This is a genomic window from Halalkalicoccus jeotgali B3 (genome assembly GCF_000196895.1).
In the GTDB taxonomy this organism is placed as follows: domain Archaea; phylum Halobacteriota; class Halobacteria; order Halobacteriales; family Halalkalicoccaceae; genus Halalkalicoccus; species Halalkalicoccus jeotgali.
Window position 1 is genome coordinate 112,647 of record NC_014297.1, and the last position, 54,170, is coordinate 166,816.

General features: G+C 65.5%; 58 protein-coding genes, 1 tRNA gene and 1 pseudogene (1 of these 60 only partly in view). 24 read left to right on the forward strand and 36 right to left on the reverse strand.

Annotation, left to right across the window (positions count from 1 at the left end; translation table 11 throughout):
• Positions 1-18 precede the first annotated feature (18 nt).
• On the forward strand, positions 19-393 hold the full coding sequence (locus HACJB3_RS00530) for a hypothetical protein (RefSeq protein ID WP_008419047.1): 375 nt from the start codon (positions 19-21) through the stop codon (positions 391-393).
• Between the two features lie 18 nt (positions 394-411).
• Here HACJB3_RS00530 and HACJB3_RS00535 read toward each other — a convergent pair whose 3' ends face one another.
• On the reverse strand, positions 412-1,065 hold the full coding sequence (locus tag HACJB3_RS00535; RefSeq protein ID WP_008419044.1) for a helix-turn-helix domain-containing protein: 654 nt from the start codon (positions 1,063-1,065) through the stop codon (positions 412-414).
• A 114-nt stretch (positions 1,066-1,179) separates the two neighbouring features.
• On the opposite strand from HACJB3_RS00535, the gene hemC reads away from it, so the two are divergent.
• Genes hemC through HACJB3_RS00550 form a run of 3 tightly spaced genes read left to right on the forward strand, consistent with a single transcriptional unit; the run spans position 1,180 to position 3,796 of the window.
• Complete coding sequence (gene hemC, locus HACJB3_RS00540) at positions 1,180-2,319, forward strand: hydroxymethylbilane synthase (RefSeq protein WP_008419043.1); 1,140 nt, start codon at positions 1,180-1,182, stop codon at positions 2,317-2,319.
• Positions 2,316-3,056, forward strand: a complete 741-nt coding sequence (gene cobA, locus HACJB3_RS00545) for a uroporphyrinogen-III C-methyltransferase (protein ID WP_008419042.1) — start codon at positions 2,316-2,318, stop codon at positions 3,054-3,056. The genes hemC and cobA overlap by 4 nt, the downstream gene beginning before the upstream one ends.
• Complete coding sequence (locus HACJB3_RS00550) at positions 3,053-3,796, forward strand: uroporphyrinogen-III synthase (RefSeq protein WP_008419041.1); 744 nt, start codon at positions 3,053-3,055, stop codon at positions 3,794-3,796. The genes cobA and HACJB3_RS00550 overlap by 4 nt, the downstream gene beginning before the upstream one ends.
• Here HACJB3_RS00550 and HACJB3_RS00555 read toward each other — a convergent pair.
• Together HACJB3_RS00555 and HACJB3_RS00560 are read right to left on the reverse strand one after the other, a co-directional pair.
• Positions 3,784-4,800: a S66 peptidase family protein gene (locus tag HACJB3_RS00555; protein WP_008419039.1), complete on the reverse strand. Its 1,017-nt coding sequence runs from the start codon at positions 4,798-4,800 to the stop codon at positions 3,784-3,786. The genes HACJB3_RS00550 and HACJB3_RS00555 overlap by 13 nt on opposite strands.
• Before the next feature lie 39 nt (positions 4,801-4,839).
• Entirely contained in the window at positions 4,840-5,166 is a 327-nt protein-coding gene (locus tag HACJB3_RS00560; RefSeq protein ID WP_008419037.1) for a hypothetical protein, read from the reverse strand.
• 83 nt (positions 5,167-5,249) lie between these two features.
• Between HACJB3_RS00560 and HACJB3_RS00565 the strand changes: the two genes are divergently transcribed.
• Together HACJB3_RS00565 and HACJB3_RS00570 are read left to right on the forward strand one after the other, a co-directional pair.
• The gene (locus tag HACJB3_RS00565) at positions 5,250-6,659 is read left to right on the forward strand and encodes a single-stranded-DNA-specific exonuclease RecJ (protein WP_008419035.1); all 1,410 of its coding nucleotides are present in this window, start codon (positions 5,250-5,252) and stop codon (positions 6,657-6,659) included.
• 31 nt (positions 6,660-6,690) lie between these two features.
• Positions 6,691-7,047 (forward strand): DUF7475 family protein, encoded by a 357-nt coding sequence (locus HACJB3_RS00570; protein ID WP_008419033.1) that lies wholly within the window; start codon positions 6,691-6,693, stop codon positions 7,045-7,047.
• A gap of 1 nt (position 7,048) precedes the next feature.
• Here HACJB3_RS00570 and HACJB3_RS00575 read toward each other — a convergent pair whose 3' ends face one another.
• Positions 7,049-7,705: a helix-turn-helix domain-containing protein gene (locus HACJB3_RS00575; protein ID WP_049934185.1), complete on the reverse strand. Its 657-nt coding sequence runs from the start codon at positions 7,703-7,705 to the stop codon at positions 7,049-7,051.
• A 287-nt stretch (positions 7,706-7,992) separates the two neighbouring features.
• On the opposite strand from HACJB3_RS00575, the gene HACJB3_RS00580 reads away from it, so the two are divergent.
• Both HACJB3_RS00580 and HACJB3_RS00585 read left to right on the forward strand, forming a co-directional pair.
• Positions 7,993-8,310: a DUF5783 family protein gene (locus HACJB3_RS00580; RefSeq protein WP_008419029.1), complete on the forward strand. Its 318-nt coding sequence runs from the start codon at positions 7,993-7,995 to the stop codon at positions 8,308-8,310.
• A 43-nt stretch (positions 8,311-8,353) separates the two neighbouring features.
• A complete protein-coding gene (locus tag HACJB3_RS00585) occupies positions 8,354-8,716 on the forward strand; it encodes a NifU family protein (RefSeq protein ID WP_008419027.1) in 363 nt (120 codons plus the stop codon).
• Here HACJB3_RS00585 and HACJB3_RS00590 read toward each other — a convergent pair.
• The 6 genes from HACJB3_RS00590 to HACJB3_RS00615 form a co-directional block, all read right to left on the reverse strand.
• Positions 8,713-9,603 (reverse strand): ketopantoate reductase family protein, encoded by an 891-nt coding sequence (locus tag HACJB3_RS00590; RefSeq protein WP_008419026.1) that lies wholly within the window; start codon positions 9,601-9,603, stop codon positions 8,713-8,715. The genes HACJB3_RS00585 and HACJB3_RS00590 overlap by 4 nt on opposite strands.
• A gap of 4 nt (positions 9,604-9,607) precedes the next feature.
• A complete protein-coding gene (locus tag HACJB3_RS00595; RefSeq protein WP_008419024.1) occupies positions 9,608-9,931 on the reverse strand; it encodes a DUF7130 family rubredoxin-like protein in 324 nt (107 codons plus the stop codon).
• Positions 9,932-9,969: 38 nt separating this feature from the next.
• Entirely contained in the window at positions 9,970-11,193 is a 1,224-nt protein-coding gene (locus HACJB3_RS00600; protein WP_008419022.1) for a cytochrome P450, read from the reverse strand.
• 545 nt (positions 11,194-11,738) lie between these two features.
• Positions 11,739-15,242 (reverse strand): DNA polymerase II large subunit, encoded by a 3,504-nt coding sequence (locus HACJB3_RS00605; RefSeq protein WP_008419020.1) that lies wholly within the window; start codon positions 15,240-15,242, stop codon positions 11,739-11,741.
• Positions 15,243-15,662 (reverse strand): PPC domain-containing DNA-binding protein, encoded by a 420-nt coding sequence (locus HACJB3_RS00610; protein WP_008419018.1) that lies wholly within the window; start codon positions 15,660-15,662, stop codon positions 15,243-15,245.
• A 37-nt stretch (positions 15,663-15,699) separates the two neighbouring features.
• Positions 15,700-15,870, reverse strand: a complete 171-nt coding sequence (locus tag HACJB3_RS00615; protein ID WP_238532777.1) for a DUF7556 family protein — start codon at positions 15,868-15,870, stop codon at positions 15,700-15,702.
• A 174-nt stretch (positions 15,871-16,044) separates the two neighbouring features.
• On the opposite strand from HACJB3_RS00615, the gene HACJB3_RS00620 reads away from it, so the two are divergent.
• Genes HACJB3_RS00620 through HACJB3_RS00635 form a run of 4 tightly spaced genes read left to right on the forward strand, consistent with a single transcriptional unit; the run spans position 16,045 to position 20,862 of the window.
• Complete coding sequence (locus tag HACJB3_RS00620; RefSeq protein ID WP_008419014.1) at positions 16,045-16,899, forward strand: CBS domain-containing protein; 855 nt, start codon at positions 16,045-16,047, stop codon at positions 16,897-16,899.
• Complete coding sequence (gene glyS, locus HACJB3_RS00625; RefSeq protein WP_008419012.1) at positions 16,889-18,691, forward strand: glycine--tRNA ligase; 1,803 nt, start codon at positions 16,889-16,891, stop codon at positions 18,689-18,691. Before HACJB3_RS00620 ends, glyS begins: the two co-directional genes overlap by 11 nt.
• 1 nt (position 18,692) lies before the next feature.
• Positions 18,693-19,256, forward strand: coding sequence for a hypothetical protein (locus tag HACJB3_RS00630; RefSeq protein WP_008419011.1), 564 nt, complete (start codon positions 18,693-18,695; stop codon positions 19,254-19,256).
• 55 nt (positions 19,257-19,311) lie between these two features.
• Positions 19,312-20,862, forward strand: coding sequence for a stage II sporulation protein M (locus HACJB3_RS00635; RefSeq protein WP_008419008.1), 1,551 nt, complete (start codon positions 19,312-19,314; stop codon positions 20,860-20,862).
• 187 nt (positions 20,863-21,049) lie between these two features.
• Here HACJB3_RS00635 and HACJB3_RS00640 read toward each other — a convergent pair whose 3' ends face one another.
• A complete protein-coding gene (locus HACJB3_RS00640; RefSeq protein WP_008419007.1) occupies positions 21,050-21,730 on the reverse strand; it encodes a class I SAM-dependent methyltransferase in 681 nt (226 codons plus the stop codon).
• Positions 21,731-21,823: 93 nt separating this feature from the next.
• Here HACJB3_RS00640 and HACJB3_RS00645 point away from each other — a divergent pair, with 93 nt between their 5' ends.
• Positions 21,824-22,402: a DUF7090 family protein gene (locus HACJB3_RS00645; RefSeq protein WP_008419005.1), complete on the forward strand. Its 579-nt coding sequence runs from the start codon at positions 21,824-21,826 to the stop codon at positions 22,400-22,402.
• 6 nt (positions 22,403-22,408) lie between these two features.
• Here HACJB3_RS00645 and HACJB3_RS00650 read toward each other — a convergent pair whose 3' ends face one another.
• The 5 genes from HACJB3_RS00650 to HACJB3_RS00670 all read right to left on the reverse strand — a co-directional run bounded on the left by HACJB3_RS00650 (position 22,409) and on the right by HACJB3_RS00670 (position 24,973).
• The gene (locus HACJB3_RS00650) at positions 22,409-23,188 is read right to left on the reverse strand and encodes a DUF7089 family protein (RefSeq protein ID WP_008419002.1); all 780 of its coding nucleotides are present in this window, start codon (positions 23,186-23,188) and stop codon (positions 22,409-22,411) included.
• Positions 23,188-23,280 carry a hypothetical protein gene (locus tag HACJB3_RS00655; RefSeq protein ID WP_008419000.1) on the reverse strand — a complete coding sequence of 31 codons (93 nt, stop codon included), beginning with the start codon at positions 23,278-23,280 and terminating at the stop codon, positions 23,188-23,190. Before HACJB3_RS00655 ends, HACJB3_RS00650 begins: the two co-directional genes overlap by 1 nt.
• Before the next feature lie 178 nt (positions 23,281-23,458).
• Positions 23,459-23,938 (reverse strand): Zn-ribbon domain-containing protein, encoded by a 480-nt coding sequence (locus HACJB3_RS00660; protein WP_013199316.1) that lies wholly within the window; start codon positions 23,936-23,938, stop codon positions 23,459-23,461.
• 2 nt (positions 23,939-23,940) lie between these two features.
• Positions 23,941-24,327, reverse strand: coding sequence for a DUF2073 domain-containing protein (locus tag HACJB3_RS00665; RefSeq protein ID WP_008418997.1), 387 nt, complete (start codon positions 24,325-24,327; stop codon positions 23,941-23,943).
• A 4-nt stretch (positions 24,328-24,331) separates the two neighbouring features.
• On the reverse strand, positions 24,332-24,973 hold the full coding sequence (locus tag HACJB3_RS00670; protein ID WP_008418995.1) for an Era-like GTP-binding protein: 642 nt from the start codon (positions 24,971-24,973) through the stop codon (positions 24,332-24,334).
• A gap of 662 nt (positions 24,974-25,635) precedes the next feature.
• On the opposite strand from HACJB3_RS00670, the gene HACJB3_RS00675 reads away from it, so the two are divergent.
• Positions 25,636-27,129 carry a Cdc6/Cdc18 family protein gene (locus HACJB3_RS00675; protein WP_008418993.1) on the forward strand — a complete coding sequence of 498 codons (1,494 nt, stop codon included), beginning with the start codon at positions 25,636-25,638 and terminating at the stop codon, positions 27,127-27,129.
• Positions 27,130-27,142: 13 nt separating this feature from the next.
• Here HACJB3_RS00675 and HACJB3_RS00680 read toward each other — a convergent pair whose 3' ends face one another.
• Positions 27,143-27,844: a S26 family signal peptidase gene (locus HACJB3_RS00680; protein ID WP_008418992.1), complete on the reverse strand. Its 702-nt coding sequence runs from the start codon at positions 27,842-27,844 to the stop codon at positions 27,143-27,145.
• A gap of 210 nt (positions 27,845-28,054) precedes the next feature.
• Here HACJB3_RS00680 and HACJB3_RS00685 point away from each other — a divergent pair, with 210 nt between their 5' ends.
• Positions 28,055-29,629, forward strand: coding sequence for a DNA-directed DNA polymerase II small subunit (locus tag HACJB3_RS00685; protein WP_008418989.1), 1,575 nt, complete (start codon positions 28,055-28,057; stop codon positions 29,627-29,629).
• Between the two features lie 97 nt (positions 29,630-29,726).
• Entirely contained in the window at positions 29,727-30,905 is a 1,179-nt protein-coding gene (locus HACJB3_RS00690; RefSeq protein WP_008418987.1) for an aspartate kinase, read from the forward strand.
• 1 nt (position 30,906) lies between these two features.
• Here the strand turns inward: HACJB3_RS00690 and HACJB3_RS00695 are convergent, their stop codons facing one another.
• Both HACJB3_RS00695 and HACJB3_RS00700 read right to left on the reverse strand, forming a co-directional pair.
• Entirely contained in the window at positions 30,907-31,566 is a 660-nt protein-coding gene (locus HACJB3_RS00695) for a metallophosphoesterase family protein (RefSeq protein WP_008418985.1), read from the reverse strand.
• A 26-nt stretch (positions 31,567-31,592) separates the two neighbouring features.
• Positions 31,593-32,171: an IMP cyclohydrolase gene (locus tag HACJB3_RS00700; RefSeq protein WP_008418982.1), complete on the reverse strand. Its 579-nt coding sequence runs from the start codon at positions 32,169-32,171 to the stop codon at positions 31,593-31,595.
• Positions 32,172-32,301: 130 nt separating this feature from the next.
• On the opposite strand from HACJB3_RS00700, the gene HACJB3_RS00705 reads away from it, so the two are divergent.
• From HACJB3_RS00705 to HACJB3_RS00720, 4 genes are all read left to right on the forward strand, one after another.
• A tRNA-Gln gene (locus HACJB3_RS00705) sits at positions 32,302-32,374 on the forward strand.
• A 105-nt stretch (positions 32,375-32,479) separates the two neighbouring features.
• Complete coding sequence (locus HACJB3_RS00710) at positions 32,480-32,815, forward strand: DUF7344 domain-containing protein (protein WP_008418981.1); 336 nt, start codon at positions 32,480-32,482, stop codon at positions 32,813-32,815.
• Positions 32,816-32,905: 90 nt separating this feature from the next.
• The gene (locus HACJB3_RS00715; RefSeq protein ID WP_008418979.1) at positions 32,906-33,100 is read left to right on the forward strand and encodes a cold-shock protein; all 195 of its coding nucleotides are present in this window, start codon (positions 32,906-32,908) and stop codon (positions 33,098-33,100) included.
• Between the two features lie 108 nt (positions 33,101-33,208).
• Positions 33,209-34,204, forward strand: coding sequence for an oxidoreductase (locus tag HACJB3_RS00720; RefSeq protein WP_008418978.1), 996 nt, complete (start codon positions 33,209-33,211; stop codon positions 34,202-34,204).
• Between the two features lie 12 nt (positions 34,205-34,216).
• Here the strand turns inward: HACJB3_RS00720 and HACJB3_RS00725 are convergent, their stop codons facing one another.
• The 9 genes from HACJB3_RS00725 to HACJB3_RS00765 all read right to left on the reverse strand — a co-directional run bounded on the left by HACJB3_RS00725 (position 34,217) and on the right by HACJB3_RS00765 (position 42,597).
• Positions 34,217-34,804, reverse strand: a complete 588-nt coding sequence (locus HACJB3_RS00725) for a metal-dependent hydrolase (protein WP_008418976.1) — start codon at positions 34,802-34,804, stop codon at positions 34,217-34,219.
• Positions 34,805-34,860: 56 nt separating this feature from the next.
• Positions 34,861-35,886 carry an NADP-dependent oxidoreductase gene (locus tag HACJB3_RS00730; RefSeq protein WP_174264847.1) on the reverse strand — a complete coding sequence of 342 codons (1,026 nt, stop codon included), beginning with the start codon at positions 35,884-35,886 and terminating at the stop codon, positions 34,861-34,863.
• Between the two features lie 38 nt (positions 35,887-35,924).
• Positions 35,925-37,142: an FAD-dependent oxidoreductase gene (locus HACJB3_RS00735; RefSeq protein WP_008418972.1), complete on the reverse strand. Its 1,218-nt coding sequence runs from the start codon at positions 37,140-37,142 to the stop codon at positions 35,925-35,927.
• Between the two features lie 145 nt (positions 37,143-37,287).
• Complete coding sequence (locus HACJB3_RS00740) at positions 37,288-37,497, reverse strand: hypothetical protein (RefSeq protein WP_008418971.1); 210 nt, start codon at positions 37,495-37,497, stop codon at positions 37,288-37,290.
• A gap of 76 nt (positions 37,498-37,573) precedes the next feature.
• Complete coding sequence (locus HACJB3_RS00745) at positions 37,574-38,053, reverse strand: DUF456 domain-containing protein (RefSeq protein WP_008418970.1); 480 nt, start codon at positions 38,051-38,053, stop codon at positions 37,574-37,576.
• Entirely contained in the window at positions 38,053-39,342 is a 1,290-nt protein-coding gene (locus tag HACJB3_RS00750; RefSeq protein WP_008418969.1) for an oxidoreductase, read from the reverse strand. Before HACJB3_RS00750 ends, HACJB3_RS00745 begins: the two co-directional genes overlap by 1 nt.
• Positions 39,343-39,381: 39 nt before the next feature.
• A complete protein-coding gene (locus tag HACJB3_RS00755; protein WP_008418968.1) occupies positions 39,382-39,759 on the reverse strand; it encodes a DUF5789 family protein in 378 nt (125 codons plus the stop codon).
• Positions 39,760-39,810: 51 nt separating this feature from the next.
• Complete coding sequence (cgi121, locus tag HACJB3_RS00760) at positions 39,811-40,305, reverse strand: KEOPS complex subunit Cgi121 (protein ID WP_008418967.1); 495 nt, start codon at positions 40,303-40,305, stop codon at positions 39,811-39,813.
• Complete coding sequence (locus HACJB3_RS00765) at positions 40,306-42,597, reverse strand: ATP-dependent DNA helicase (RefSeq protein ID WP_008418966.1); 2,292 nt, start codon at positions 42,595-42,597, stop codon at positions 40,306-40,308.
• An 88-nt stretch (positions 42,598-42,685) separates the two neighbouring features.
• Here HACJB3_RS00765 and HACJB3_RS00770 point away from each other — a divergent pair, with 88 nt between their 5' ends.
• On the forward strand, positions 42,686-42,928 hold the full coding sequence (locus HACJB3_RS00770; RefSeq protein ID WP_008418965.1) for a ferredoxin: 243 nt from the start codon (positions 42,686-42,688) through the stop codon (positions 42,926-42,928).
• Here HACJB3_RS00770 and HACJB3_RS00775 read toward each other — a convergent pair.
• On the reverse strand, positions 42,925-43,407 hold the full coding sequence (locus HACJB3_RS00775) for a cupin domain-containing protein (protein ID WP_008418964.1): 483 nt from the start codon (positions 43,405-43,407) through the stop codon (positions 42,925-42,927). The genes HACJB3_RS00770 and HACJB3_RS00775 overlap by 4 nt on opposite strands.
• A gap of 47 nt (positions 43,408-43,454) precedes the next feature.
• Positions 43,455-44,369: a malate dehydrogenase gene (gene mdh / locus HACJB3_RS00780; protein ID WP_008418963.1), complete on the reverse strand. Its 915-nt coding sequence runs from the start codon at positions 44,367-44,369 to the stop codon at positions 43,455-43,457.
• A 125-nt stretch (positions 44,370-44,494) separates the two neighbouring features.
• Here mdh and HACJB3_RS20445 point away from each other — a divergent pair, with 125 nt between their 5' ends.
• Positions 44,495-45,094, forward strand: a complete 600-nt coding sequence (locus HACJB3_RS20445; RefSeq protein WP_008418962.1) for an Sjogren's syndrome/scleroderma autoantigen 1 family protein — start codon at positions 44,495-44,497, stop codon at positions 45,092-45,094.
• Here the strand turns inward: HACJB3_RS20445 and HACJB3_RS18590 are convergent.
• Positions 45,091-45,719, reverse strand: a pseudogene (locus tag HACJB3_RS18590) (RNA 2'-phosphotransferase). The gene HACJB3_RS20445 and the pseudogene HACJB3_RS18590 overlap by 4 nt on opposite strands.
• Positions 45,720-45,796: 77 nt before the next feature.
• Between HACJB3_RS18590 and HACJB3_RS00795 the strand changes: the two are divergent.
• Positions 45,797-47,428 (forward strand): acyl-CoA synthetase, encoded by a 1,632-nt coding sequence (locus tag HACJB3_RS00795; protein ID WP_008418959.1) that lies wholly within the window; start codon positions 45,797-45,799, stop codon positions 47,426-47,428.
• On the opposite strand, the gene HACJB3_RS00800 is transcribed toward HACJB3_RS00795, so the two are convergent.
• The 4 genes from HACJB3_RS00800 to HACJB3_RS19900 form a co-directional block, all read right to left on the reverse strand.
• Positions 47,425-47,622 carry a hypothetical protein gene (locus HACJB3_RS00800; RefSeq protein ID WP_008418957.1) on the reverse strand — a complete coding sequence of 66 codons (198 nt, stop codon included), beginning with the start codon at positions 47,620-47,622 and terminating at the stop codon, positions 47,425-47,427. The two genes, HACJB3_RS00795 and HACJB3_RS00800, sit on opposite strands and share 4 nt — an antisense overlap.
• A gap of 554 nt (positions 47,623-48,176) precedes the next feature.
• The gene (locus tag HACJB3_RS00805) at positions 48,177-50,576 is read right to left on the reverse strand and encodes a DEAD/DEAH box helicase (protein WP_008418955.1); all 2,400 of its coding nucleotides are present in this window, start codon (positions 50,574-50,576) and stop codon (positions 48,177-48,179) included.
• 79 nt (positions 50,577-50,655) lie between these two features.
• Positions 50,656-51,417: a sulfite exporter TauE/SafE family protein gene (locus tag HACJB3_RS00810; protein WP_008418952.1), complete on the reverse strand. Its 762-nt coding sequence runs from the start codon at positions 51,415-51,417 to the stop codon at positions 50,656-50,658.
• 80 nt (positions 51,418-51,497) lie between these two features.
• Positions 51,498-51,659: a hypothetical protein gene (locus HACJB3_RS19900; RefSeq protein ID WP_155828815.1), complete on the reverse strand. Its 162-nt coding sequence runs from the start codon at positions 51,657-51,659 to the stop codon at positions 51,498-51,500.
• A 164-nt stretch (positions 51,660-51,823) separates the two neighbouring features.
• Here HACJB3_RS19900 and uvrB point away from each other — a divergent pair, with 164 nt between their 5' ends.
• A complete protein-coding gene (gene uvrB, locus HACJB3_RS00815) occupies positions 51,824-53,884 on the forward strand; it encodes an excinuclease ABC subunit UvrB (protein ID WP_008418950.1) in 2,061 nt (686 codons plus the stop codon).
• A gap of 13 nt (positions 53,885-53,897) precedes the next feature.
• Here the strand turns inward: uvrB and HACJB3_RS00820 are convergent, their stop codons facing one another.
• Positions 53,898-54,170, reverse strand: partial view of a nicotinate-nucleotide--dimethylbenzimidazole phosphoribosyltransferase gene (locus HACJB3_RS00820; protein ID WP_008418948.1) — the end only. The gene runs 771 nt beyond the window's last position; 273 of the gene's 1,044 nt are visible here — the last part of the coding sequence; its start codon lies off the right edge, out of view — the gene reads right to left on this strand; the stop codon is at positions 53,898-53,900.

The window sequence follows — 54,170 nt, forward strand, 5'->3', positions numbered from 1 at the left end:
GGAGTAGGGGGTTGTGCGATGGCACACAACTTCACCGAGGACGACGAGGGCAAGATAGTCGTCAACGACCAGGGCGATGAGGTCGGCATCATCGCGGACGTCGAACACGGCACCGCCTACGTCGATCCGAACCCCGGATTGACGGACAAGATCAAGTCGAAACTCGGTTGGGACGACCGCGACGAGGACACCTACCCGTTGCAGTCGGAGGCCGTCGCGTCAGTAGACAACGACGCGGTTCGGCTCGGTTCGGCGGCCGCGACCGGGACCGGAGCGACCGGGACCGCAAGCGAAACCACGACCGGATCGGGTGCCAACACGCCGCCGGGCAACACCGGCACCCGGGACGACGACGACGGACTGCTGGACGACGACGACGACACCCGTCGGTAGACCCCCACCGCGTTTTCGTTATTCTTCGACCGGGCCGGTGATCAGCGCCGACTCGATGAGGTTGCGGTGACCCCGACGCAGTCGCTCGGAGAGCGCCTGGTGTGAGATGTCGAGGCCCGCGGCGAACTCCCCGAGCGTGAGGTCCCGCGGGACGTTGTAGTAGCCACGTTCGACGCCTTGGACGAGGGTGTCGTGTTGTTCTTTGGTGAGGCTGTATTGGCCGCGGCGATCACCCTCGAGGTCGTAGATGCTGGTGACGTCGAAGTCGACGCCGGCGCGCTGACAGTGGTCGTAGGCCGCCGAGAGCGACTCGCGGTCGGGAAAGAGGATCCGCAGGCGCCACGTCCCGTCGCTGCCGGTCGCAGAGAGGACCGTCGAGTCGGTTTCGAGGACCGTTTGGACCGGATGGATCGAATCGACCCAGTCCATCCGATAGAGTCGCTCGGAATCCAGTTCCGAGAGGCACTCGACCCCGTTTACGGTCGGGTCCTCGGCCAGCGCCTCCTCGAAGCGATCGAACTCCTCGGTACGGACCCAGACGAAGGGGATGAGTCGTCCCTCGCTGTGGGCCGCGACGCGCTCGATCTCGAACTGGACGGTGGGCACGGCGGCCAGCGTGTCCCGGAGCGCGAACTCCGCGGCGGGGACGGTGAGTTCAGCGATCGTTCCCATGCGTTGTCCAAAACTGCTGACGGGATAAGGGTGTGTAAATGCCAATCCCCCAAGAGGTACGAGAGAAGGGGCGACAACAGGCAGTATATGTGCGTCGGGGCCTCACCCCCGGGCATGACCACGCGATCGGACCCGATCCGGCTGGCGACGCGCGGATCGGACCTCGCGCTCGCCCAGGCCGAATCGGTCAAGCGGGCGCTCTCGGGGCGTCGCCGTGAGGTCGAGCTCGTGACGGTGGAGACGACCGGCGACCGGATCGACGACGAACTCATCCACCGGCTGGGCAAGACCGGCGCGTTCGTCCACAGCCTCGACGAGAAAGTACTCGCGGGGGACGTCGAGGGCGCGATCCACTCGATGAAGGACATGCCCACTGAGGAGTCCCAACTCGTCGTCGCGGCCGTCCCCGAACGCGCCACCGCGGGCGACCGCCTCGTGACCCCCGACGGAAAACCCCTCGCGGAGCTTCCCGAGGGCGCGACGGTCGGCACCGGCAGCCTCCGACGGGGGGCCCAGTTGCTCGCACAGCGCCCGGATCTGACGGTCGAGCCGCTGCGAGGCAACGTCGATACCCGGGTCGAGAAGCTGCTCTCGAAGTCGCTCAACGAGGAGTACGACCGGCGGGTCGCCGCCGACGAGCAGCGAAAGGCGAACACCGACGACGACTTCGAGCCGGAGTTCGACCGCCGTCCCGAAGAGTGGATCGAGGGACTCTCAGAACGCGAGCGCCAGGCGTTCGAGCGCAGCGAGTCGTTCGACGCGATCGTGCTCGCCGCGGCCGGACTGGAGCGCTCGGGGCTAGATCGTGAGATCCCCACGTCGGACCTGCCCACGGAGTCGTTCGTGCCCGCGGCGGGCCAGGGGGCGCTGGCGGTGACGATGGCCGACGGCGACCTCGCCCGCGAGGTCAACGAGGCGCTCGACCACCCCCGGAGTCGCGTCGAGACGACCGTCGAGCGCACGGTCCTGGCGACGCTTGGCGGGGGCTGTGTCGCCCCGATCGGGATCCACGCCGTGATCCAGGGCGAACACGTCCGTACGCGGGTGCAGGTGCTCGCTCGCGGTGGCGAGCCGACGATCTCGGTGACGCGTGACCTGCCCGTCAAGCGCCACGCCGAGGCCGCCCGCGAACTGGCCGAGGAGCTCGCAGACCGGGGTGCCAGCGAGTTGATCGAGGAGGCCAAACGCGAAGCGACCGAAGAGGAGATCGACACCGAACGAACTGACGGCGAGGAGACGGGAGACGGAAAATGACGGGCACGGTCTATTTGGTCGGGAGCGGCCCCGGCGATCCCGAACTCCTGACGGTGAAGGCCCGACGGCTGATCGAAGAGGCCGATATCGTTCTCCACGATAAGCTCCCCGGCCCGGAGATCATCGAGTCGATCCCCGAGGGAAAGCGCGAGGACGTCGGCAAGCGCGCGGGCGGGGAGCGTACGAGTCAGGAGGAGATCAACGAACGGCTCGCCGAGCTCGCACGCGAAGGGAAGCGGGTCGTGCGCCTGAAAGGCGGGGACCCGTTCGTCTTCGGCCGGGGCGGCGAGGAACTCGAGTACCTCCACGAGCGCGGGATCGCCGTGGACGTGGTCCCCGGGATCACCTCCGCGATCGCCGCGCCCGCGGTCTTCGGAATTCCGGTTACGCACCGCGATCACGCCTCCTCGGTTTCGTTCGTCACCGGCCACGAGGACCCCACGAAGGCGGAGTCGGCGGTCGACTGGGAGGCACTCGCGGCGACCGGCGGGACCATCGTCGTACTGATGGGCGTGGGCAAGCTGCCGGAGTACACTCGGGCACTTCGCGAGGCCGGGATGGACCCCGGGACGCCGGTCGCGCTGGTCGAACGGGGCACCTGGCCCGACGGCCGAGCGGTCGCGGGCACGCTCGACACCATCGTCTCGGTGCGCGACGAGGCGGGGATCGAACCGCCAGCGGTGACGGTCATCGGTGGGGTCGCGGGGCTCTATGAGAGCCCGGAGGGACAGGAATGACCCAAGAGACGCGGATCGCGGTCTTTCGGCCGGACGATGAGCGTCTCTCCGAGGCGGTCGACCTGCTCGAATCGCTCGGGGCCGATGCGGTCCCGGACCCGATGCTCGCGGTCGAGCCGACGGGCGCACGCCCGCGAGAGGACGCCGATTTCACGGTCCTGACGAGCAAGACCGGCGTCGAACTCGCTCGGGAGGCGGGCTGGCACCCTTCGGGAACGGTCTGTGCGATCGGCGACAGAACCGGTAGAGCGCTCCGGGAGGCGGGCTACGAGGTCGATCTGATCCCCGAGGAGTTCTCCTCTTCGGGGCTCGTTCGCGCCCTCGAAGGTGAAGTGGCTGGCGCGTGCGTCGAGGTCGCCCGCTCGGATCACGGCAGTCCCGTCCTCACCGACGGGCTGAACGAGGCGGGCGCGTACGTCCACGAGACGGTGCTGTACGAGCTGGTCCGCCCGCCGGAATCGGGCGTCTCGGTCGAGCGGGCCGCCGCCGGCGAACTCGAGGGTGCGCTGTTTACCTCCTCGTTGACCGTCGAGCACTTCCTCGCGGCCGCCGACGAGCGCGGGCTACGCGAGGAGGCGGTCGACGGGCTTTCAACTTCGATCGTCGGCGCGATCGGCGCGCCGACCCGCGAGACGGCCGCGCGCAAGGGGATTGCGGTCGACGTCGTTCCCGACGCGGCGAGCTTCGAGGAGCTGGCCTGTGCCGTCGTCGAGCGGGCCGCCCCGAGCTATCGGGACTGAGCGAACCGGATCGCCCGCGTGGGGGCGTCGACCGTCATCGGCGCGCCCATCGGCAGGGGCAGGTCGGGGCCGGGATGGCCGAAGTCCAGATCGAAGACAATCGGGAGGTCGGCGTACTCCGATACGGTCGCCGCGATGGTGCGGCGTTGGCGGCGGCGATACCGTTCGCGCTCGTCGTCTCCGGGTGTCTCTGGTTTGCCGACGACGAGCGCCTCGCAGGCCTCGAGGATCCCCCGCTCGCCAAGCGCCGTGAAAAAGCGCTCGATCAGCGCGGGCGTGGGGGTTTCTCCGGAGGTCTCGACCGCGAGGATCCGCCCCTCGCAGGTCTCGCGGGTGAAGTAGGGCGTGTCGGTCAGGAGCTGGGATTCGAGCATCGCGAGACAGCCCCCGACCACGGGCGCGGTGACGGTGCGGCCTGCGGGGGCGTGCCAGCGCCACCCCTCGCTCTCGAACCACGTTCTCGGCAGGTCGCTCTCGATGTCGTAGTATTCGTCGGTCCACTCCCCAGCCGGCGAAAGCACGCCGAAGGGCGTCTCGCGCAGCGCACGCTTGACCCACTCTCGGGTGGCGGGGTGCATCCGCGGGTCGGCGACGAGGTCGGGAAACAGCTGGGCACCGTAAAACGAGACGAGGCCGAGGGAGTCGAGAAACAGGTGCAGGTGGGTGTTGTCGCTCGCGCCGAAAAACCGCGTGGGGTTCTCCCGGAGGGTCTCGGGATCGAGATGTGGGAGCATCTGGAGCTGGCAGTTGCCCCCGAACGCGGCGATCACCCCCCGAACGTCCTCGCGCTCGAACGCGCGGTGGACGTCCTGGGCGCGCGCTTCGGGGTTGGCCCGAAGCCACTCGGTGGTGCGGGTCGCGGTGTCGAACAGTTCGACGTCGAGATCGAGCGAGCGAAGCCGCTCGACGCCGCGCGAGAGGGCACCCCGCGGGGCGGCGTGCGAGGGTGCGATCACGGCGACCGTATCGCCGCGTTCGACCGGCGGCGGGTAGGCGGCGTCCATACCGGGGCCACGCCCGGCGGGCGTTTTTCGGTTTCGCCTTCACGTGAGTTCGCGGCCCTTCGTCCCCAGCCAGAACAGGCCGACGACCACGAACAGGGCGCCGACGAGGGCGCTCTCGGTGACGTACATCGAAACCCCGACCATCACGATGCCGAACGCGAACGCGACCTGAAAGCGCGGGTCGAGCAGGCTCGTGGCGAAGACGCCGACCGCCAGCGTGAGCGTGATGTAGACGCCGATCAGACTCGGGAGCGCAGCGACGGGGCCGGACCGACGACTGATCAGATACGCCGAGACGAGCGAAACCGCGAGCAGCCCGACGACCAGCAGTTTCGTGAGGAGCGTCACCCTCGAATCCGAGAGCATGGTGAGGGATACGGGATGGCGGGGATAAACGCTCGGTGGGCGACTCCGGAAGTTTATGCCCGGTGATGGGTAAAGGAGCACTAATGGCCGGCCCGGTCCCCGAACTCGACGCCCGCGCGAGCGCCTGTGCGAACCGCCTCCGCGAGGCCGAGGCGGTGTTGCTCGCCTCCCACATCGACGCCGACGGACTGACGAGCGCGGGGATCGCCGCCAGCGCGCTCGAACGCGCCGGAATCAGCTTCGAGGCGACGTTCGCCAAACAGCTCGATTCGGAGGAGCTGGAACGGATCGCCGCGAGCGACTTCGAGACGGTCCTCTTTACGGACTTCGGCAGCGGCCAACTGGACCTGATCGCCGCCCACGAAAATCGGGGCGCGTTCACGCCCGTGATCTGCGATCACCACCAGCCCGCAGACGCGGGGACCGACTTTCACTGTAACCCGCTGCTCGAAGGGCTGAACGGGGCAACGGAGCTGTCGGGTGCGGGGACGGCGTATCTCCTCGCACGCGCGCTGGAAGACGGTACCGACAACCGGGATCTGGCGGCGCTGGCGGTCGTCGGGGCGGTCGGGGACATGCAATCGAGCGAGGGCGAACTCGTCGGGGCGAACGCGGCGATCGTCGAGGAGGGGTGCGAGGCGGGCATACTGAATACCGGCACGGATCTGGCGATCTACGGCACGCAGACCCGTCCACTCCCGAAGCTGCTCGAGTACGCGAGCGACGTGGCGATTCCGGGGATCTCTGGCGACACCAACGGGACCCTACGGTTTCTCGACGACCTCGACGTCGACCTGCGCGAGGGCGGCGAGTGGCGCCGGTGGGTCGATCTCGACGACACCGAACAGCGAACGGTCGCGAGCGCGTTGGTCCGGCGGGCGGTCGCAAGCGGCGTCCCGAGCGAGCGGATCGACGGGCTGATCGGGACGACTTACACGCTCGTGGGAGAGCAACCGGGCACCGAACTCCGTGACGCGAGCGAGTTTTCCACGCTCTTGAACTCGACGGCGCGCTACGAGCGCGCGGACGTCGGCCTCGCAGTCTGTCTCGGGGATCGTGGACGGGCACTCGAGGAAGCCCGAGGGCTGTTGGGAAACCACCGACGCAACCTCTCGGCGGGGCTGCGATGGGTCGAGGAGATCGGCGTCACCCGCGAGACGAACCTCCAGTGGTTCGACGCCGGGGACCGGATCCCCGAGACGATCGTCGGCATCGTCGCAGGAATGGCGCTCGGGTCCGACGGGGTCGATCCCGAGGTGCCGATCGTCGCCTTCGCCGAGAAGGACGAGGGGACGCTGAAGGTCTCGACCCGGGGAACCCACGCCCTCGTAGGTCGGGGACTCGACCTCTCTGCGGTGGTGGGCGCGGCCGCGAGCGCGGTCGGCGGCGACGGTGGCGGCCACGACGTGGCGGCCGGAGCGACGATCCCCGAGGACGAGCGCGAGGCGTTCGTCGCTCGCGCGGATCGCCTCGTCGGCGAACAACTGTCGTGACAGGGAAGTACATGGCAGTCGTACGAGGGGTATGGTACGTTTCGAAACGAGTTCGCTGACCCCGATCCACTGGCTTGCTATCGCGCTCGCGGCGATAAGCGGGCTGATCCACCTGCTGTTGGCCGTGATCTTTCCCGTTCTCCCGTTCCAGGTGAGCTTCGTGCTCGCGGGGCTGGGCTTTTTCGGTGGAATCGCCCTCGTACTCGTGGGATATCGACGGCGATTGATCTACGCCATCGGGGTACCGTTTACTGCGGTCCAGATCGTGCTCTGGTATCTCGTGGTCGGGCCGACCCTCGGGAGCCTCGATACGATCGACGCGATAGACAAACTCGCACAAGCGCTGTTGATCGTCCTGCTCGTCGCTCTGTACGCCCGCGGTCGGTGAGTCAGTCCTCGGCACCGACGATGACGGTGTTTTTGAGCACGCTCTTTTCGCCACGTCGGAGGCGCTCGGAGAGCGCCTGGTGTGAGATGCCGAGCTCCTCGCCGAGATCCGTCAGCGTGATCTTCCGCGGGACGTCGAAGTACCCGCGCTCGTAGGCGGCGACGAGGGTGTCCTGTTGCTCGTCGGTGAGCCCGAAGCGACCCTCGCGCCCGTCGTCGAGCTGGTAGATGCTGCGAATGTCGACCGTAAGCCCGGCGTCCCGGCAGTAGTCGTAGGTCCGCGAGAGCCCGTCGCGGTCGGCAAAGAGCACGCGGATCTGCCAGCCCGACTCGTCGCCGAACGCGGCGAGGATCGATCCCTCCTCTTTGACGAGGATGTGGATCAGCGTCTCGATGTGATCGACCCATTCCATTCGGAAGAGCCACTCGCCGTCGAGTTCCGAGACGAGTTCGATGTTCTCGACCGACTCGTCGGCCTCTAGTTCCGTCCGGATCCGATCGCCGTCCCCGTCGCTGACCCAAACGAAGGGCATGACGTGATCATCGTCGTGGGCGACGAACCGCTCGACCTCGAACTCGACGTCCTCGACCCTCGAAAGCGTCTGGGAGAGGGCGAACTCCTCGCTCGGAAGTTCCATCTCGACTATCGTAGCGCTCATGGGCCGTCGTATGGTCGCAGGGGTAATACACCCCTTGAAACGACGTCCCCCGAACGGGTAGTTTCGTATCGTCGGAGAGGATTTATCAGGGAGAGATCCAGCCGAAGACCGATACGGAGTACCGGACGTGGTAGAAGAGAGGTTCGGTTCCGTCAGTCCGCTCGGTCACCACCCCGTCCTCGACCCGAACTCCGACGCGACGAGCGGTGATAAATCAATAGCGACGATAGAGAACCATTCGGTCGCGACACCGTCCCGCTTTTACCCGGGCCGACCGAGAGGCGGGTATGAGCGAGTTCGACCCCGAGAAGTTCGAGGAGAAGTACGTCCACTACTTCAACGAGCTCCAGCGAGCCTACAAGAACGCCTTCGAGTACATGAACGAGCGCTACGACTCCGAACTGGTCCACGGAATCGACCAGCAGGTACTCAACGAGAGCGAACCCCAGTACGAAAACGGCGAATTCTCGGTCGATCTCCCCGAAAACCCCTACGGCCGATTGGGGGGAGTGATCGTCGAGCGCGAGCGCTTCGAGGAGGTGCTCGAGATCTATGTCGAGCGGATCGAGGCGGAGCTTCACCGTGTCCTCGGCGTCGAGCGCTGAGACAGTCCAAAGGTCTATCAACGTTCGCTTCCTACCCGAGAACATGAGTACCGAGACGCAGGAAGCGGACGACCTCAACGATCGCGTCATGAACTTCCTGCGGCGCAACTTCCCGCAGATCCAGATGCACGGCGGCAGCGCCGCCATCCAGAACCTCGACCGTGAGAGCGGCGAGGTGACGATCCAGCTCGGCGGGGCCTGCAGCGGCTGTGGTATCTCCCCGATGACGATCCAGGCGATCAAGAGCCGAATGGTCAAGGAGATCCCCGAGATCAACCAGGTCCACGCCGAGACCGGCATGGGCGACGACGGCGGGATGGGTGGCGGTGGCGGCATGAGCCCCTCGTTCCCCGGCGAAACCACCGACGACGAGTCGACGGACGAAGGCCCGCAGGCGCCGTTCTAACCCGATCCGTGCGAGTTCTCCCACGTTTTTACCAGACCGGTTAGCAGTGCGTTCGTCGGGACCGACCCCTCGGCTTGCTGGGCCACGTAGCCGTTGATGGCGTCGATCTCGGTTCGCCGTCCTTTCCGGAGGTCCTGAGCCATCGAGGAGGTGTTTCCGCGAGTGGCGCTCGCGACCCGTTCGAGCGCATCAACGACCATCTCTTCGGAGAGGTCGACACCGCTTTCGCGGGCGACGCGGGCGGTCTCGTGGGCCGCTTCGCGGGCGATCGGCCACGCCGGCTCGTCGAGAACGACGCCGTTTTTCGTTCCGGTAAGCGCCGTCAACGGGTTAATCGCAGTGTTGACCGCACATTTCACCCAGAGCCGTCGGGGCATGTCGTCGGCGACCGTCGTCTCGAGCCCACTTTCAGCGAACGCCTCACCTATCATTGTTGCGAGCGTACTTTCACCACCCTCGGGTGGGCCGAGAACCACTCGCCCGAGTCCGGTACATTCGACCGCGCCCGGTTCGATCAGACGCGCCCCGTAGCTCGCGGTGCCGGCGAGTACTGGGCAGTCAAGCTCGGCCGCGAGGCGCTCCTCGTTTCCCAGTCCGTTCTGCAGCGAGAGCGCAGTTCCGAACTCGCCGGTCGAAAGGGTTCGGGCGGCCTCATCGGTGTCGTAGCTCTTGACGGTGACCAACGCGAGAGCCGCCGTGAGACCGGTCCCGTCGGTCGTCACCTCGGGATCGATACGATAGTCGAACTCGCCGCCGACTCGGAGACCGTCCTCACGGATCGCCGCGACGTGCGGGTCGCGTCCCACGAGGACGACGTCGTGTTCGCGCGCGAGCAGTCCGCCGAGCAGGCTCCCCAAACTCCCCGCGCCGAAGAGGACGATCCTCACGCCGCTAGTCTTCGGTCCAGTACATCAGCGACTCGCGCGGTTCGCCACAGTTGGGACACTCCCCGGGGAGTCCCTCGTCGATACGGCCCATCTCGCCACACTCCATGCAGCGCCACATGAGCTCTGCCTCCCCGAACTCCCCGCCCGAGCGGGCGTGCTCGACGCTCATGGACTCGTAGCCCTCGCGCATCGTGACGTAAAAGCCAGCGTTGTCGAACCCGCGGACCTTCCCGAGGCGATTGCCCTCGCCGTCGAAGACCGACTGCCCGAAGTCGATCCGATCGATCTCTTCCTCGCTGACGTCGTCGGGTATTTCGCCGTCGTTCATAGGGAACGGATGAACGCCAGACGGCATAAAGCTCCGCTTCAGACCGAGTATCGCAGGGGCAGCGACTCGACGCCGTAGATGAACGAGCTGCGGGTCGGTTGGAGCCTCGCGTCGGCGAACTCGACGCCTGCGAGCCGGTCGAACAGCTCCGAGAGGGCGACCTCGGCCTCCAAGCGAGCGAGCGGCGCGCCGAGACAGTAGTGGGTGCCGTGGCCGAACCCGAGGTGCTGATTGGGCGAGCGATCGGGAACGAAGGAGTCGCCCTCGGGGAACTGCCGGTCGTCGCGGTTGGCCGAGCCCATCCAAGCGATGACCCGATCGCCCGCCCCGATGGTCTCACCGCCGACGGTCACGTCCTCGGTCGCGATGCGAGTCATCGCCTGTACGGGCGCCCGATAGCGAAGCGTCTCCTCGATGGCCGGCGTCGGGACCGCACCCGCATCGGTGTAGGTCCCGAACAGGTCGTTCTCGCCGAAACAGCGGACGGCGTTGGTGATCAGGTTCGTCGTCGTGATGTTGCCCGCGACGAGCAACAGTATGCAGGTTCCAAGCACCTCCTCGCGGGGCAGGGGCTCGCCGTCGATCTCGGCGGTCGCGATCGTCGAGATCAGGTCATCACGGGGGTTCTCGCGGCGTTCCTCGATGAGCTGGAGGAAATAAAAGCCCATCTCGCGCTGGACTTCCTGCTGGCGTTCTGCGAACTCCGCGCCGCCCTCGTCGTCGCTCGCCGAGGAGACGATGGCGTCGGACCACTCCTTGAACCGGTCGCGGTCCTCGACGGGCACGCCCAGCAACTCGGCGATCACCACGACCGGTAGCGGGTAGGCGAACTCCGAGACCAGATCCATCTCGCCCTCGCCTTCGAGTGCGTCGTCGAGGATCTCCCGGGTCAGCTCCCGGATCCGGGGTTCGAGCTCGCGGATCGCCCGCGGACGAAACGAGTCCTCGACGACCCCGCGTAGGTCGTCGTGGCGCGGCGGGTCCTCGAAGAGCATCGTATCGAGGATCAGTCCCTCGCCCTCGCCCTCGGGTTCGACGAAGTCCGTGGCCTTCTCGGGATCGACCGAGAAGGTCGCGTCGTCGTTGAGGATCCGCTTGACGTCGGCGTAGCGAAAGACGTCCCACGAGTTGCGCCCGGGGTCGTAGCGCACCGGTTCGTTCTCGCGCATCTCGCGGTACCACCCGTACGGTTCAAGCCACGCCTCGCGCGTCGAGAGTTCCTCGGGAAACGCCTGCAGGCCCTGGGGTTCGGCTGAACTCATACTGTCAGTAGGATAAGTACACGCATCAACTTTTTGTTGATGTGAGTATAGGGCCATTCTATAACAGAGCCCTAATGAGAGAGTAGATATCTTTTGTTTAGAGGATGTGAAAAGATATTACGATGAATGTACTAAGAGAGATTTTTAATGGTATCTGATGTCGAACTTGCGATGAGTATTGTACAACTGACTAGTGTTCTTATCCCGATTTTACTTGGAATTACTCGTTACTATATTAGTAGTCAAGTATAGACTATATTCATATTTCTAATAGAGAGCTTGAAATGTATACTGGTCTCTTATTTTTACCTCTTCTTGTTGCCTATTTACAATCTGCTAGAATTATTGTCTCGTATGGCAATCACTATCTTACCACGTCTGTAGTCGCCTATGGTTCATTTCTCACGCTCTTGTACGCAGCAATTCCGTACACTCTAGGTCAGAAAAAACGGCATTTGTATTTAGTGCCTTAGGAACACTATTGCTCTTAATAAGCTATAATCTACTTATCTAAATACGACAGTACCCTATATATTTATATCATATTACATGAAGTCCGCAATTCCCGACTGCTTGTTCTTGTCGTTCTCGAAGACGCTTTCGAGCGAGCGATCCAGAATCGCGAGGCGCTGTTTGGTGTACTCCCGACAGCCGTACTCCTCGGCGACGCGCGTTGCGGTGTCCATGTACTTGCTCACCGACCCCTCGTGGACGGTGAGGTTCACCGTCCCGCCACACTCCCGGCAGTCGCCCGAGAGGGGCATTCGCCTGTACTTCTTCCCGCAGGAGAGACAGCGCGTCTCCTGACTGGAGAAGGCTCTCAAGTTCCCGATCAGGTCGGGGAGGAAGTGGTACTCGATGACGCGCTCTGCGACGTCCGTTTCGTCGACCGCCCGCAGCTTTCTCGCGAGTTCGAGCTGAGCGTCCATCTTGTCCATCATCGATCCCAAGGTCTTGTACGCCGAGAGGTCCGGCCCGAGCGCGATGTTCGAGGTGTCGTGGGTGTGAGAAAAGCCGCGATACTGGTCGTCGGTTCCGACCGATTCCTCCGCGAGCCTGATATCCACCTCCCCGGGATCGGCCAGTTCAAGCGTCGCCTCGTAGAATTCGAGGGGATAGCGCTCGACGACGTCCATGTTGTGGGCCTCGTCGTCGATCTCGGCGGGGTCGATCCGCGAGGACATAACTAATGGCGCGTCCATCTGCCCGCCGCGCTTGTCGGGCAGATACTCCTTCGAGAAGTTGAGCAGGCCGTCCATCAACAACATTACGCAGTCCTCGTCCCCGTCGCAGTTGCGTCGCTTCGAGGCGTGAAAGTACGGATGGGCATACCCGACGGCAGCGCTCGTAAAGCCGACGACCCGCCCGACGACGGCGGCGCTGGTGTGAGGAGCCATCCCGAAGACGAGTTCGCCGACGAGCTCCTCGCGCTCCGAGACCTCGTAGAACGGGTCGAGGCCGTAGTAGCGCTCTAACAGGTCGTCGACGAAGTCCGCGGTCTTCAGTAAGTGTTCGGCCGCGCCGTCCGAGAGGACGATGTCCTGGACTTTCAGTTCGACGAGCTGGTCGTCGTGTTCGAGCGGTTCGCCCGCGATATCCTCGTGGTAGCCCAGTCGGCGGAACTCGTCGACCGAGATGTCGAGCTCTTCGGGCCGGACGCTACTGACGGGGAGGTCGGTCATGTCGTAGCGGATGGTGCCGTCCTTGAACGCGCTGACGCCGTGTTTCGCGCGTAAGACCCCCTTTTCCATCGGTTCGGGCGTTTTGTGTGACGAGGTGAGGCCCTTGACCCCTTTCAGCATCTCGAAGGAGCCCTCGCGTTCGTTGATGGCCGAAAGCGCGTCGTGATAGATCCCGTCGAGGTCGATCACCTGTCGGTCGACGCTGGTTCCCTCGACCTCACAGCGGGGACACTCGACGCGACCCGCCTCGTCGGGTTCGAGTTCGGTCCCACAGTCGGGACACTCGTAGTGGGGGAAGGTGTTTCCCCCACAATCCGGACAGTCACCGCGGAAGGTACGGGTTCCACAGTCCGCACACTCCCGGCGGCCGATGGAGACTTCGACTTCGCCGGGCGTATCGCGCATATCGGGCGCGTGGCGGGCTGCCTTCGCGACGTTGCGCTGGGAGCCCCCGGCCTCGCCGATAGGAAAGAGGGTATGCACCGCCGGGCTGAGCTCGCGCTTCTCGGATTTTTCGGGCCGACCCATCCGGTTGCCGATCCGGGTGGGGGCGCGCTCTCTGACGGTAAAGGGTGCGACCTCCTCGACGGCCTTCATCGCGTTGGTCCCGTCGTCCCACGCGTGGGCCTCCTCTGAGAGCGAGTCCCACTCGCGGATCAGCTCCTCCGAGAAACCCATCGTCGCGACGAGCGCGCGCCACTCGGGTACCGAGAGGGTTTCCGCGGTCTGGCGGTGTTCGACCAGCAGGGTCTCAAGCGCCTCGCGAACCACCTGTGTTCGAGTCAGTTCGAGTTCGCCGGCCGTGACCTCGGCCCCGTCGATGGCGTCGGCGAGCGCCTCGAATTCGCTCGTCGAAAGGTCGTGCCACAGGTAGGTGTAGTTCGGATGCAGCGGGGCGTCGTACTCGACCGCCCAGTCGAGGGCCTCCTCGACGGTGGGCGATTCGAGGTCGACGTGCGGGGAGTCAGCAAGCGCCTGGACGTTCGCCGCGCTCTCCTCGAACTCCTGGATCCACCACTCGAAGGAGTAGGAGGCCGGCGCGAGCGGGTGGTTGTTCTCGACGAACTCCCCGAAATTGACGAGGTACTCGCCGGCGTCGATGATCTTCTCGACGCCGTTTTGCACGTCGAGCGCTTCGGCGGGGTCGTCGATCCGGCGCACCTCGCCGTTGGCTAATCGAACTGTGGGCCCCTCGATGGTGTCGACGGGGATGATCCCGTGGGCCTTGCCCGGCCGTTCGGTTTTGATCTGGGTGCCCGTCGCAAGGAAGTCGTCGACGATATGCATCGTCGCGGGGTGGATGCCGCCGGTCGCGAAGCCGTGGTTTCTCGCCCGGCCGTAGCGCAGGCGAAAGCCGCCCGGCCGTGAGGGATGTGAGAAGACGGGCCGGCCGGCGATCAGGTCCCTCAAAAACTTCGTCGCGGGTTCGACCCGCGGCGGGCCGGCGGGCTCGTCGGACTCGGGGTCGGACGCCACGTCCCCTTCCTCGGTCGATTCCCCGCCGTCCTCGTCGCTGTCGTCGCTCTCGCCGATGGTTCCGTCGATGAGGTCCTGCAGCCAGGGCCAATCGACCTCGTCGAGTTCGCGGGTGTAGCGCTGGATCTTCGGGGCCTTGAGCGCGATCCCCTCCGCGAGGACGAGGCACATCCCACCGCGCGGGTTGTTCGTGCCGACCCGTTCGAGGTCACGAAAGCCAGAGACCTCGGCGTCGCCCGTCGATTCGCCGTCGAGGAGGACGGGGCAGTTCCGGGCGATGAACTTCGTCTCCTTGTCCTTCGGGGAGTACTGCAATCCGGTGGTTTTGTCGTACAACCCCACTTCCTCGGCATAGCGCTCGATCTCGTCGTCGCGAGCCTGATACTCCGAGACGTCGAGCAGCGTCCGGGCGTAGTCGGCGACGAGGACGGACAGCGCCTGTGCGGTCCCGCCCGCCGATCTGATAGGCCCGGCATAGAAGACGCGTACACACTCGGTGCCGTCGTCGTTCTCCAACAGTTCGACGCGGTCGATCCCTTCGATGGGGGCGGCGACCACGCCCTCAGTCAGGAGCGCGACCGCGGTCCGCACGGCGCCCTCGATCTTCCCGCCTTTCGTCTCGTACTCGCCGACCCGCCCCTCGGCGAAGTCCTCGGCGAGCGCGAGTGCGGCCTCCTCGCGGCTCATCTCCTCTTCGAGTTCGCGAACCCGCTCTGCGACGCCGGGAATCCCGAGGATGTTCTCGACCCGGTCGGCCATGTCCTTCGCGACGGGGATCTCGACCTCGGGGCGAGGATCGCCACCCCGCTCACGGGCGCGCTCGGCCCGGTCGAACGCCTCGTCAAGCCGGGATTCGATCCGCTCGAAGTAGCGTTCGTCCTCCTCGTGCATCTACAGCCAGAGGTCCAAGCCGGTGGTCATGTCGGGCTCGCGGACGAGGTCGTCCTCGAACTCGCGCATGTAACACTCGCCGGCGAAGACGGTCCCGGAGTCGAGATGGCCCGCAATCGCCTGCCCGCTGGGACGCGAGAGCACCGCGTGGGTGTGTGCGAAGCGCTCGGCGTCGAGCCAGGAGATGTTACCCATACAGGCGGCGACTTCGAGGGGCTCCTCGAACGTCACGGCGTCGTAGGCCTTCTCGCGCTGGTCGTAGAAGTGGATCTCAGCGTCCTGGACCGCCCCGAGCGCGTAGAAAAAGCCCGCGTCGATCTCCGCCTCCTCGGCGAGGGTCTCTAGCTCCTCGCGCCAGTCGGCACCGGTCTCCATCCGGGCGACGAACTCCCGTTTCGTGCGGACCTCGCGGTAGTGCATGCGGGAGGGCAACGAACCCGAGCGTCAAAAAGCCTCTCTATCGGCAGTCCGGAAGCGACGCCGCGTCACTAAGTGGCATGGAGAGCCACGCCCCGTCGGCGGTGATGTCGGCGATGATAACGCGGTCCTCGCCGTCGGCGTCGTCTATCGAGGTCAGAACCTCGGTCTCGCCATCCACAGCGGACGCAGGGGTCGCTTTCGTGGACATGATATGACAATCGATAGCGTGACTTATAAACTTCTCGGAGAACGGGCGCGGATTTATCGGCCCCATCATCAATCCCATGCGCGTGCCGGTCGTCGGTGCGGGTGGTGTTCGCTCGCGGGATGACGTGGGGGGAGACCGGGGGGTACAAGACGACCGAGGTCATATTCCGGGAGCATGAAGGTCACAGACGCGATGACGCCGCGCTCGGCGCTTGTGACCGTTGAGCTGCCGGGCTCGCGCGACGATGCGCTCGAATACCTCCAGGAGCGCGAGTTCTCCTCGGTGCCGGTCATCAAAAACGAGAACGGCACCGAGACGTTCCGCGGGCTGGTCTCCCGGGAGGGGCTGATCGAGAACCCCGACGAGGACCAACTCGCGTTGCTGTTGGAGGAGGTGCCGACGACGACCGAGGAGACCTCGATCGAGGAGCTCGCGGGGCTGATGCTCAGAAAGAGCGCACGGCGCGTCCCGGTCGTCGACGGGCGCTTGGAGGGGATCGTGACGATCACCGACGTGATCCGAGCGATCGCGAACGGCGAGGTCGCCGGCGACGCCGAGATCGGCGACCTGGCGGCCCGTCACATCAACAGCGTCTACGCTGGGACGCCGCTGCCGGTCGCCGAACGCGAGCTACATTACGCCGACGAGCCCTATGCGATCGTCCTCGACGAGGAGGCCGATACCTGTGGGATCCTCACCGCGGTCGACGTCATCGAGGTCGCCAAGGTCGTCGAGGGCGAGGAACGCACCGGCGACAGCATGGCCAGCGACGACGACGACTGGAAATGGGAGAGCATCAAGGCCGTCGGCAGCAGGTACCTGCCGACGCGAAACGTCGAGATCCCGACCGCGCCGGTCGAGGAGTTCATGACCGAGGACGTGGTCACGGTGACCAAACAGCGAACGGCCCAAGAGGCCGCCCAGCTCATGATCCGCCACGACATCGAGCAGCTCCCCATGATGGCCGGCGACGAACTCGTGGGCATCGTCCAGGACACCCACCTGCTGGAGGCGCTCGATGAGCGATAGCGACCGCGATTCCGAGGGCCGCACCCTCGCCGAACTCGCGAAACGCCGGGGCTTTTTCTTCCCCTCGAACGGCGTCTACGGCGGCGTCGCGGGCTTTTACACCTACGGCCCCGAGGGCGCGGCGCTCAAGCGCCACCTGGAGGACGCCTGGCGCGATCGCTTTACCGTTCGGGAGGGCAACCGGGAGATCGAGGCGCCGACGGTCATGCCCGAGGCGGTCTTCGAGGCCTCGGGACATCTCGATGGGTTCGACGACATGCTCGTCGAATGTGCGGAGTGTGGCGAGAGCCATCGCGCGGACCACCTGATCGAGGACAACACCGCGATCGAGGACGCGGAAGCGCTCCCCATTTCGGAGGTCGAGGAGCTGATCCGCGAGCACGAGCTCGTCTGTCCCTCGTGTGGGGCCGCGCTTGCGGGCGAGCCCGTCGAGGAGTTCAACCTGATGTTCGAGACGACGATCGGGCCCGGGAGCGGCCAGACGGGCTACATGCGCCCCGAGACGGCCCAGGGGATCTTCGTCGAGTTCCCCCAACTGGCCGAGTACGCCCGCAACCAGCTCCCCTTCGGCGTCACGCAGATCGGCCCGGCCTACCGCAACGAGATCAGCCCCCGCAAGGGTATCATCCGGGTTCGGGAGTTCACGCAGGCCGAACTGGAGCAGTTCGTCGACCCCGAGCGCGACGAACCGGACCTCTCGCGGGTATCGGACGTCGAGGTGACGCTCTATCCCATCGAGAACCAGCGCGAGGAGGGACGCGAGTACGTCACGACCACCATCGGCGAGGCCGTCGCCGATGGCACCATCGCAAGCGAGTGGGTCGCCTACTACCTCGGGATCGCCCAGGAGTGGTACGAGCGGGTCGGCATCGACATGAATCGGTTCAGATTCCGCCAGCATTTACCTGGGGAGCGGGCCCACTACGCGAGCGATTGCTGGGACGCCGAGGCCGAACTCGGTGGCGACTGGGTCGAGATCGCCGGCTTCGCCTACCGGGGCGACTACGACCTCTCGAAACACGCCGAACACGCCGACCAGGACTTTACGGTCTTCGAGCAGTACGACGAGCCGATCACGACAGAGCGCGCGACGGTCGATCCGGACATGAGCTATCTCGGACCGGAGTTCGGCGGGAAAGCGGCGGAGATCGCTGACGCGCTCGAAGCGCTCGCCGAGCGCGATCGGAGCGCCTTCGACGACGAGACCGTCTCCGTCGAACTCGACGACGAGAGCTACGAGGTACCGACCGAGAAGACTGGCTTTTCGATCGAGGAGGTCACCGAGTCGGGCGAGCACGTCACGCCCCACGTCGTCGAGCCCTCCTTCGGGGTGGGTCGGACGCTGTATGCGCTGTTCGCCCACGCCTACCGCGAGGACGAGGTCGACGGCGAGGAACGGAGCTACCTCTCGCTGGCCCCGGAGATGGCGCCCACGACGGTCGGCGTCTTCCCGCTGATGGATCGGGACGGCCTCGGCGAGCGCGCGCGCGAACTCGCGAGCGAACTCCGTGCGGCCGGGCTCGAAGTCGCCTACGACGACTCGGGCAACATCGGGCGCCGGTACCGACGCCAGGACGAGGTCGGGACGCCGTTTTGCGTGACCGTCGACTACGAGAGCCTCGAAGACGGGACGGTGACGCTGCGCGATCGGGACTCGACGACGCAGGTTCGGGTCCCGATCGTACAGTTGGTGGGCGTCCTCGACGGTCTGCGTGGCGGCGAGCGGACGTTCGACGCCCTCGGCGAGGAATACGAAAAGCTATCGGCCGGGGCCGAAAACGCGACCCAATAACGTGGCGGAGATCGGCCGGCGGCTGGTGCACGCAAGCGGGGCGCTCGCGCCCGCGAGCTATCTGCTCGGCGTTCTCACGTGGGCGCAGCTGGGATGGATCCTCGCGTTCGGGGTCGTTCTCGCGATGGGCTTGGAGTTCGTGCGGCTCCGCTCGGGGCTGGAGTGGTGGATCTACGAGAACCTCACCCGCGAGTACGAACACGAGAAGGTCGCGGGCTACGCGCTGTACATGGTCGGGATGGCCGTCGTGGCGCTGGCTTTCCCGCCCGCGATCGGCGTGCCCGCGATGTTCATGCTCGCCATCGGCGACCCCGTCGGGGGCTACCTGGGCAAGGGCGCGGCGACGAAATCGCCGGTAGCGCTCGGGGCGGTCTTTGTGGTCTGCCTGCTGTTCGCGCTCGCGTTCGTCCCGCCGATCGTCGCCGTCTGCGGGGCGCTGGCGGCGACGGCCGCCGACGGCTACCTGCTGTCGATCCGGGAGTACGTCGTCGACGACAACCTCACCATCCCGATCGGGGCGGCCCTCGCGATGTGGCTCGGGGTTACGCTCGTGGGGCCGATCTGAGCGCTCGTCGGGCGGGCCGTAACCACTATGCGACTAACAGCCCGATTCCCGGCCGATGAAGGTCACTGACGCGCTCGATGGGGCCCTCTCGACGCTGGTCGAGCGGCCCGCGGCGATCCTCCCCGCCTATTTCGTCGGCTACGGCGCCGGCACCGTCGCCCGAACGATCCCCCTGCTCGGGCTCTGTCTCGCCTACCTCCTATTGCTCGTTCAGGGTCGCCTCGCCCCCCTCGAGGACGCCCTCGCCGCGACCGACCCCGAGGCGCTCGGGGAGGCAGGGTCCCAGCCGGTCGATCCCGAAGCCATCCCGACCGAGCGCCTCGAGGAGGCGTTCGCGGGCCTCCTCACGCCAGGAGTGCTCGTCGTCGTCGGCGTCTCGGTCCTGCTCGGGCTGGCGATCTGGCTTTTGGTCGGCGCCGCCTTCCACGCCGGCCAGATCCACACCGTCTACGCCGCCCTCGGCGAGCGCTCGCCGGTCGAGGCCGGCGTCTCGGGGGCGATCGGGGATCTAAAGCCCTTCGTCGGCCTCGCACTGTTCGAGTACGGCCTCTACGCGCTGGTGACGGTCGTCTATGGTCTCGTGGTGTTCGTCGCGAGCGCGCTCTACGCCGCCGATCCCGGGCTCGGGCTCGTAATCGCTGTCGGGGCCGCGCTGTTGGCCCCGGTCTGGCTGCTCTCGGTGCTCGCGATCGCCGCCGTCTTCGTTTTCGCCCCACAGGCGGTGGTCGTCGACCGCGTCGGGACCGTCGACGGGGTCAGGCGGGGCGCGGGGTTCCTCCGGCGACGCCCCGGGGCGTTCGTGGCCTATCTCCTCGTCGCGCTCGGACTCACGGCCGCGGTCGGCGGGGCGACGGCGCTGTTTGCCGTCCTCGGTGTCTCGCAGGTCGCCAGCATCCTCACGCTGGTGTTCGTCACCCCCTTCCTCCACCTCCTGAAGACGGGGATCTACGCCGAGGGTGGGCGCGTCGAGACGCGTCCGCTGCTTTCGGCGGAGGGCCGCGGGCTACGGGCGCGCCTCGGGCAGGGCTGGGCGGCGAGCGCGGGGGCGTTTCGCTCGGCCGTCCTCTCGACGACGGGACTCGCGCTGACGGGGGTGTGTCTCCTGGTGTTCGGGCTCGGCACCCTCGGCGGGTATCTCGCGGTCGGGGAGTTCGCCCTCGGTATGGGCGAGGTCGGGGACCCGACAGCGGTCTTCGGCCCGTTCCCGGTCGATACCTTCGTCATGATCGCCGCGAACAACTGGCTGGTCGCGGTCGGCCAGACGTTCGCCGGTCTCGCCTTCGGGCTCCCGACGGTGGTCAACCTGCTGTTCAACGGCGCGATCGTCGGGCTGGTCGCCGGCCTCAGTACCGACCTGCCGGTCGTCGCGGCACTCGTCGTCCCGCACGCGCTGCTCGAGGTCCCGGCGCTCGCGGCCTCGGGCGCGCTCGGACTCCGGCTTGGCTATGCGAGCTGGCGGCGTGCCCGTGGAACCGTCGACGACGCGGCCCTCGCGAGCGAAATCCGGCTGGCCTTCTGGGCGCTCGTGGGTCTGGCTTCCGTCTTCGTCGTCGCCTCGTTCGTCGAGGCGTTCCTCACCCCACGTATCGCCGGGTGGTTTCTGTAGCTCCAGCCGAAACAGAGGGGTTGTGAACGCCACACACTCTAATTATCACGGACGATAGTTCGGTGAAACGATCGAGCGCTTCCGGCTCTGAAACGGCCGTCGATCCACGCGGTGCGTTCTCACACCCGATAGCGAGCGCGATCGGGGACCGAACGTCTCGGTACGACGGGGTACGTTTCGTGTGGAGCTACGGGACGACTCCGACGGTCAGCAGGGTCCCGTAGGTTCGGTAGCGTTCGACCATTTCGTCCCTGTCCTCCCAGTCGTCGGTCGGAAACGCGCTCTCGTCCGGGATCTCGACCTCGCGATCGGGGACGTTGTCCTGCTCGGCGACGTGAAAGCCCGCTTCTCGAAACGCCTCGCGGTACTCCGAGCACGACCAACGGGTCATCTCGACCGAAATGCGCTCTTGCCACTCGTGGGAGTGGACGTTCTCCTCGTAGTAGTTCACCGCACAGAAGAAGGTGCCGCCGGGCCGGACGATCCGGGCGAGTTCCGAGAGGGTGTGATGGGGGTCGCTCGCGTAGTAAAAGGCCTCCATCGAGAAGGCGTGATCGACGGAATCCGTCGCAAGCGGGAGCGAGTCGAAGTCCGCGAGCAGGAACGATATCGAGGGGTCATCGGTGTACGAGCGGGCGTTTCGGACCATTTCGGGCGAGCCGTCGAGCCCGTAGCCCCGGTCGGCGCCCTTCGTCTCCCGGAGCGCCCGCAGCGCGTAGCCCGACCCCGTTCCGAGGTCGAAGACGGTATCTCCTTCCTCGACGGGCATGCGGGCCAGCACGTGTTTGGCGGTGTGCCAGTGGCGATCCTCCATGCCTCGATCCCTCCCCTCGCTCGCCCAGTCGTCGAACTCCTCGCGAACGCTCATACGTGGTGGTCGGGCGGCGGGGGCAAAACCGGTTCGGAGTCCGACGGGGTGCGATCCACGTACGCTTAAGTCGATCCGTCGGGTGGCTGTGGTATGGACTACGCGCTGGCGATCGAAGGGGCACCCGAGACGGTTCCGGGCGGGACCGGGGTCCTCCTCCTCCATCCGAGCACCGGCGAGACCGACCGTATCGACACCGATTTCCTCGCGACCGACACCGACCACTTCCTGGTGATCTCGACACGAACCACCGCCCGCGAGGTCGAACAGAAACTCGAGTACTACGACGTCGACGAATCCCGGGCCGTCATCCTCGATACCCTCTCGGTCGAGCGGGGCTACTCGCGGCGAAGCGGCGAGAAGGTCCACTACGTCTCGGCCCCCCACGACCTCGACGGGATCGTCTCGCAGGCCCGGAACTTCCTCGAAACCCACGACGGGAAACTCCGCCTGACGGTCGACTCGGTCACCGAGCTCGCCTACTACGCGGACGAACAGGAGGTCTACGAGGCGATGGGCGAACTGCTCGACCTCCTCGCGGAGTACGATGCCGTCGGGCTCTTTCACCTCTCGAAGGAGGTCCACGACGAGGAGACGACCGAGAAGTACGTCGAGTTGTTCGACGGCACCGTCGACCTGACCGCCGACGGAAGCGTCAGGTGCGAGTTCTGACCGGGATTACTCGAGCGCGTCGAACGTCTTTTCGGCCCACCGGAGCGCGAACGCCGGGCCGTGCTCGCGATACGCTTCGGTATCGAGCGCGCCGAAGGGCGCAGGGAGGTCGAGGTCGTGTTTGATCGCGCTACAGGCCAGTTCCGTCGCCTCCGCGAAGTCGAGTTCGTTCCTCGCCACCAGCGAGGGGAGTTCCCCGACCCGGCCTTCGAGGCGCTCGCCCGCGTCGACCCACGCTTCGTACAGGGCGGGTTCCTCGTTCTCCCACTCCGCGAAGACCTCGCGGGTGAAAAGCCCGCGCCACCCCGCAAAGAGGGCCGTCGCGATCTGGTAGGTGGCGTTTGGGCCGAGCCCCGTCGCCAGCGCGAGTCGGGGGTATTCCTCGCCGAAGAAGCCGATGAACTGTTCGGGGAAGTCGAACCCGATCTCGACGAGCGACTCGGCGATCAGAAAGTCGACGAACGCCTCGGGAACGCCCTCGACGCGCGCTTTGACGAAACAGATCGGTGGGACGGTCTGTGTCGTCCACGCGACGCTGCCCGCCCCGGGAGTGACGACGACGAGGTCCGAGCCGACGTACCGCCGCGGGATCGCGGGGGCGTCCTCGGGGACCCACTCGTCGGAGTGGCTGACGGGCGTGATCTCCTCGGTGATCACGGCGAGATCGTCGAGCGCCTCGGGAGGCAGGGTCTCGAAGTCGCTCTCGCAGTCGACTACTAGCGTTCCGGGGGCGTGTTCTTCGCGCACGCGTGAGAGGGCGGGCGAGAGCGGCCGCTCAGCGAACATCAGACGAGAAACGCGTAGTACGCGACCAGCGCGAGCGATACGGCCGCCGCGATCGCAACCGTTCCCACGACGACTTTCGTAGCTTGACTCATACCGCTCGAATCGGCGGCCCGGCGTATAAAGGGTGAGCATCCGATCCTCACGCGATCCGAGACGACACCACCGCCCTTTCGGGTGGAACGAAACCCCGATCAGCCGGTTCGTCAGTGATTCTAGACGTGTTGCAGACGAAACGAACGGGTTCTCGGGCGTGTGGAGGTCGGTTGGTTGTCAGTTCTCGGGGCCGCGCCGGAACGACTCGGGGACCTCGATGACGTACCGGCCGTTCTCCTGGAGGGCGATGATGAACTCCTCGCGCTTGTAGAGTTCCATCAAGTTGAGTTCGTACTGGCCGTGGTCGACGATCCGGATGCTCTCGAACTGGTCGTTCAGCTCCTCGCGGAGCTGTGAGAGGTCGGGTGTGTCCTCGGAAGCGGGTTCGCTCGTGGCCTCGGACAGTTCGTCGGCGTCGACGACCGACGACCGGGCATCGGCCTGCGCGCGGTCCTCGCGGTCGGGGCCGTCGGTCGACGTCGGCTGCTCGGCCGGCGAGTCGGGAGCCAGATCGGGCTCGGGATCCGACTCGTCGGCCTGCTTTGCCCCCTCGGGAAGGAACTGGAACTTGTTGCCACCACACTCCGGACAGCCCGATAGCATCTCCTTGGAGCCGTCCTCGAAAGAGTGACCACACTCGGTACACTGGTGGGGCACGGTTATCGCCGGGAGACGAGCGCGCTGATGAGCGACTCGTCCTTGTGGAGGGTCTCGATCTGGTTCGCGGGCCCGATGACGGTGAGCTTCTTGGTCTCCTCCTTGCCCATCAACCGTCCGAGGAAGCCGCCTCCGCCGGTCTGGGACTTGGGGTAGGTCTCGATCTCGATGCCGTTGAACCCGTCGGGGTTGATCTCGCTCATCGTTACCTCGATGAGTTTCGACTCCTCCTCGGGGGTCAGGCCCTCCTCGAGGATGACGATGTTTCCCTCGTGGACGCCGTCGAGGATCATCCGGATCTTCTCCATGCTCGCGAGTTCGTCCATGCGCTCGCCGCTGATGAGGTCGATCTGCACCCCATTGTCGTCCGAACCGGTTATTTCGGCCATCGTATCACCCGAAGTACTCCGCGATCTTGTCGTACACTTCGTCCATGTTCTGTCCTTCGAGCGCCGAGAGCTCGACCGTTGCGTGCTGGGGGAAGGCGTTCTCGATGCGTTTGACGTTCGACCCCTCCAAGTCGATCTTGTTGGCGAAAATAAGGACCGGCAGGTTCTGGCTCTCGATGATCCCCACGAGCATCGTGTTGACCTGTGTGAAGGGGTCCTCCGTCGAATCGAGCACGTAGATGACGCCGTCGACGTCCTCGCGAAGCCAGTGCATCGCCTCGGCGACGCCTTCCGTGGCCTCGCGGGAGCGCCGGACGGCGTCGTCCTCTTCCATGTCGTACTCGAGGAACTCGTTGTAGTCGACTTTCGTCGTCACCCCGGGCGTGTCGACGATGTCGATCGAGACCGACTGCCCGTTTCGCTTGATCTCGACGTTCTCCTTGCGGCGGGCACGCCGGGTCTCGTGGGGTACGTGACTCTCCGGGCCGACGGCGTCCCCGGTCCAGTCGCGAGCGATTCGATTGGCGAGCGTCGTCTTTCCCGCGTTTGGAGGGCCGTAGATACCGATCCGCTTCTGGGTATCGGTAGCGAAGAGCCGGTCTGCCGCGCGTGAGATACTATCTTTGATATCTGTGAACAGTCCCATCCTGTCCTCCCGCGCCAGACGGCGCGTCCATGCGCGTAGACGAATAGTCAGGAGTACTTAAGCCTGCGTCAGACATACCTACAATAGATTATATAACGTCGTGCGGTGGCGATTCGGGAAGCGACTGCAGAAGTGACGGATCAGCGAAAGAAGCGTCCCAGCCGGTATCGACCTCACGAGAGGCCCATCACTCCCAACCCCCACCCCTTCGTTTCAACTGGAGACCGGTGGAGGAACGAGGCTGATCTCCGGATGGGAGTTAATTCCACTAGCTAATATTATCTATATAATATTATTTCTAGTTGAATTCATATCTGCTACTGCAGTACGGATATGGTTGTTCTGTGTTTGACTTAGCTGTTTCCCTTCTAGAACGACCACGGGAGGGGGGGGACTCTTGAGCGGTTCCAGTTGAAACGAAGGGGTGGGGGGGTTCGAACTCGTCTCGATAAACGTCTCTTCGTCGCGAGGGGAGGATTCGATCGCTAAAGACAGTTTTAATACCCTCGATTACCTTGAGTTCGCCTGCATCGACTGACGACCGACCAGCATCCGTATCCCGAGTGAACCGGTGTCTCGACTCCTCTCCGCTGTGATTCGGGGATGCGCGTTCTGGACTCCAGTTGAAACAAAGGGGTACGCCGGTCGCGGTTCACCAATCCATGACAGGGAACGATTCCCCACCCGAGGACCGCCCGTCCGAGGAGGCTCCGGATCGTTCCTTTGCGGTCGACGTCGAGGAGGTACTCGAGGACGATCCCGACGGGGAGCCATCCCAGGGGCTGTTCGATGACCTCCTCTCAGGGGAACCGATCTTCGAGAACAAGGAGGTCCTCAGACCCTCGTATACGCCCCACGAACTCCCCCACCGTTCGGATCAGATCAACAAGATGGCGACGATCCTCGTCGCCGCCCTCCGGGGCGAGACGCCCTCGAACATCCTTATCTACGGGAAGACGGGGACCGGAAAGACCGCGAGCGCGAAGTTCGTCAGTCAGGAACTCGAACAGACCTCGAAGAAGTATGAGGTCCCCTGCGAGGTCGAGTACATCAACTGCGAGGTGACCGATACCCAGTATCGGGTGCTCGCCCAACTCGCCAACAAGTTCATCGAGCAGAACGAGGCCCACGTCGAGCGTCGGCTCTCGGACCTCGCCGACCTCCGCGAGGCCGTCGAGGAGGGATCGACTGCACTCGAAGCGACCCCCTTCGAGAGCACGACGGGGATCGATTCCCGGATCGAGACTCTCGAAGACGAACTGGAGGAGATGGAGCCGGTACCGATGACCGGCTGGCCCACCGACAGGGTTTATAAGGAGTTCTTCGACGCCGTCGACTACCGCGAGCGCGTGGTCGTCATCATGCTCGACGAGATCGACAAGCTCGTCGAGAAATCTGGCGACGACACCCTCTATAACCTCTCGCGGATGAACTCCGAGCTGGATAATTCGAGAGTGTCGATCATGGGGATCAGCAACGACCTGAAGTTCACCGACTTCCTCGACCCTCGGGTGAAGTCCTCACTGGGCGAGGAGGAGATCGTCTTCCCGCCCTACGACGCTAATCAGCTCCGTGACATCCTCCAGCATCGCGCGGATATCGCCTTCGAGGAGCGTGCCCTGACCGACGACGTGATCCCGCTGTGTGCGGCCTTCGCCGCCCAGGAACACGGCGACGCTCGCCGGGCGCTCGACCTCCTCAGGACGGCGGGCGAGCTCGCCGAACGCAGCCAGTCCGAGCACGTCGACGAGAGCCACGTCCGCAAGGCCCAGGACAAGATCGAACTCGACCGGGTCGTCGAGGTGGTTCGCACCCTCCCGACCCAGTCAAAGCTCGTCCTGTTCTCGATCATCCTCCTGGAGAAAAACGGCGTCCACAACATCAACACCGGCGAGGTGTTCAACATCTACAAGCGACTCTGTGAGGAGATCGACGCCGACGTACTGACCCAGCGCCGGGTGACGGACCTGATCAGCGAACTCGACATGCTCGGGATCGTCAACGCGATCGTCGTCTCGAAGGGACGGTACGGCCGGACCAAGGAGATCAGCCTCTCCGTACCGACCGAGGAGACCGAGGCGGTCCTGCTGGCCGATTCACGCCTCTCGGAGATCGAGGAGATCCAGCCGTTCGTCCAGGCGCGCTTCGACAACTGACGGGGCGGCGCTTTTATGCCGGTGTTGATCCGAGCCCACCGAGACCCGCTCGCGGGGTGTTCGGTGTTGCGACTGGCCCCTCGAGCGTGGCCGGATCGAGTCCGGACTCGACGATCACCTGCGGGGCGCCGCCGGCAGCGAGCTCAGCCAGTTGCAGTCTGACCCAGCCGAGCCACGGGATACGGATCTCGGCGGTACCGATCACCCACTCTTCTTTGACCGGCCCCGAGAGCCCGCGAACCTGGTCGTAACGCTGATTTGTCACTTCGTTGTCGCCCTTGGTGATGAACCCCGACTGGGGCGCCGGGCAGTTACGAAGCTCCCCGCAGTTGTCGGCATTGCCGACGTGGTCGGGATCCGCGCGGTCGTACCAGTTCTCGCCCTCCTCGACCCAGAAGTGCGCCCGGTGGATGATCGGTACCTGACGGTCGTTGCCGTTTGGCTCGTAGACGATCACGTCGCCGGGTCCGTTGAAGGTCTTATAACCCGTCTCCCGACCCGTTTCCGCGGTAACCACGCCGGTGTCGCCGGTGGCGCCGTCGTTGATGAACCGGTCGTTGTCGGTGATGAAGACCAGATCGTTGGGCTGCATGTTCGGCTCCATGCTGCCGCTCTCGATGGCGACCATCGGCGGCCAGACGCCCGAAAGCGAGAACAACAACAGACCGACGAGAAGGACGGAACCGACGCTAACGAGGAACTCGCGGGCGACCATTGCACTCCCGTGATCGACCGTCCAGAACCAGCGAAGCCAACCGCGTACCGTCTGGGGACGATCGTCGGCGCGAGCGGATCGTGCCGATTCGTCGTCCGCCGGGGACCTACCATCGCCGGGAGGACTCATTACCTCTCATACTAGGGGTTCGGATTTCAACCTTCTGGGTTTTCGCCACGCTTTTGATCTCGCTCGGAGTACCCTGAAGCCGTGGCCGAAGAGACGGACAGACGGATCGTCGCCGAACTCGCTGCCCGCGGATACAACGCGGATCGGGAGGCCATTACCCTGATCGCGGGCACGCCCGACCCCGAAGACGCCATCGAACGGGCCGTTGAGACCGTCTCCGCCGACGCGCTGAAGGTCACCGGGGAGCAGCTCCGGGGACTCTTCGAGGACGAACGCCGCGACGCGTCACCCCGTCGGGACGCGAACGATTCTCCGTCCCGGGCGTCGAACCCCCCTGTTTCTCCTGCAAAAACGGACGACGAAGCGACCAATTCAGCTGAAACGGTTCCAGTCGAAGCAGAGGTCGACACGTCCGCGATGGGGGACGGGCGGGTCCCGGTCGAGTCCGGGAGACAGCTCGTCGAGATACTCGGCGACATCACCGGACAGAGTACGGGTACCGGCGAGTACTCCGACTTCGTGACGGTCTTTCGGGACCGCTACGAACGCCTCGCCGGCAAACTAAGGAGGCGAGTCAACCACCGTCCTGCCGACGCGATCCAGTCGATGCCCGGTGGGGGCAACGCCGAGATGATCGGGATGGTCAACGACATCCGCTCGACCGCCAGCGGCCATTGGCTGATCGAACTGGAGGACACCACCGGCGTCTTTCCCTGTCTGGTAATGAAAGACCGCGAGATCGCGGATCTCGTCAACGAACTCGTTTACGACGAGGTGATCGCGGTTCGGGGTACGCTCGCCGACGACGCGGGCATCCTCTTTACCGACGAGATCTTCTTCCCCGACGTCCCTCACACCCACAAACCGAACACGGCCGACAGGCACGTCCAGGCCGCGCTGATCTCGGACGTCCACGTCGGCAGTCAGGAGTTCGCCGCCGACGCGTGGAGCCGCTTTGCCGACTGGCTGCACACCGAGGAGGCCCAGTCCGTCGAGTACCTCCTGCTCGCGGGCGATATGGTCGAGGGCGTGGGCGTCTACCCGAACCAGGACGAGGAGCTCTCGATCATCGACATCTACGAGCAGTACGAGGCGTTCGCGGAGTACCTGAAGGAAGTCCCCGGTGATCTGGAGATCGTCATGATCCCCGGGAACCACGACGCGGTGCGCCTCGCAGAGCCCCAGCCCGCCTTCGACGAGGAGCTCCGGGAGATCATGAGCGCCCACGACGCCCGGATCACGGGCAACCCCTCCACAGTGACCATCGAGGGCGTTTCGGTCCTGATGTACCACGGGATGAGCCTCGACGAGATCATCGCGGACCTCCCCGAAGAAAAAGCGAGCTACGACGATCCCCAGAAGGCGATGTACCACCTCCTGAAGAAACGCCACGTCGCGCCCAAATACGGCGGGAAGATGCGCATCGCCCCCGAGGAGCGCGATTACCTGGTGATCGACGAGGTACCCGATGTCTTCCATACGGGCCACGTCCACAAGCTCGGCTTCGGCACCTATCACAACGTCACCGCGATCAACAGCGGGTGCTGGCAGGAACAGACCGCCTTCCAGAAGAGCGTCAACATCGACCCCGACGTGGGCTACGCCCCGATCGTGGATCTGGATACGCTCGACGTGACTGCCCGGAAGTTCACCTGACGATGCCAGGTCGGGCAATTCTGCCCCGGATGAGTAGGGTTATTTGTCCGCTTTTGTTATTCTCCGGCATGAGCACGACACACGCGGGTGAGGACGTATGCGCGTCGTAGCGAAGTTCGGCGGGACGAGTCTGGGAAGCGGCGACCGGATCAATCGTGCGGCCGATTCGATCGCGGGTGCGGTCGAGGGCGGCCACGAGATCGCAGTCGTCGCCAGCGCGATGGGCTCGACGACCGACGACCTCCTGGACGACATCACCTTCGAGACCGAGGAGGCCGACCGCGCGGAGATCGTCAGCATGGGCGAGCGAACCTCCGTGCGAATGCTGAAGGCCGCGCTGGCCTCTCGCGGGGTCGAGGCGATCTTCGTCGAACCCGGCAAGGACGAGTGGCCGATCGTCACCGACGAGTACGGCGAGGTCGACGTCGAGGAGACCAAACGGCGCGCGAAGGAACTCGCCGCCGACCTCGACGGGGTCGTTCCGGTCATCACGGGCTTTCTCGCCGAGACTCACGACGGCAGCGTCACCACCCTCGGGCGGGGTGGCAGCGACACGACGGCCGTCATGTTGGGCAAGTACATGGACGCCGACGAGGTCGTCATCGTCACCGACGTCGAGGGCGTGATGACCGGCGACCCCTCGGTCGTCGAGGGCGCGCGAAACGTCGGCGAGATAAGCGTCGACGAGCTACGGAACCTCTCGTTCCGGGGTGCGGAGGTCGTTGCCCCCTCGGCGCTCTCGTATAAGGACGGGCGAATGGGCGTCCGGGTCGTCCACTACCAACACGGCGATCTCCTGACTGGAGGAACGAGCATCGAGGGCGAGTTCGAGAACCTCGTCGATATGCGCGAGGAACCGCTGGCCTGCGTGACGATCGCCGGGCGCGCCATCCGCAACCGACCGGGGATCCTCGCGGACCTCTCGACGCCACTCGCCGAACAGGGTATCAACCTCGATGCGGTCGCAAGCGGGATGGACTCGGTGACCTTCTACGTCGACAGCGACGAGGCCGAGCGGACCGAGGCGATCCTCCACGAGTCGGTCATCGAGGACGACTCGCTCTCGAGTGTGACCCTCGAAAGCGACTTCGCGGTGATCCGCGTAACGGGCGGGGAGCTACCGAATCAGTCGGGAATTATCCAGGGCGTGATCACGCCGGTTGCCGAGGAGGGCATTACGGTCCACGACGTCATCACGAGCGCGACGAGCGTCGCCGTCTTCGTCCCGTGGGCCGACCGCGAGCACACTCTCGAAGTGCTCCAGGAAGCGTTCTAGCTCAGCGCCCCTCCCGGAGCCGGCTTCCGATCCGCTCCGGAAGCCCGACCCCGGCGACCGCCTCGATCACCCGATCGATATCGTACGCCACGCGGCGTTCCTCGACCGAGCGCTCCTCGAGGTCGACGACCGCGTACGCGGCGCGCGGATCGCCGTCGCGGGGCTGGCCGACGCTCCCCGGATTGCAGACGATCCCCTCCTCGTAGACCGCGTGGCCCTGGATGTGGGTGTGGCCCAACACGAGCAGATCCTCCTCCTCTAGGAGATCGGGTCCGAACTCCTCGGGATAGGTGTAGCGATCGGGGTCGTCGGGATGGCCGTGGATCAGTTTCACCCGGTCCTCTAGTTCCGTTCGCTCCTCAGGGAGTCTCGCGAGCCACTCCGACTGGTCCTCCGAGAGCTCCTGACTGGCGTACTCGACCCCGGCTTTCGCCATCGCGTTGAACCGGAAGGCGGCGTCCTCGGCGACCGCGCGGTCGTGATTCCCCATTACGGTCGGAACCGCCCGCTCGCGGACGGCTTCGACGCACTCGGCGGGCCAGGGGTTGTAGCCGACGACGTCGCCCGCACAGAACAGATGATCGACCGGCGGCATGTCCTCGAGAACTGCCGAGAGGGCGACCCGGTTCGCGTGGACATCGGAGATGAGGCCGACGCGCATACCCCCTCGTAGGGGGAGGTGGGCCTTCAGTCCTGCCCGTTCTCGATCGCCCGTTCGAACCCGTCGCCCGCCCGGACGATACCGGCGGCACAGACCGCGTGCTCGAACTCGTGGTCGTAGACGGTTTCGGCGGCCGCCGCCGCGCTCTCGGGCGCGAAGTCGATCCCCTCTGGGGAGTCCTTCTCGTAGGTCGCCACCAGCGTCGGCTCGGTGACGCGCTCGACCAGCAGGGCGTCCTTCCGGACGATACCTATCACTGCTTCCTCCCCGTCGAGCACGCCCGCGATCCGTGGGGTGTCGTACTCGTCCTTCTCGTAATCGAGCGCCAACAGACTCGTCGCCAGCGCGTCCCGTGCGGGATAGCCCAGTTCGATCTTCTCGGCGACCGGATCGACGTGCGAGCCGTTACCCAGCACCGCGCCACCCTCCACCGAGCGCACGCAGTTGTACGAGACGTAGGGGTTGTCCGTCTCCTCGGCGTCGGCGGTCGGGCCGACGGTGAGGCGGTCGTCGCGTTCGATGATCCGGCGGTTCGGGAACGAGCGTGAGGAGACACGATAGGCCCCACAGTCGGGGCCCACGATCAGGAAGCGGCCGACGTACATACGCGAGCGTGCTTACTTCGCGGATAAGTAGGTGTCGGTGTATGCACGGATGAGGTGTGCATCGTGGTGTCACGGATGGGCCCGACGCGCAACGCTTACATGGTAGCGACGGATATGGACGTGCGACGGCAGTCCCATGGGGTAGTGGCCAATCCTGAAGCCTTCTGGGGGCTTCGACACAGGTTCGAATCCTGTTGGGACTACTCGCGATTTCTCCCGGTCGGTACGTACCTCCCAGTCGTTCGTTTATGTGGGGAATCCGTAATTTTATAACCGGCTCGCCCCTGTTGTGAATCGTCACGACCCCTATGGTAGCTCTGAACACGGTGTTCGATCTCCTTCGCAAGGAACGGCGCCGATACGCGCTGTATCATCTCGACCAGCAGGAGGGGACGGTTCCGATCGAGGAACTCACCGAGCAGGTCGCACGGTGGGAGGACGATTCGGAGGACGAACCGACCACCGAGGAGTACGAGCGTGTCGAACTCTCGTTGCACCACACCCACCTCCCGAAGACGGCGAACGCGGAGTTCATCGAGTACGACGCCGAGGCGGGCGAAGTCAACGTTCGCGGCACACCCGCCGAGTTCGAGGCAGTATTGACCATCGCGGAGGTGCTGGAAGACGGCGGTCGCTCGGAGTAGGCCCTGAACGGGGAGGCGCGTGTGGTCGAAACCCACGCAGGTCCGCGTCACGGAAGTCTTATCCGTCGAGGGGGCTTCGAATGAATTGCAATGGCGAAAGGCGAAGTTGATTTCTTCAACGACACTGGCGGCTACGGTTTCATCTCGACGGACGACGCGGACGACGACGTGTTCTTCCACATGGAAGACGTTGGCGGTCCGGACCTCGAAGAGGGACAGGAGATCGAATTCGATATCGAACAGGCCCCCAAGGGCCCCCGAGCGACCAACGTCACCCGTCTGTAAGGCGGCTTTCGACGTCTCGCGCACTATCTTTCACACTTTTGACGACGCCGACCGGTGAGCGGCGGCTTTGGGCCAATCGTTTACTGGCGTCGGATCGTAACGCGGACGATGACAGCCAACTGGACGGCCGACGAGATGCAGGACCTCTCGGGAAGTACGATCGTCGTCACCGGCGCGAACAGCGGGCTCGGCTACGAGGCCACCCGCGCGTTCGCGCGCAAGGGCGGGCACGTCGTGATGGCCTGCCGGAGCGAGGAGCGGGGCGAGGAGGCCGCCGGGTCGATCCGCGAGGACTTCCCGGCGGCGTCGCTGTCGGTCCACGAGTGCGATCTCGGGGACCTCGATTCGGTCAGGCGCTTCGCAGCGGAGTTCGAGGCCACCTACCCAGCGTTGCACGTCCTCTGTAACAACGCGGGTGTGATGGCGATCCCCCGAAGCGAGACCGAACAGGGCGTCGAGACCCAGTTCGGTGTCAACCACCTGGGTCATTTCGCGCTGACGGGCCTGCTTCTCGACCGGTTGGTCGAGACCGATGGGGAGACCCGCGTGGTAACCCAGAGCAGCGCGGTCCACGAGCGCGGCGAGATCGACTTCGAGGACCTGAACTCCGTCGACCGGTACGACTCGTGGGACGCCTACGCCCAGTCGAAACTCGCGAACCTGCTGTTTGCCTACGAACTCGACCGCCGACTCGACCGGGCGACCCTCGACGTCACGAGCGTCGCCTGCCATCCTGGCTACGCCGCGACCGACCTCCAGCGCCGCGGCCCGGAGATGCGCGGGTCGAGATCCCGGCTCCTCGCGATGAAGGCGGCGAACGCCGTCTTCGCCCAGAGCGCCGCGGCCGGTGCGCTTCCCCTTCTCTATGCTGCGACCCAGCCCGAACTCGAAGGCGGCGAGTACATCGGTCCCGGCGGATTCCGGAACATGCGTGGCGCTCCCGAGGTCCAGCGATCGAGCGACCGCTCCTACGACCGCGAGGACGCCGCTCGGCTCTGGGACGTCTCGGAGGAGCTTACCGGCGTCCGGTACGACTTCGAGCGCTCGGTCGCCGGCCGGGCCGGACGGCTCGCCGACAGGGTTTCCGAGACACTCTCGCGATAACCCCTCGCGGCCTCAGAGACCGCCCTTGGTGATGCGCCGGTGAGTGCCGACGACGAGTTCCCGGAGCACCGGCATCCCGTCGTAGGTCCACAGCAAGAATGCACAGCCCATCAGCCCGAGCTGGAAAGTCAGCTCCGGGGACGGATCGAGCGTGAGCAGCTGGTAGGCATAGGGGAGAAAGGCCTCCAGGAAGCCACTTATCAGGCCTTGGCCGTGCTCCCCCTCGGCCTGCTCGAGCGGCCAGAGGACCCGCTCGACGGGGTAGCGACCGTAGCGGGGGTAATCCGGGATCACGTCGCTCGGCAGGTGCAACAGGTAGCCCGCTCCGAACGCCAGCCCGACTCGCGGGCGCCCCACGCGATGGGCGAGCACGCCCGCGAGGACCGATAGCGGCACCGCGACGAATACCGAGTGCCCGACCGAGTACCCGCCGGGAAAGAGCCCGAACTGCCAGGAGAGGGTCTTATCCAGGAGGTCGGGAAACAGCGCCGCGAACACGACCGCAAGGGCCGCCGCCCCGCTCGGTCCCTCGCGATAGACGAGGTGGCTGAACAGCGAGTAGGCGACGTACCCGACGATGACGTGTTCCCATGGCCACATGTTCCGCTCAGCTGATAGTTACGCGCCCGACGTTAATACCCTTCTGGATCTATTTGTTAACTCGCCGCACGAACGTCCTCTGTCACCTCGACCAGCTGCTTGCCGATGTTCTCGCCCTCGAACAGGCCGATAAATGCCTCGGGAGCGTTCTCGAACCCCTCGGTGATCGTCTCCTCGTAGTGCAGTTCGTCCTCGCTTACCCACTGGCCGAGTCGCTCGGTCGCGGCCTCAAACCGGGGCGCGAAGTCGCTGACGAGAAGCCCTTGGACCCGTGCGCGCTTCTCGATCAGCGTGGCGAGCTTTCGGGGTCCCGTAGGGAGTTCCTCGGCGTTGTACAGCGCGATCTGCCCGCAGACCGCCACGCGGGCGTCGACGTTCAGGTTCGCGAACACCGCGTCGGTGATCTCCCCGCCGACGTTGTCGAAGTAGGCGTCGATCCCTTCGGGGCACGCCTCGGAAAGCGCCTCGTGGACGTCCTCTTGATTGTAGTTTATCGCCGCGTTGAAGTCCAGATCGTCGGTCAACCACTCGCATTTGCGCTCGGAGCCGGCGATCCCGACGACGCGTGCCCCTGCCATCCGGGCGATCTGGCCGACGACCGAGCCGACCGCGCCCGCGGCCCCCGAGACGACCATCGTCTCGCCCGGCTTCGGCTCGGCCACTTCGAGGGTGCCGAAGTAGGCGGTCCGGCCGGGCATCCCCAGGACGCCCAGCGCTGTCGAGATCGGCGCGAGGTCGGAATCGACGGGCGTGAGTTCGCTTCCGAGCGCGATCGAGTACTCCGCCCACTGCAGGTTGCCGGCCACGACGTCGCCGGCCTCGAAGTCGTCGTGATTCGACTGTTCGACCTCGCCGACGACACCGGCTTGCATGGGCTCGCCGACTGCCCACGGGTCGGCGTAGGACTCCCCCTCGCGCATCCGCCCGCGCATGTAGGGATCGACCGAGAGGTAGCGCGTCCGTACGAGCACCTCGTTGGCGTCGGGTTCGGGCCGCTCGCTCTCGACGAGCTCGAAGTTCTCTTCGGTCGGTTTCCCCTCGGGGCGACTCGCCAGGATCCACTGTCGGTTGCTGTCGCTCATCCCGTTCGGGTCGGCGTGCACGCCACAAGTGGGTTCGGCTACCGGGCGATAACGTCCGAATCGGCGGGGTTGTCGGCCTCGAACTCCGCGACGAGCCCGTCGATCCGTCCCGGTTCGTCGCGACCCAAAAGCGGCTCCTCGGCGGTAGAACACGCCGAGTCGACCCCCAGTCGTTTACAGACGCGGTCGCTCGTCGCTTCGGCCATCGCTCGGTAGGTCGTGAGCTTCCCGCCGACGATGCTCGCAAACCCCCCGATCCCGTCGCGCTCCGCGTGATCGAGCAGGTGAAAGCCCCGCGAGATCCCCCGTCCAGCGTGGCGCTCGCGATCCGCGCTGTACAGCGGGCGGACCCCCCAGTAGACCCGGTCGATCCGCTCGCGGTCGAGCCCCGAAAGCATGGCGCCACACTCCGCGAACATCCGGTCGATCTCCGCGTCGTCGCGCTCGAACTCGTCGGGGTCCTCGACATCGACGCTGGTCGTTCCCAAGATCACCTGCTCGTCGTGGGGGACCACGATATCGCCGTCGGCGGCCGGTCGCGCACGGTTGAGCACGGTGTCCAGATCGGCGTACTCGACGGCGACCATCACGCCGCTGGAGGGTGCCATTTCCAGGTCGATGTCTGCCATCGACGCGAGCGTCCCGGCCCACGCGCCGGTCGCGTTGACGACGTACTCCGCGCGGATCTCGAACTCGCCCGAGCCGTCCTCGACGAGCGCCCCTCGGACCGCGCCGTCCTCGATGATGAGGTCGGCCACCTCGGTCCGTGGGAGGAGGGTCGCCCCGTGTTCGCGGGCGTCGACGGCGTTCGCGACCGTCAACCGGGTCGGGTGGATCACGGCGTCGGGCACGCGAAGCGCGCGCTCGACCCCCTCGGCGAGGTCGGGAACCGCCTCGCGAGCGTCGGCTGCCGACAGCTCCTCGGTCTCGATTCCCAACTGCTCGCAGGCTGCGCGCTTTTCCTCGAAGAAATCGGGGTCGTCGCCCGCGACCTGAACGAACAGTCCGGCGGTGTCGCTGAGACAGTGGGGGGCGATCTCTTTGAGAACGCGGTTCTCCGCGATGCACTCCGCTGCGCCCTCGGGGTCGCCGGGGACGTAGCGCGCCCCGCTGTGAAGGAGCCCGTGCGAGCGACCGCTGGTCCCGCTTGCGAAGTCGCCGCGCTCGACGAGTGTCACGTCCACCCCGCGCATCGCCAGATCGCGGGCCACGCCCGCGCCAGTCGCCCCGCCGCCGATCACGAGGACCGTGTCCATACACTCCATACGGACAGGAAACACTTCAGGCGTCCGTTCGGCATGTCGCCGGCGGGTCGGTCTCCCGGGTCCGAGGGCCGGACCGCACTCGATTCGAACCCGGGATCGAGGGGTTCGAGACGACCGCACCCGGACGCGAGCGCGCTCACTCCCGTCGCCAGGCATCGGGGGCGATTCCCACTCGCCTGACGAGAGACGGATAGATCGCCGCGACCGCGATCGCGACGACGAACGAGGCCCAGAACCCCAGTTCGCCGTAGAGCGCCTCGACAGCGACCAGAACGCCGAAGATCACCGTGATCATCACCAGGTAGTGGGGAAGGAGGTCGACGATTCGCGAGCCGAACGAACTCATCGCTTGGGGGTACGCGGTTCGAGCGCCTATAGTTGCGGGTCCTCGGCCGGCATCCGCTCGCGTCGGGGATCGATCGTCACCACGCGACCAGCACGAACCCCACGAGCAGGACGCCCGTGAGGACGACCTGCATCGCCGTCGAGGCGAGCATCCCGAGCGTGGTGTAGATCGCGGTTCGGACGCTTCCCTCCAGGTCGCCCGAGCGCTCGAACTCCATGACGAAGGTGGCCAGCACCACGCCCGCAATCGTGCCGACCGGGCCCGCGAGAAACAACAGGACGAACCCGACGATTCCGGCGACCGCCGCCGTCCGGAGTGAGGCCCCGCCGGCCCCAGCGGAGATCACACTCGAGAGCAGGTCGAACCCGAGCGTCACGAGCGCGAGCAGGGTCGCCCCCACGACGAAGAGCGTGCCGGGCTCGGAAAAGCCGCTGGCCCACCAGTAACCGTAGATCCCCGCGAGCGAGAGCAGAGCACCCGGAACCAGCGGAACGAGACTGCCGACCACGCCACAGACGAGCAACGCGACGGCGACGGCGAACGCGAGTTCGACCATCAGCGCTCGTAGGCCCCCCGTCGAGCCAGCCGCCCCCGCTTTGCGAGCACGTTCGGGGTCCGACAGACCCCTCGTGCGCCCGCGGCCTGCGGGACGGTGCAGTTGTTGCAGTTCTCACAGACCGCCCGTTCGCCCGCCAGCACGCGCGCGGGCAGGCGCGGCTCGGCGTAGAAGGGTCGGCCCATCCCGACGGCGTCGGCCGCCGAGTCGAGGACCGGTTCTATCTCGGGCCCCCTGATCCCGCCTTCACAGAGGACGGGAACCGAGACGCGCTCGCGGACTTGCTCGCACAGCCCGGCGTTCCAGGCCGGCTCGAAGTCGAAGCCACGGGCGTGGATCCGGTTCGCGAGCGCGACCGCCCGCCAGCGGGGACCGAAGGCCTCCTCGTAGCCCGCCCTGAACCGGTCGTCGGCCCACGCGCGCTCGGGGAACTCCCCACGGACGAGGCTCATATCCCAGAAGACGGAGCCACGAACGGGGACCACGGCGTCATACCCCATCGCCTCGCAGGCCCGACAGATCTCGACGGCGTCGCGCTCCGAGAGAAAGCGCCGGATCAGCGGTGGACTCCCGGTTTCGACGGGCACTTTCGTCACCAGCGGGACGTCGCCAGCGCGTTCGCGGATCTCGTCGTGGATCGTCGAGAGGAACCGGACGCGGTTCGTAAAACTGCCTCCAAATTCGTCGTCGCGACGGTTGTAGTACGGCGAGAGGAACTGCTGGACGATCCCCATGTTCGCGCCCGCGATGTGGACCCCGTCGTAGCCCGCGGCGACACAGCGCTCGGCCGCGCGTCCGAAGTCCGCGGCGAGTTCGTAGACCTCCGCTGTCGAGAGGACGTGCGGGTCGTACTCCAGGACGCCGAGTCGATCCGCGAGCCGGAGCAATCGTGGCGGACGCGAGACCGCGAGCTGTTTCAGGTCCGGGTTCTCGGCGCGGTACCCCGCATGCCACGTCTCCATGCTTCGCAGCCCGCCGTGTTCGAGTTGGACGAAGATCCGCGAGCCGTGTTCGTGAACCGCGTCCGTGAGCCGCTCTAGCTCGGCGACGAACGCCGGGTCGTGAACACGGGTCATGCCCGGAGCCGCACAGCCACCCTCCCTGCGGACGATCGTCGCGCCCTGAAAGAGCAGCCCCGCGCCGGCCTCGGCCGCCGGTTCGAGCTCACGGATCAGGCTCTCGACGGCGTCGGGGCCGTTGCCCGCACACTCCAAGAGCGGCGCGCGGTACAGGCGGTTCGGGACGGACAGCCCACCGATCTCGAACGGATCAGTGATCTGCGGGGACATTACCCGTTCTACGCGCCACGGAGGGTAAGCAGTTCGGCCCTACAGCGAGCCCTCGGGCTGGTCCTGCTCGCCCTCGGAGACGCTCTCGTCGACCGCGTCGAGGTCGCGCCCGTCGTTGTACTCCTCGGGGCCGCCATTACTTCCCGTTAGCTCGTTGTACAGCGCCTCTTCTGCCTCTTCTGCGGTCTCGAAGCGCTCGCCCTCCAGCCGGTCGAAGACGCTCCCGACAGACTCGGTCTCGTTGGGCATGTCGATGGGCTCGCCGCCGTAATCCACCGCGAGCTCCTCGCTCGTCGCGGGGTACTTGTGCTCGGAAAGCATCTCGCCGAAGCGACCATCCGACGCCGCGGATTCGGCTGCCTCCGCCCGTTCGCGTTGGCGCTCGCGTGCGCTCTCCTGTGGGTCTCGTTCTCCCATAGCTCCGGGTTCGGCGGCCGCCCGCATAACGGTTGGACCTGCAAACGCGCCCTATCGCTCGACGACGAGCAACGCGACCCGCTCGCAGACCAGCTCCGCGAGGCTCGCGTCGGTCGCCGCCCGTTCGGCGTCGGTGATCCCGTAGAACTCGGCGATCCGTTCCTCGTCGGCCCGCTCACCCGGCTCCCAGTCGGCCGGTTCGACGAGTTTCGAGAGCGCCTCGACTCCCTCGCTTTCGTCCTCGCCGTCCACGACGAGCACGACCTCCCGTTCGCCCTCCGAAACGCCGATCTCGAACGCGCGGTTGATCTGGCGGCGACCCGCCGCGTACAGCAGGACCTCGACGCTTCGCTTGCGGGCGATCGCCTCGCCGCGCTCGCTCGCCCGGTTCGCGAGGTCGACGGCGCGGTCGAGCTGTCCGGGACCGGCGATATACCGGGCGTCGAACGCCTGGACCGTACACCCGAACTCCTCGCCAACCCCCTCTAGCTCCCCGAGAAACGTATCGAGGTCGTCGATGTCGGCGGTTCCCGTCAGGAGTTCCATTCAGAAATCACCCAGTCCCGCCTGTCCGTCGCCACGGTCGGGTTCGACCTCGACGGCCGCCGATTCGTCGGCCTCGACGTCCCTCACTTCGGGGTTCGGGTGACCGGCGTTTCTGAGGACCGTCTCTGTCGTCTTCTCCCGGCCCCTGAGTGCGCCGAGCACGACAGACTTCTCGGCGTTGCGTAGCTCCTCGCGCGTCTCGATGCCGGCTTCGAACAGCCATCGTGCGCGCTTTCGTCCGACGTTTCCGACGCCCGTCAGCCCGAGTAGCTCCTCGCCGACCCCGTGTTCGACCCGCTGGCGCGCGGCGCTGATGGAGGCGACGACCTCGGGCCCGAGATCGAGCTCGACTGCGAGTCGCTCTGCGGCGTTGAGGAGCCACTGGGCGGTCTCGACTTTCCCACGCAGGTCGCCCGGCCCGATCGAGTAGCGCTCGGTGATGCGTTCCTCGTCGACCTCGCTCGCCCAGTCCTCCAGTAAGGAAGCGGTCTTGAGCGCCGAGAGCCAGTCCTCGAAGCGCTCGGATTCGAACTCCGTGGGCATATCGCCGAGGAACTCCGCCTCGCGCTCGTAGGCGATCTCGGTGTACTTCTCGCGATCGCCCGACCGCAGGTACAGTTCCCACATGTCCGGTGTTCGGGCGACGAGGTGATAGAGGCCGAGCGCGCTCGCCTGCTCCGAGTCGCACAGCCCGTCGACCATTTCGGCGGCGCTCATGGGGTCGAGATACAGCCGCGAGACGGTGTGGCCGATCCCGGTCGCCTCGATGTGCTCTTCGCGGCTCGCTTCGCTCTCCGCTCGGTCGTCCGAGACGCGTTGCGTCTCGCTCACGTCTCGCTCCAAAAAGCCGTTCCGTTCGAGATAGTCGAGCATCCGGTCGGTCACGTTCTCGAGCCGATCGGGGTCGGTCGACTGGGTCGCATAGAGGGTGCGTTCGAGGAACTCCAGCAGCCCCGCACGGGAGTTCGCAAAGCCCGAGGCGACCGTCGCGAGGATGTGCGTACGGAGTGCGGGCTCGGTCGCGAGCTTCGAGCGGACGGGCTCGGGGTCGGCCCAGACATACCGTTCAAAGAGTTCGTCGAGCTCGTCGTGGTTGTTCGCGAGCAGCAGGGCCTCGCCGTAGGGGTCGAGGCCGGGTCGACCCGCCCGCCCCATCATCTGGTGGACCTCCAGGGTCGCAAGCGGCTTCATCCCGCCAGCGTCGCCGTCGTAGCGCTGCCAGTCCCGGACGATAACTCGTCTACTTGGGGTGTTGACGCCCGCCGCCAGCGTCGGCGTCGCGCTGATGGCCTTGATCAACCGGTCGCGAAAGGCGTCCTCGACCAGCGTACGGTGCTCGCGGGTGAGTCCGGCGTGGTGGAACGCCGCGCCGTTCGCGATCGCGTCGGCCAGGTCGTCGCTGGTCTCCGAATCGCTCACCCCTCTGACCTCTTCAGCGAGTTCCGCGAGCTCCGTGCGCTCTGCGTCCGTGAGGTGATCTTCGACGGCGTTCCCCAGGCGGCGGGCGGCGGCCTCGGCATTTCTTCGAGAATTGACGAAGACGAGCGAGGAGCCGCCGTCTTCGAGGGCAGCAGAAACGAGCGCGGTCGTCGGGTTCTCGCCCGATTCGATCGCGAACTCCTCCTGGGACCCGTCGTCGAAATGCAGCGCACTGCCGTAATGAACACCGGTCTTGAGATCGATCGGCCGCCACTCGGAGTGGACGAGTTCGGCGTCGAGCCACTCGGCGATCTCGCTTGCGTTGCCCACCGTCGCGGAGAGCGCGACCGTCTGGAGCGCGCGGTTCAACTGTCTGAGCTTCGCGAGCGTGACCTCCAGGGTCGGTCCGCGGTTCGCGTCGTCGACGAGGTGGATCTCGTCGGCGACGACACACGAGAGCTCCTCGATCCAGGAGGCGCCGTTGCGTACGAGCGAATCGACCTTCTCGCTGGTGGCGACGACGATATCCCGATTGGAGAGCCACTCCTCGTCCGAGTCGTAGTTGCCCGTCGAAACCCCTACAGAAACGCCGAATGACTCGAAGCGCTCGAACTCGCGCTTTTTCTCGCTTGCCAGCGCTCGGAGGGGGACGATATACAGCGCTTTGCCGCCGCGTTCGATGGCGGCGAGCATCGCGAGCTCGGCGATCAGGGTCTTGCCGCTGGCGGTCGGAACGCTCGCGACGACGCTCTCGCCGTCGATGACGCCGGCTTTCACTGCTTCGGCCTGTGGGGGATAGAGTTCCTCGATGCCCTCCTCGTGGAGGTGTTGTGCCACCCCCGCGGGAAGGCCCGAAAGCTCCGCGGTTTGCATTGGGGGTTTTTGAGCCGTCAGCAGGTTTAAACTGTCGCCCCGGTGCGGGCTCCGCCATGGTTTTAGGCCTCTCGGCGCAATCTCGGGTATGCGAATCGAGTACGACCGTGACACCTGCATCGGGATCTACCAGTGCGTCGATGAATGGTCGCAGTTCGAGAAGGACATGGACGCTGGGAAGGCCGAACTCCTCGACGCCGACGAGGACGACGGCACCTTCGTCCTCGAAGTCCCCGAAAGCGAGGAGTTCGACGCGGAGATGGCCGCCCGTGTCTGTCCGGTCGACGCCATCGCGCTGTACGACGACGACGGCGAGCAGCTGGTTCCCTAGCTCTGTAGATCCCAGAACTCGTGGGCGTCCTCGCGCTCGAAGAAACCCTCCACGGTGCGTTCCTCGTGTCCGCCCGGTGGCGACCCGGCGAAGACGCCGATCGCGCCGGCGTCGGGGTAGACGGTGACATCGGGATCGCGCATCGTCGAGATCGCGAGATAGCGAAGCGGCCCCTCGGAGTCGTTGATCACGCGGTGGGCGCCCTCCTCGCCGACCGGGAGCGCGACGTACTCGCCCGCCCGGAGGTCGTGGTTCCCCTCGGCGTCCCGCAGGACGCCGGTTCCCGAGAGGACGTAGATCGCCTCCTCGTTTCCCGTATGGTAGTGATAGGGCCACGACCGGCTTCCCGGCGGGAGTTCGTAGAGGCTACAGCCGATCCCCTCTCCATCGGCGGCCTCCGCGAGCTGTTTGCGCCGAAAGCGCGTGTCGCCGTGGTCGAGTTCGCTCCACTCCAGCTCGGTCGCATTGACGCGATCCATAGCCGTAGCTCGATACGGATCGGAATAGCCGTTGGGACGATGCCGCCTCAGTCGATCTGGTCGTACTGTTCTGCGAGTTTGTCGGCGGCCGCGCCCAGTTGTTCGCGCTCGTACTCGTCTAAGTCCCATTCGACGACTTCCTCGACGCCCTCGCTACCGAGTTTCGCGGGCACTCCCAGCCCGACGCCCGAATGGCCGAACTCGCCCGAAAGCGGGACCGAGGCGGGGAAGACCTCACCGGTGTCGCGGATCACGGCCTCGACCATGTGACCGACGCCGGTCGCCGGCCCCCACTCGGTCGCGCCCTTTCGCTCGATGACGTTCATCGCGCTCTCCTGAAGCTCGTCGAGAATCTCCTCCTTCTCGGCGTCCGAGAACTCGGGATCCCGGCCGTCGACGCGCACCTTCGAGAACACCGGGACCTGCGAATCGCCGTGCTCGCCCAGAATGGTCGCCTCGACGTTTTGCACTTGGGTGTCGAAGCGCTCTGCGAGCACGTACCGGAATCGGGCCGAATCGAGCCGCCCGCCGAAACCGATCACCTTCTCACGAGCGCGCTCGCCCGTCTCGTAGAGGTGTCGGTTCAGCAGGTCGACGGGATTGGAGGTGGTGATCGTCACGTAATCGTCGTTGTGCTCCTCGATCGAGGAGCCGATGTCGGCCATGATCGGGGCGTTGTCGCCCGCCAGATCGAGGCGAGACTGGCCCGGCGAGCGGGGGATCCCGGCCGTGATGACGACGACGTCCGAGCCCTCGGTGGCCTCGTAGCCGCCCTGCCTGACGGTGGTGTTGGCGTCGTAGGCTACCCCGTGGTTGACGTCGGCGGCCTGGCCCACGGTGTCGTCCTCCTTCTCGGGGATGTCCACGAGGACGAGTTCGTCAGCGATCTCCCGCAGCGCGATGTTGTAGGCCGCGGCGGCACCCACCGTGCCGGCCGCCCCCACGACGCTCACTTTCGTCATATCACGTACTACGGCCACGCCGAGGCCGTTAAACGTATCGGAACGGGGTGTTCTCGCACCGTTGTGAGTGCCTCCGACGGCGGTGGACCCGCAGTCCTTTTCGGCCTCACGACCCTCCTTCGGGTATGAGCGAGTTCGACAAGGAGGCCGAACGCGAGAAGCTCCGGAAGAAATACGCAGAGGAACAACAGGACAGACAGTCCACCCAACGCATGAGCGATCTCCTGCTTCAGGGCGCGACGATGACCAACAAGCACTGTGACACCTGCGGTGATCCGGTCTTTCGCTACGACGGCCAGGAGTTCTGTCCCTCGTGTCGGGCCGCGAGTCAGGACGCGGAGACGACTGCACAACCCGGGTCGCCCCAGTCGCAGTCGCCCGATCCCTCTGAGACCGCTCCCGAGAACGAGGCCGCCGCCCGCGCGGTGGCCGACGAGGAGCGAAGCGACCCCGCCGACACCGGTTCCCAGCCCTCCGAGGTCCGCGAACCCGAACGCGAGGCCGAGGCGGAAGGACCCTCCGCTGTCAAATCGCGCGAAGCGACCCCCCAGACCCCGAGGGAACCGGCGAGCGGCGACCTCTCGGGGGCGCGCGAGGAACTCGGCCGGACGATCGCCACCCTCGCGCGCCGGGCCGCCGACGCCGAGGACCCCCGGCGCGCCCGCGAGTTCCTCGAGGCCGCCGACGAGGCCGCGAACACGCTTTCGACGCTGAACGGGCGCTAATCGAGGACCGAGAGGTACTCCGGGGGGCCCGGTCGGTCGTGTAAACCCCCTCGCCGCGCCGGACGATCCGATGGTCGTCGGTCTCCATCCCGGCCGCGTCCACGACGAACACCGCCGGATCGGTCGTGTGTCGTCGCCCCACCTCGCGTGCCTCTCTTGCGGTCCCCGAGAGATGGACCTGCTGTCGATCCATCGGCCTCAACCCCTCCTCGCGGATCGCCGGAACGTTCTCGGGGGCGGTCCCGTGATAGAGTTCGCCCGAAACCGGCGTCTCGGGCGCGTCGAGGTCGACCGCGACGGAGTGGCCGTAGGCGGCACGTACCCGCTCACCGGCGCGCTCGAAGCGCCCCTTCGGGTCGGTGCGGATCACGCCCGCGACAGCCTCCGGGTCGGCCCAGTCGTACTTCGCCGTGACCGCCGCCACGAGGTCGTCGGCGACCGTCCAGCCGTGTGCGTCGAGCGAGAGGCCCACGTCGTCCGGGAAGTGTCTGAGCGCGCCGCTCATGAACTTCGAAACTCGTCTCCGTTGGCCCGTGTCCAACAGTCGCTCGCCCGCTTTTGCGCAGGTCGGACACGCCTCCCCCTCGAACGCCCCGTGGCCGGGACAGCGCCGGATCTCGCTCATGCCATTTCCTATCGTGGCGAGCGGGAAAACAGTTCTAGCACGATAATTTATACGGAATACGGCCACACTCACGAGTGATGTCCACGCACAACATGGCCGACTACGACGACCTCTGTGAGTCCTTCGAGTGGGCCGATATCCACGCCGAGGCCGACTGGAACGCCCCCGAGGAGTTGAACATCGCTCACGAGGTCTGTGACCGTCATCCCTCTGATCGAACCGCACTGGAGTACGCCGGAAGCGAGGGCGAACGCGAGACGCTCACCTTCGGCGACCTGACCGAGCGCTCGAACCGCTTTGCGAACGTCCTGTCCGATCTCGTCGACCGAGGCGACCGCGTCTTTTCGTATATGCCCCGCGTACCCGAACACTACGTCGCGCTCGTAGGCACGCTGAAGGCCGGCGCGGTCTTCGGCGGGATCAACGAGCGCTTCGGTCCCGAGGGGATCGCCTACCGACTCGACGACTGCGACGCGACGGCGATCGTCACGACCGCCGCGAACCGCGGGACGGTCGGGGAGGCCCTCGCGGATGCCCCGTCGGTCGAGCACGTGATCATCGTGGGCGACGGTCGTGAGGGCGACGACCGCGACTTCCACACCGAATGCGAGGCCGCAAGCCCCGAGTTCGAGACCGTCCGTACATCTGGGGACGACGACGCCCTGCTGTACTACACCAGCGGCACGACGGGCCGGGCGAAGGGCGTGCTTCACAAACACCGCTGGATCGCAGGCGTCGCGGCCACCCAGCGCTTCGCGGTCGACCTTCAGGGCGAGGACCTCTACTGGTCGACCGGGGATCTGGGCTGGCTCACCGGCCCGATCAACGCCCTCGGGGCGTGGTTCTGGGGGACGAGCCAGTTCACCTACGAGGGCGAGTTCGAGCCCGAGGCGTGGGCAGGGCTGCTCGACGAACACCCCATCACCGTCCTGTTTAGCGTCCCCACGGCCTATCGGATGCTCCGCGAGCGCGAGTCGGTCCTCGACGGGGTCGACCTGCACCTGCGCCACGCCCTCTCGATCGGCGAACCTCTCTCCGCTGGTGTCGTCGACTGGGGCGAAGACCGGCTGGGTGTGACGATCCACGACACCTACGGCCAGACCGAGACGGGCAACATGATCGTCAATAACTACCCGACGATGGAGGTGCGCCCGGGGAGCATGGGCAAACCCCTCCCGGGGATCGAGGCGACCGTCGTCGATCCCGAGACCGGCGAGCCCCTCCCGGCGGGCGAAACCGGCGAGATCGCCCAGCGCGGCGATTACCCCTGCTTTTTCGCCGAATACTGGAACCAGCCCGAGAAGACCGAGGCGTGTTTCGAAAACGACTGGTATCTCTCGGGCGATCTGGGCTATCTCGACTCTGAGGGGTATTTCTGGTTCGAGGGCCGGGCAGACGACGTGATAATCTCCTCTGGGTATCGGATCGGCCCCTTTGAGGTCGAGAGCTCGCTGGGCGAACACGAGGCGGTCGCCGAAGCCGCCGTCGTCCCCAAGGCTGACCCCGAGCGGGGCAACATCGTCAAGGCCTACGTCGTCCCCAGCGCGGGGGCAGAGCCCTCCGACGGGCTCGTCTCCGACATCCAAGAGCACGTCAAACGCGAACTCGCGGCCCACGAGTACCCCCGCGAGATCGAGTTTCGCGACGAATTGCCGAAGACGGTAACGGGAAAGATCCGCCGGACGGAACTCCGCGAGGAGACGGGTTAGTCGCTCGCAGACAACGGTCGTACCCGGCCGTTCTCCCCCGACGTGCCGGCTCCCTCCGCGGTGGTATCGCTGCGATATTCGATCCCGGAGACGAATTCGACGGGTCGAGAGGGTGTCTCGTGTTCGGCTTCGCCGTAGTACCCGCGTTCCCAATCGCTGTTGATGTTCTCCTCGTGCTGCGGGCTGCCATACAACAAACGAACTGAATCCGGCGCATGAGAGTGCGATTTCGATGTAAATTCCATCTCTTTCTGTATAATCTTGATGTGATAGCTAATAAATCTGCCTCCCTGTTGATTAAATCTCTACGATACTGTTACCATATCCTCTAACACCTAATATATACTCGATCCGGGGAGATCACCGGGTACAACGGACGTCGCTCGGCTTCGCTGTTCGGCTTTCGGCCCGTCCTCACGCGGGATGGCGGGCTATCCGGTCAGAGAGGACGGTGTCCCCCGTCGGTTCGGCGAACTGATACCGGCGTCCGATCGGGGGGAATACTCGATTCCGGGGACGTATTCGATGTCGGTGGATGAGTCTTGGCCGCTAGCGTCCCCGTAGTACTCGTTTTCCCATCCGTCCCAGGTTCCATCCTCGTGCTGTGGCTCACCGTACCGCGACTGCGGATCTACGTCGCCCGACTCGGTTCCTGTTGTAAACATTGCTCGTATTCGAGTAAACTATTTACTCACTAATAACTGCACCCTACAAACAACTAGTTGTGTATAATGACCATGGGTCCGAATCAGTATATATAGGATTCGTACCGACCGGCGACGACCTCACGGATTCGACCCGCAGTTACCTCGCCGACGCCCTCCGCGTCCATCAGTTCCTCCTCGCTCGCGGTCAGTACCGCCTCGACGCTGCCGAACGCTTCGAGAAGCGAACGGGCGGTCACGGGGCCGATGTCCGCGATCGAGCCCACGACGTACTCCTGTTGTTCGGCGAGCGTCTTCGAGGACTTCTTGCCGTGGACGCTGACCTCCCGGTCGTCGACCTCCTGTTCGCGTCCGGCGATCACGGCGAGTAAGTCCGCCGTGTCGGCTTCGTCCTCCGTGCGGAGCACGCTCGCGCCGAAGTCGATCGCGAGGCTCGCGAGCGCCCCCCGAATGGCGTTCGGGTGGACGTTTCGTTCCTCGTAAAGTCCCGCGCCCTCGATGATCACTACCGGCCGACTGTAAAAACGCGCCATGTCTCCGACCTGCTCGAAGACCGACCGATCCCCGCCGACGAGCGTATCGAGGAAGTCGGAGACGGATTTGCGTTCGACCGCCACCCGGTCCGAGAGGACGTAATCGCCGACCGCGAGCGTTTCGAGGCGCGTGCTGATCCCCTCGCGCGTCGAGAGGTCGCGCGCGATCGTCGCGTCGAGTTCGCGCTGGTCGGCGACGATCTCGATTCCCCCGTCGGGATCCGGCTCGGGCGTTGCGATCGCCCCTTCCTCAGATCCACATTCCGAGCCGTCCGCGTCGTCATCCGCTTCCGGTTCGTAGGACTCCAGTCCGTGCTCTAGCTCGTCGACGTCGTCCCCTTCGCTTCCCCCGTCCTCGGCATCGAAGTCCGCGAGCTGGCGCTGGCTCGGATCGAGCTGCTCTTCGACCTCGCTCGCGACGCCCTTCAGTTTCCGCAGTTCGGACTCCATCTCCTTTTCGCGCCGGCGTGAGATCCAGAAGTACGCCTCGTCGCGGGTGTCCTCGGCCAGCAGGACGACGACCTGTCCCTCGTCCTGCCGGCCGGTTCGGCCCTTGCGCTGGATCGCCCGAATGGCCGTCGGGACCGGCTCGTAAAAGAGCACGAGATCGACCTCCGGGACGTCCAAGCCCTCCTCTGCGACCGACGTCGAGACCAGCACCTCGAACTCCCCCTTACGAAAGTCGTCGAGCACCTCCTTCTGTTCCTTCTGGGTCATCCCTGAGCTGCCCTCCTTGTCGCCCTGGCCGACGAACCGCCGGGTGTCGACGTGCTCGCCCAGGAACTCGGTGAGGGTCTCTGCGGTGTCGCGGTACTCGGTGAAGACGATCACCCGGCGCCCGCCATCGACCAGCGTCTCGATGGCGAGCCGGCGGGTTTCGGAGAGCTTCGGGTGGAGGTCGTCGTACTCGTCGGCCCGGCGCATCGCCTCTCGGACTTTGGGTTCGCTGACGAGGCGCTGGCTCGCCTTCGACGCTCCCGAAGAACGGGCCTCGTTGCGCAAGCGCTCGAAGTACGCCTCCAAGGCCTCGACCCCCTGGGATTCGACGACCTCGACGGCGTGTTTGAGCTTCATCACCTCCGCGTGGATCGACATCCCGGTGTAGCCCTCCGATTGGTCGTTTTGGATGAGCTTCTGGAGTTCGCTTCGCACCCCGAACAGTTCCTTGCGCGAGATATCGACGCGCGCCGAGCCGATCACGCCTATCTCCTTGAGCTTCTCCAGGCGGTCTTTGACTACCTCGTTCAGGGCGTCGCGGATCTCGATGATCTCTTCGGGCACCTCGATTCGCTTCCACTCGACTTCGGTGTCGTGGGTGTACTCGGCGACGTCCGAATCCTCCTCGGTCATCACCTCGACCTCGCTGATCCCGAGGTTCTCACACACCTCTAGGATCGCCTCCTCGTCCCCCCCCGGCGAGGCGCTCATTCCCGTCACGAGCGGGTTCTCGGCGTCCCCGTGGTAGCGTTCGGCGATGTAGACGTATGAGTAGTCGCCGGTCGCGCGATGGCACTCGTCGAAGGTCAGATGGGTGACGTCCGCAAGCGAGATCCGCCCGCCGACCAGGTCGTTCTCGACGACCTGCGGGGTAGCGATGACGATTTTCGAGTCGTCCCACAGCGCCGCCCGGTCGTCGGGGCGGACCTCTCCGGTGAAGACGACGATCTCCTCGTCGGGGATTTCGAGCGCCTCGCGGTAGAACTCGGCGTGCTGCTCGACCAGCGGTTTCGTCGGTGCGAGAAAGAGCGACTTCCCGCCGACGTCGTTCAGCCGTTCGGCGGTGACCAGCAGGCTCACCGTGGTTTTGCCCAGTCCCGTCGGCAGACAGACGAGGGTGTGGGCGGTCTTCGCCCGACCCGCGAGCTGGATCTGATAGAGCCGGCGTTCGATGAACCCGGGCGTGAGGAGGGGGTGATCCACGCGGGGGACCTGTTCGTCCGTGGCAGCCATTGGGCCGTTTTGTTCGTTCTCGTGGTTAAGGGTTCGCGTAGCGTGGCGGAAGTGAACCCCGTCCGAACCCGTGGGCGGGCTACAACAGCAGCGATCCGGCGAGTCCGACGAGAACGACTCCGAGCGCAAGCTTCAGTCGCCCGGCCTCGATCCGGTGGGCGAGCCACCAGCCGATCGTCACGCCCGCGAGGTAGGCCCCCGTGAGCACGAAGACCAGCGGCGCGACGACCGCATCGAGCAGGAGGTAGTTCGCGGTCGTAAACAGCGCGGTCGCGAGGACGATGACCTGTGTGACCGCGATGGTCACGAGCATCGGCACGCCGACGAGCACGAGTGCCGGCGCCGATACGGCCGCTCCACCGATCCCGAGCAATCCCCCGAAAACGCCGATTAACAGGCCGATGACGACGAACCCCACCAGATCGCTCCTCTCGCGTCCGAGTTCGATCCGCGGTTCGAGGTCGCGGTACTCGCGGTAGACGATGATACAGCCGACCGCCGCGAGCATCGCCGCCAACAGAAGTCCGTACAGGTCCCGCGAGAGGTAGGCGTTCGCCTGCACGCCGAGCCACGTCCCGACGGCCGCCCCGGTGCTCACGACGCCCGCGAGTCGCCAGTCGATCTCGCCCGAGCGTGCGAAGACGAGACTGCCCAGTATCGCGCCCACGGCGAAAGTCGCACTCGACGTCCCGGCGACCTCGGCGGCCGAAAGCGGGGTCAGGAGGTACAGGCCGGTCACGATGAGGATCCCACCGGGACCGATGGTCGAGACGATGGTACCGCCGAGGACCGAAAGGAGGGTAAGAGCAAACAGGACGCCGATTCCGAGCGCGAACTCCATTCAGGGCCGCCTACTCGCGTAGATCCGTTGAGGATTCGGCTTGCAGACGACGCGGACGGATCCGAGCGGCGTCGGTGCCCTCAGAACTCGACGGTCCCGATCCAGCCTTCGTCGCCGTGGGCCGGACAGAACGGCTCGTGATTTCGCTTGCAGTTCTCGTCCATACACCACCCGCACTCACACCACTCCTGGAAGGTATGATCCGGGAATCGATGCCGGCAAAGCGTACATTTCGCTCCCATATGATATGATACAACATAGCACGGCTTAACCCCGTCGTGAGTCCCGTCGTTGAGGTGTCTTCCTCTCTAGATGAGCGCTACTGGTCGTAGACGGGATCGGGAGGACAGTTCACTTTCACCCTGCAGGCGAGCGGATCAAGTGGCTCGGGGCCCTTGTACGCTCAATGAGTGATACGAGTTCCGGCCCGCTCCAGCCCGACAGACCGGAGGCCGAGAAACCCTTCCGTGTCGAGGCCCCCTTCGAGCCCGCGGGCGACCAGCCCGAAGCGATTGAGCAGCTCGTTTCGGGCTACGAGTCGGGGATGGATCGCCAGACCCTGCTGGGCGTGACGGGCTCGGGAAAGACCAACACGGTGAGCTGGACCGTCGAGGGCATCCAAACCCCGACCCTCGTTATCGCCCACAACAAGACGCTCGCAGCCCAGCTCTACGAGGAGTTCAGGAACCTGTTCCCGGACAACGCCGTCGAGTACTTCGTCTCCTACTATGACTACTACCAGCCCGAAGCTTACGTCGAGGCAAGCGACACCTACATCGATAAGGACGCCTCGATCAACGACGAGATCGATAGACTCAGGCACTCCGCGACGCGCTCGCTCCTGACCCGCGACGACGTGATCGTCGTCGCCTCCGTCTCGGCGATCTACGGGCTGGGTGACCCCCGTAACTACGTCGACATGAGCCTCCAACTGGAGCAGGGCCAGCGGATCGACCGCGACGAACTGCTCAAAGGCTTGGTCGACCTGAACTACGAGCGAAACGACGTCGACTTCACCCAGGGGACGTTTCGAGTGCGCGGTGACACCGTCGAGGTCTTCCCGATGTACGGCCGCTACGCCGTGCGCGTCGAATTCTGGGGCGACGAGATCGATCGGCTTAGCAAACTGGACCCCCTCGAAGGCGACCTCAAAAGCGAGGAGCCCGCGGTTCTGATCCACCCCGCAGAGCACTACTCGATCCCCGAACAGCGCATGGAAAACGCCATCAGCGAGATCGAGGAGGACCTCGAAAAACGGATCCGGTACTTCGAGCGAAACGGCGACATGCTCTCGGCCCAGCGCATCGAGGAGCGCACCACCTTCGATATCGAGATGATGCGCGAGACGGGCTACTGTTCGGGCATCGAGAACTACTCCGTCTACCTCTCGGATCGCGAGTCGGGCGACGCTCCCTACACCTTACTCGACTACTTCCCCGACGACTTCCTCACCGTCATCGACGAGTCCCACCAGACTATCCCCCAGATCAAAGGACAGTACGCCGGCGACAAATCGCGCAAGGACTCGTTGGTCGAGAACGGCTTTCGCCTTCCCACGGCGTACGATAACCGCCCGCTGACCTTCGAGGAGTTCGAAGAGCGGGTCGGAAAGCGCCTGTACGTTTCGGCGACCCCCGGCGACTACGAACGTGACGTGAGCGAGCAGATCGTCGAACAGATCGTCAGGCCCACGCATCTCGTCGACCCCGCGGTGTCGGTCCAGTCCGCACAGGAGCAGATCGACGACCTGATGGCCCGGATCGACGAGCGAACCGACCGTGACGAACGCGTGCTCGTGACCACCCTCACCAAGCGCATGGCCGAGGACCTCACCGAGTACCTCGAGAATTCAGGTGTGGGCGTCGAGTACATGCACGACGAGACCGACACCCTTGAACGCCACGAACTCATCCGCGGGCTTCGGCTCGGGGAGTTCGACGTTCTTGTAGGTATTAACCTCCTGCGCGAGGGACTCGACATCCCCGAGGTTTCCTTGGTAGCCATCCTCGACGCCGACCAGCAGGGGTTCCTGCGCTCGCGGACCACCCTGATCCAGACGATGGGTCGGGCCGCGAGAAACGCCGAGGGCGAGGTCGTCCTGTACGCCGACGAGACGACCGACGCGATGGCCGAGGCCATCGAGGAGACACAACGGCGCCGCGAGATCCAGCGGGAGTTCAACGAAGCGCACGACTACACGCCGACGACCATCGACAAGGAGGTCAGCGAGACCAACCTGCCGGGAAGCAAGACCGACACCTCGGGTGTGACCGGCGACGCCCCCGAGGACACCGAGGCCGCCCAGGCTCGGGTGCAGTCCCTCGAAGAGCGCATGAACGAGGCCGCGAGCAACCTCGAGTTCGAACTCGCGGCCGACATCCGCGACCGGATCCGCGAACTCCGCGAGGAGTTCGACGCGCTTTCGGACGAGGAGGGGGTCGTTCCCGAGCCCGAAACCGAATTCTAAGCCCGCACCAGCGTCACGGGCGAACGATCCGGCTGTAGACCGCCTCGATCCGCTTGCGGACCGCTTTCATCGCAATTCCGTCGCGCTTGGCCAGCCACAGCACCCCGCCCATTCCGACGCCCTCTTTTGCCTCCCCGGCGGCGTAGGCCGCCATCGCCGGATGGTCTCGGTTACTGAACCCGGGATCGGTCACGCGGAGATCGAGATCCAGATCGACTGCGAGCGCTTCGACCCCCGCGCTCTCGTCGTCGGCGACGAAGGCAGTGGTCGCGAGCGTTAGCGGCGC

Excerpts from the sequence above, each read along its gene's own strand:
- HACJB3_RS00530 (WP_008419047.1), top strand. The coding sequence starts at position 19 with ATGGCACACAACTTCACCGAGGACGACGAGGGCAAGATAGTCGTCAAC.
- HACJB3_RS00535 (WP_008419044.1), bottom strand. The coding sequence starts at position 1,065 with ATGGGAACGATCGCTGAACTCACCGTCCCCGCCGCGGAGTTCGCGCTC.
- hemC (WP_008419043.1), top strand. The coding sequence starts at position 1,180 with ATGACCACGCGATCGGACCCGATCCGGCTGGCGACGCGCGGATCGGAC.
- cobA (WP_008419042.1), top strand. The coding sequence starts at position 2,316 with ATGACGGGCACGGTCTATTTGGTCGGGAGCGGCCCCGGCGATCCCGAA.
- HACJB3_RS00550 (WP_008419041.1), top strand. The coding sequence starts at position 3,053 with ATGACCCAAGAGACGCGGATCGCGGTCTTTCGGCCGGACGATGAGCGT.
- HACJB3_RS00555 (WP_008419039.1), bottom strand. The coding sequence starts at position 4,800 with ATGGACGCCGCCTACCCGCCGCCGGTCGAACGCGGCGATACGGTCGCC.
- HACJB3_RS00560 (WP_008419037.1), bottom strand. The coding sequence starts at position 5,166 with ATGCTCTCGGATTCGAGGGTGACGCTCCTCACGAAACTGCTGGTCGTC.
- HACJB3_RS00565 (WP_008419035.1), top strand. The coding sequence starts at position 5,250 with ATGGCCGGCCCGGTCCCCGAACTCGACGCCCGCGCGAGCGCCTGTGCG.
- HACJB3_RS00570 (WP_008419033.1), top strand. The coding sequence starts at position 6,691 with ATGGTACGTTTCGAAACGAGTTCGCTGACCCCGATCCACTGGCTTGCT.
- HACJB3_RS00575 (WP_049934185.1), bottom strand. The coding sequence starts at position 7,705 with ATGAGCGCTACGATAGTCGAGATGGAACTTCCGAGCGAGGAGTTCGCC.
- HACJB3_RS00580 (WP_008419029.1), top strand. The coding sequence starts at position 7,993 with ATGAGCGAGTTCGACCCCGAGAAGTTCGAGGAGAAGTACGTCCACTAC.
- HACJB3_RS00585 (WP_008419027.1), top strand. The coding sequence starts at position 8,354 with ATGAGTACCGAGACGCAGGAAGCGGACGACCTCAACGATCGCGTCATG.
- HACJB3_RS00595 (WP_008419024.1), bottom strand. The coding sequence starts at position 9,931 with ATGAACGACGGCGAAATACCCGACGACGTCAGCGAGGAAGAGATCGAT.
- HACJB3_RS00600 (WP_008419022.1), bottom strand. The coding sequence starts at position 11,193 with ATGAGTTCAGCCGAACCCCAGGGCCTGCAGGCGTTTCCCGAGGAACTC.
- HACJB3_RS00605 (WP_008419020.1), bottom strand. The coding sequence starts at position 15,242 with ATGCACGAGGAGGACGAACGCTACTTCGAGCGGATCGAATCCCGGCTT.
- HACJB3_RS00610 (WP_008419018.1), bottom strand. The coding sequence starts at position 15,662 with ATGCACTACCGCGAGGTCCGCACGAAACGGGAGTTCGTCGCCCGGATG.
- HACJB3_RS00615 (WP_238532777.1), bottom strand. The coding sequence starts at position 15,870 with ATGTCCACGAAAGCGACCCCTGCGTCCGCTGTGGATGGCGAGACCGAG.
- HACJB3_RS00620 (WP_008419014.1), top strand. The coding sequence starts at position 16,045 with ATGAAGGTCACAGACGCGATGACGCCGCGCTCGGCGCTTGTGACCGTT.
- glyS (WP_008419012.1), top strand. The coding sequence starts at position 16,889 with ATGAGCGATAGCGACCGCGATTCCGAGGGCCGCACCCTCGCCGAACTC.
- HACJB3_RS00635 (WP_008419008.1), top strand. The coding sequence starts at position 19,312 with ATGAAGGTCACTGACGCGCTCGATGGGGCCCTCTCGACGCTGGTCGAG.
- HACJB3_RS00640 (WP_008419007.1), bottom strand. The coding sequence starts at position 21,730 with ATGAGCGTTCGCGAGGAGTTCGACGACTGGGCGAGCGAGGGGAGGGAT.
- HACJB3_RS00645 (WP_008419005.1), top strand. The coding sequence starts at position 21,824 with ATGGACTACGCGCTGGCGATCGAAGGGGCACCCGAGACGGTTCCGGGC.
- HACJB3_RS00650 (WP_008419002.1), bottom strand. The coding sequence starts at position 23,188 with ATGTTCGCTGAGCGGCCGCTCTCGCCCGCCCTCTCACGCGTGCGCGAA.
- HACJB3_RS00655 (WP_008419000.1), bottom strand. The coding sequence starts at position 23,280 with ATGAGTCAAGCTACGAAAGTCGTCGTGGGAACGGTTGCGATCGCGGCG.
- HACJB3_RS00665 (WP_008418997.1), bottom strand. The coding sequence starts at position 24,327 with ATGGCCGAAATAACCGGTTCGGACGACAATGGGGTGCAGATCGACCTC.
- HACJB3_RS00670 (WP_008418995.1), bottom strand. The coding sequence starts at position 24,973 with ATGGGACTGTTCACAGATATCAAAGATAGTATCTCACGCGCGGCAGAC.
- HACJB3_RS00675 (WP_008418993.1), top strand. The coding sequence starts at position 25,636 with ATGACAGGGAACGATTCCCCACCCGAGGACCGCCCGTCCGAGGAGGCT.
- HACJB3_RS00680 (WP_008418992.1), bottom strand. The coding sequence starts at position 27,844 with ATGGTCGCCCGCGAGTTCCTCGTTAGCGTCGGTTCCGTCCTTCTCGTC.
- HACJB3_RS00690 (WP_008418987.1), top strand. The coding sequence starts at position 29,727 with ATGCGCGTCGTAGCGAAGTTCGGCGGGACGAGTCTGGGAAGCGGCGAC.
- HACJB3_RS00695 (WP_008418985.1), bottom strand. The coding sequence starts at position 31,566 with ATGCGCGTCGGCCTCATCTCCGATGTCCACGCGAACCGGGTCGCCCTC.
- HACJB3_RS00700 (WP_008418982.1), bottom strand. The coding sequence starts at position 32,171 with ATGTACGTCGGCCGCTTCCTGATCGTGGGCCCCGACTGTGGGGCCTAT.
- HACJB3_RS00710 (WP_008418981.1), top strand. The coding sequence starts at position 32,480 with ATGGTAGCTCTGAACACGGTGTTCGATCTCCTTCGCAAGGAACGGCGC.
- HACJB3_RS00715 (WP_008418979.1), top strand. The coding sequence starts at position 32,906 with ATGGCGAAAGGCGAAGTTGATTTCTTCAACGACACTGGCGGCTACGGT.
- HACJB3_RS00720 (WP_008418978.1), top strand. The coding sequence starts at position 33,209 with ATGACAGCCAACTGGACGGCCGACGAGATGCAGGACCTCTCGGGAAGT.
- HACJB3_RS00725 (WP_008418976.1), bottom strand. The coding sequence starts at position 34,804 with ATGTGGCCATGGGAACACGTCATCGTCGGGTACGTCGCCTACTCGCTG.
- HACJB3_RS00730 (WP_174264847.1), bottom strand. The coding sequence starts at position 35,886 with ATGAGCGACAGCAACCGACAGTGGATCCTGGCGAGTCGCCCCGAGGGG.
- HACJB3_RS00735 (WP_008418972.1), bottom strand. The coding sequence starts at position 37,142 with ATGGACACGGTCCTCGTGATCGGCGGCGGGGCGACTGGCGCGGGCGTG.
- HACJB3_RS00740 (WP_008418971.1), bottom strand. The coding sequence starts at position 37,497 with ATGAGTTCGTTCGGCTCGCGAATCGTCGACCTCCTTCCCCACTACCTG.
- HACJB3_RS00745 (WP_008418970.1), bottom strand. The coding sequence starts at position 38,053 with ATGGTCGAACTCGCGTTCGCCGTCGCCGTCGCGTTGCTCGTCTGTGGC.
- HACJB3_RS00750 (WP_008418969.1), bottom strand. The coding sequence starts at position 39,342 with ATGTCCCCGCAGATCACTGATCCGTTCGAGATCGGTGGGCTGTCCGTC.
- HACJB3_RS00755 (WP_008418968.1), bottom strand. The coding sequence starts at position 39,759 with ATGGGAGAACGAGACCCACAGGAGAGCGCACGCGAGCGCCAACGCGAA.
- cgi121 (WP_008418967.1), bottom strand. The coding sequence starts at position 40,305 with ATGGAACTCCTGACGGGAACCGCCGACATCGACGACCTCGATACGTTT.
- HACJB3_RS00765 (WP_008418966.1), bottom strand. The coding sequence starts at position 42,597 with ATGCAAACCGCGGAGCTTTCGGGCCTTCCCGCGGGGGTGGCACAACAC.
- HACJB3_RS00770 (WP_008418965.1), top strand. The coding sequence starts at position 42,686 with ATGCGAATCGAGTACGACCGTGACACCTGCATCGGGATCTACCAGTGC.
- HACJB3_RS00775 (WP_008418964.1), bottom strand. The coding sequence starts at position 43,407 with ATGGATCGCGTCAATGCGACCGAGCTGGAGTGGAGCGAACTCGACCAC.
- mdh (WP_008418963.1), bottom strand. The coding sequence starts at position 44,369 with ATGACGAAAGTGAGCGTCGTGGGGGCGGCCGGCACGGTGGGTGCCGCC.
- HACJB3_RS20445 (WP_008418962.1), top strand. The coding sequence starts at position 44,495 with ATGAGCGAGTTCGACAAGGAGGCCGAACGCGAGAAGCTCCGGAAGAAA.
- HACJB3_RS00795 (WP_008418959.1), top strand. The coding sequence starts at position 45,797 with ATGTCCACGCACAACATGGCCGACTACGACGACCTCTGTGAGTCCTTC.
- HACJB3_RS00805 (WP_008418955.1), bottom strand. The coding sequence starts at position 50,576 with ATGGCTGCCACGGACGAACAGGTCCCCCGCGTGGATCACCCCCTCCTC.
- HACJB3_RS00810 (WP_008418952.1), bottom strand. The coding sequence starts at position 51,417 with ATGGAGTTCGCGCTCGGAATCGGCGTCCTGTTTGCTCTTACCCTCCTT.
- HACJB3_RS19900 (WP_155828815.1), bottom strand. The coding sequence starts at position 51,659 with ATGGGAGCGAAATGTACGCTTTGCCGGCATCGATTCCCGGATCATACC.
- uvrB (WP_008418950.1), top strand. The coding sequence starts at position 51,824 with ATGAGTGATACGAGTTCCGGCCCGCTCCAGCCCGACAGACCGGAGGCC.